This window comes from Clostridioides sp. ES-W-0018-02, assembly GCF_020658175.1.
GTDB lineage: Bacteria > Bacillota > Clostridia > Peptostreptococcales > Peptostreptococcaceae > Clostridioides.
Window position 1 is genome coordinate 1 of sequence record NZ_JACVVY010000008.1, and the last position, 57,671, is coordinate 57,671.

General features: G+C 29.2%; 62 protein-coding genes and 1 riboswitch. Of the genes, 7 read left to right on the plus strand and 55 right to left on the minus strand.

The window, feature by feature from the left end; genetic code table 11:
* Window positions 1-217: 217 nt before the first annotated feature.
* The 22 genes from IC219_RS15800 to cobT all read right to left on the minus strand — a co-directional run bounded on the left by IC219_RS15800 (window position 218) and on the right by cobT (window position 21,504).
* Window positions 218-796, minus strand: a complete 579-nt coding sequence (locus tag IC219_RS15800) for a bifunctional precorrin-2 dehydrogenase/sirohydrochlorin ferrochelatase (protein ID WP_227831496.1) — start codon at window positions 794-796, stop codon at window positions 218-220.
* A gap of 169 nt (window positions 797-965) precedes the next feature.
* The gene (gene hemB, locus IC219_RS15805) at window positions 966-1,931 is read right to left on the minus strand and encodes a porphobilinogen synthase (protein ID WP_227436135.1); all 966 of its coding nucleotides are present in this window, start codon (window positions 1,929-1,931) and stop codon (window positions 966-968) included.
* 15 nt (window positions 1,932-1,946) lie between these two features.
* Window positions 1,947-3,446 carry a uroporphyrinogen-III C-methyltransferase gene (cobA, locus tag IC219_RS15810; RefSeq protein ID WP_227483574.1) on the minus strand — a complete coding sequence of 500 codons (1,500 nt, stop codon included), beginning with the start codon at window positions 3,444-3,446 and terminating at the stop codon, window positions 1,947-1,949.
* Window positions 3,436-4,341 carry a hydroxymethylbilane synthase gene (gene hemC, locus IC219_RS15815; protein ID WP_227483575.1) on the minus strand — a complete coding sequence of 302 codons (906 nt, stop codon included), beginning with the start codon at window positions 4,339-4,341 and terminating at the stop codon, window positions 3,436-3,438. Before hemC ends, cobA begins: the two co-directional genes overlap by 11 nt.
* A gap of 29 nt (window positions 4,342-4,370) precedes the next feature.
* Entirely contained in the window at window positions 4,371-5,849 is a 1,479-nt protein-coding gene (locus tag IC219_RS15820) for a cobalt-factor II C(20)-methyltransferase (protein ID WP_227483576.1), read from the minus strand.
* Between the two features lie 18 nt (window positions 5,850-5,867).
* Window positions 5,868-6,620, minus strand: a complete 753-nt coding sequence (cobK, locus tag IC219_RS15825) for a precorrin-6A reductase (RefSeq protein WP_227831497.1) — start codon at window positions 6,618-6,620, stop codon at window positions 5,868-5,870.
* A complete protein-coding gene (cobJ, locus tag IC219_RS15830) occupies window positions 6,617-7,342 on the minus strand; it encodes a precorrin-3B C(17)-methyltransferase (protein WP_227436145.1) in 726 nt (241 codons plus the stop codon). Before cobJ ends, cobK begins: the two co-directional genes overlap by 4 nt.
* Window positions 7,339-8,463 (minus strand): cobalt-precorrin 5A hydrolase, encoded by a 1,125-nt coding sequence (gene cbiG, locus IC219_RS15835; RefSeq protein WP_227831498.1) that lies wholly within the window; start codon window positions 8,461-8,463, stop codon window positions 7,339-7,341. The genes cobJ and cbiG overlap by 4 nt, the downstream gene beginning before the upstream one ends.
* Window positions 8,447-9,199, minus strand: coding sequence for a cobalt-precorrin-4 methyltransferase (locus tag IC219_RS15840; protein ID WP_227436149.1), 753 nt, complete (start codon window positions 9,197-9,199; stop codon window positions 8,447-8,449). Before IC219_RS15840 ends, cbiG begins: the two co-directional genes overlap by 17 nt.
* Window positions 9,192-9,767, minus strand: coding sequence for a decarboxylating cobalt-precorrin-6B (C(15))-methyltransferase (locus IC219_RS15845; RefSeq protein WP_227831499.1), 576 nt, complete (start codon window positions 9,765-9,767; stop codon window positions 9,192-9,194). Before IC219_RS15845 ends, IC219_RS15840 begins: the two co-directional genes overlap by 8 nt.
* The gene (locus IC219_RS15850) at window positions 9,757-10,365 is read right to left on the minus strand and encodes a cobalt-precorrin-7 (C(5))-methyltransferase (protein WP_227483580.1); all 609 of its coding nucleotides are present in this window, start codon (window positions 10,363-10,365) and stop codon (window positions 9,757-9,759) included. Before IC219_RS15850 ends, IC219_RS15845 begins: the two co-directional genes overlap by 11 nt.
* The gene (gene cbiD, locus IC219_RS15855) at window positions 10,362-11,588 is read right to left on the minus strand and encodes a cobalt-precorrin-5B (C(1))-methyltransferase CbiD (RefSeq protein ID WP_227831500.1); all 1,227 of its coding nucleotides are present in this window, start codon (window positions 11,586-11,588) and stop codon (window positions 10,362-10,364) included. The genes IC219_RS15850 and cbiD overlap by 4 nt, the downstream gene beginning before the upstream one ends.
* An 8-nt stretch (window positions 11,589-11,596) precedes the next feature.
* Entirely contained in the window at window positions 11,597-12,229 is a 633-nt protein-coding gene (locus tag IC219_RS15860; RefSeq protein ID WP_227483582.1) for a cobalt-precorrin-8 methylmutase, read from the minus strand.
* Window positions 12,217-13,104 carry a cobalamin biosynthesis protein gene (locus IC219_RS15865; RefSeq protein WP_227483583.1) on the minus strand — a complete coding sequence of 296 codons (888 nt, stop codon included), beginning with the start codon at window positions 13,102-13,104 and terminating at the stop codon, window positions 12,217-12,219. The genes IC219_RS15860 and IC219_RS15865 overlap by 13 nt, the downstream gene beginning before the upstream one ends.
* A 1-nt stretch (window position 13,105) precedes the next feature.
* Window positions 13,106-14,176 (minus strand): aminotransferase class I/II-fold pyridoxal phosphate-dependent enzyme, encoded by a 1,071-nt coding sequence (locus IC219_RS15870; protein WP_227831501.1) that lies wholly within the window; start codon window positions 14,174-14,176, stop codon window positions 13,106-13,108.
* 32 nt (window positions 14,177-14,208) lie between these two features.
* A complete protein-coding gene (gene cbiB / locus IC219_RS15875; protein WP_227831502.1) occupies window positions 14,209-15,171 on the minus strand; it encodes an adenosylcobinamide-phosphate synthase CbiB in 963 nt (320 codons plus the stop codon).
* The gene (locus IC219_RS15880; RefSeq protein WP_227831503.1) at window positions 15,172-16,548 is read right to left on the minus strand and encodes a cobyrinate a,c-diamide synthase; all 1,377 of its coding nucleotides are present in this window, start codon (window positions 16,546-16,548) and stop codon (window positions 15,172-15,174) included.
* Window positions 16,549-16,587: 39 nt separating this feature from the next.
* Window positions 16,588-18,102 carry a cobyric acid synthase gene (locus IC219_RS15885; RefSeq protein ID WP_227831504.1) on the minus strand — a complete coding sequence of 505 codons (1,515 nt, stop codon included), beginning with the start codon at window positions 18,100-18,102 and terminating at the stop codon, window positions 16,588-16,590.
* 121 nt (window positions 18,103-18,223) lie between these two features.
* Window positions 18,224-18,403, minus strand: a riboswitch (cobalamin riboswitch).
* 47 nt (window positions 18,404-18,450) lie between these two features.
* Complete coding sequence (locus IC219_RS15890) at window positions 18,451-19,065, minus strand: histidine phosphatase family protein (protein ID WP_227436170.1); 615 nt, start codon at window positions 19,063-19,065, stop codon at window positions 18,451-18,453.
* 20 nt (window positions 19,066-19,085) lie between these two features.
* Window positions 19,086-19,859, minus strand: a complete 774-nt coding sequence (gene cobS, locus IC219_RS15895) for an adenosylcobinamide-GDP ribazoletransferase (protein WP_227831505.1) — start codon at window positions 19,857-19,859, stop codon at window positions 19,086-19,088.
* A gap of 9 nt (window positions 19,860-19,868) precedes the next feature.
* A complete protein-coding gene (gene cobU, locus IC219_RS15900) occupies window positions 19,869-20,429 on the minus strand; it encodes a bifunctional adenosylcobinamide kinase/adenosylcobinamide-phosphate guanylyltransferase (RefSeq protein ID WP_227436174.1) in 561 nt (186 codons plus the stop codon).
* A 28-nt stretch (window positions 20,430-20,457) separates the two neighbouring features.
* Window positions 20,458-21,504 carry a nicotinate-nucleotide--dimethylbenzimidazole phosphoribosyltransferase gene (cobT, locus tag IC219_RS15905; RefSeq protein WP_227436176.1) on the minus strand — a complete coding sequence of 349 codons (1,047 nt, stop codon included), beginning with the start codon at window positions 21,502-21,504 and terminating at the stop codon, window positions 20,458-20,460.
* A gap of 213 nt (window positions 21,505-21,717) precedes the next feature.
* Between cobT and IC219_RS15910 the strand changes: the two genes are divergently transcribed.
* On the plus strand, window positions 21,718-21,909 hold the full coding sequence (locus IC219_RS15910; RefSeq protein WP_227436177.1) for a hypothetical protein: 192 nt from the start codon (window positions 21,718-21,720) through the stop codon (window positions 21,907-21,909).
* A 393-nt stretch (window positions 21,910-22,302) separates the two neighbouring features.
* Window positions 22,303-23,175, plus strand: coding sequence for an aldose 1-epimerase family protein (locus IC219_RS15915; protein WP_227831506.1), 873 nt, complete (start codon window positions 22,303-22,305; stop codon window positions 23,173-23,175).
* Window positions 23,176-23,363: 188 nt separating this feature from the next.
* On the opposite strand, the gene IC219_RS15920 is transcribed toward IC219_RS15915, so the two are convergent.
* The 9 genes from IC219_RS15920 to IC219_RS15960 form a co-directional block, all read right to left on the minus strand.
* Window positions 23,364-24,551 carry a MalY/PatB family protein gene (locus IC219_RS15920; RefSeq protein WP_227831507.1) on the minus strand — a complete coding sequence of 396 codons (1,188 nt, stop codon included), beginning with the start codon at window positions 24,549-24,551 and terminating at the stop codon, window positions 23,364-23,366.
* A gap of 4 nt (window positions 24,552-24,555) precedes the next feature.
* Window positions 24,556-25,626 (minus strand): aminopeptidase P family protein, encoded by a 1,071-nt coding sequence (locus tag IC219_RS15925; RefSeq protein ID WP_227831508.1) that lies wholly within the window; start codon window positions 25,624-25,626, stop codon window positions 24,556-24,558.
* 9 nt (window positions 25,627-25,635) lie between these two features.
* The gene (locus IC219_RS15930; protein WP_227831509.1) at window positions 25,636-26,958 is read right to left on the minus strand and encodes a PTS transporter subunit EIIC; all 1,323 of its coding nucleotides are present in this window, start codon (window positions 26,956-26,958) and stop codon (window positions 25,636-25,638) included.
* A 31-nt stretch (window positions 26,959-26,989) separates the two neighbouring features.
* The gene (locus tag IC219_RS15935; protein WP_021386367.1) at window positions 26,990-27,325 is read right to left on the minus strand and encodes a PTS sugar transporter subunit IIB; all 336 of its coding nucleotides are present in this window, start codon (window positions 27,323-27,325) and stop codon (window positions 26,990-26,992) included.
* Between the two features lie 99 nt (window positions 27,326-27,424).
* Window positions 27,425-27,730, minus strand: a complete 306-nt coding sequence (locus tag IC219_RS15940) for a PTS lactose/cellobiose transporter subunit IIA (protein WP_021386337.1) — start codon at window positions 27,728-27,730, stop codon at window positions 27,425-27,427.
* 14 nt (window positions 27,731-27,744) lie between these two features.
* Entirely contained in the window at window positions 27,745-28,788 is a 1,044-nt protein-coding gene (ypdE, locus tag IC219_RS15945; protein WP_227831510.1) for an aminopeptidase, read from the minus strand.
* Window positions 28,789-28,790: 2 nt separating this feature from the next.
* Window positions 28,791-30,692, minus strand: coding sequence for a BglG family transcription antiterminator (locus tag IC219_RS15950; protein WP_227831511.1), 1,902 nt, complete (start codon window positions 30,690-30,692; stop codon window positions 28,791-28,793).
* A gap of 334 nt (window positions 30,693-31,026) precedes the next feature.
* Entirely contained in the window at window positions 31,027-31,878 is an 852-nt protein-coding gene (gene gatY / locus IC219_RS15955; protein ID WP_021386363.1) for a tagatose-bisphosphate aldolase subunit GatY, read from the minus strand.
* Window positions 31,879-31,925: 47 nt separating this feature from the next.
* The gene (locus tag IC219_RS15960) at window positions 31,926-33,089 is read right to left on the minus strand and encodes an SIS domain-containing protein (protein ID WP_227831512.1); all 1,164 of its coding nucleotides are present in this window, start codon (window positions 33,087-33,089) and stop codon (window positions 31,926-31,928) included.
* A 491-nt stretch (window positions 33,090-33,580) separates the two neighbouring features.
* On the opposite strand from IC219_RS15960, the gene IC219_RS15965 reads away from it, so the two are divergent.
* The gene (locus IC219_RS15965; RefSeq protein WP_227831513.1) at window positions 33,581-34,498 is read left to right on the plus strand and encodes a Gfo/Idh/MocA family protein; all 918 of its coding nucleotides are present in this window, start codon (window positions 33,581-33,583) and stop codon (window positions 34,496-34,498) included.
* A 122-nt stretch (window positions 34,499-34,620) separates the two neighbouring features.
* Here the strand turns inward: IC219_RS15965 and pfkB are convergent, their stop codons facing one another.
* Window positions 34,621-35,550 carry a 1-phosphofructokinase gene (gene pfkB, locus IC219_RS15970; protein ID WP_227831514.1) on the minus strand — a complete coding sequence of 310 codons (930 nt, stop codon included), beginning with the start codon at window positions 35,548-35,550 and terminating at the stop codon, window positions 34,621-34,623.
* 271 nt (window positions 35,551-35,821) lie between these two features.
* Here pfkB and IC219_RS15975 point away from each other — a divergent pair, with 271 nt between their 5' ends.
* The 3 genes from IC219_RS15975 to IC219_RS15985 all read left to right on the plus strand — a co-directional run bounded on the left by IC219_RS15975 (window position 35,822) and on the right by IC219_RS15985 (window position 38,597).
* On the plus strand, window positions 35,822-36,547 hold the full coding sequence (locus IC219_RS15975) for a GntR family transcriptional regulator (protein WP_227831515.1): 726 nt from the start codon (window positions 35,822-35,824) through the stop codon (window positions 36,545-36,547).
* Window positions 36,548-36,632: 85 nt separating this feature from the next.
* On the plus strand, window positions 36,633-37,787 hold the full coding sequence (gene nagA, locus IC219_RS15980; RefSeq protein ID WP_227831516.1) for an N-acetylglucosamine-6-phosphate deacetylase: 1,155 nt from the start codon (window positions 36,633-36,635) through the stop codon (window positions 37,785-37,787).
* A gap of 60 nt (window positions 37,788-37,847) precedes the next feature.
* Window positions 37,848-38,597 (plus strand): transposase, encoded by a 750-nt coding sequence (locus IC219_RS15985; RefSeq protein ID WP_227831517.1) that lies wholly within the window; start codon window positions 37,848-37,850, stop codon window positions 38,595-38,597.
* A 339-nt stretch (window positions 38,598-38,936) separates the two neighbouring features.
* Here the strand turns inward: IC219_RS15985 and IC219_RS15990 are convergent, their stop codons facing one another.
* Window positions 38,937-40,094: a S41 family peptidase gene (locus tag IC219_RS15990; protein ID WP_227831518.1), complete on the minus strand. Its 1,158-nt coding sequence runs from the start codon at window positions 40,092-40,094 to the stop codon at window positions 38,937-38,939.
* A gap of 154 nt (window positions 40,095-40,248) precedes the next feature.
* Between IC219_RS15990 and IC219_RS15995 the strand changes: the two genes are divergently transcribed.
* A complete protein-coding gene (locus IC219_RS15995) occupies window positions 40,249-40,818 on the plus strand; it encodes a 5-formyltetrahydrofolate cyclo-ligase (RefSeq protein ID WP_227436202.1) in 570 nt (189 codons plus the stop codon).
* A 180-nt stretch (window positions 40,819-40,998) separates the two neighbouring features.
* On the opposite strand, the gene IC219_RS16000 is transcribed toward IC219_RS15995, so the two are convergent.
* The 22 genes from IC219_RS16000 to yqeB form a co-directional block, all read right to left on the minus strand.
* The gene (locus tag IC219_RS16000) at window positions 40,999-41,415 is read right to left on the minus strand and encodes a hypothetical protein (protein ID WP_255613016.1); all 417 of its coding nucleotides are present in this window, start codon (window positions 41,413-41,415) and stop codon (window positions 40,999-41,001) included.
* A gap of 214 nt (window positions 41,416-41,629) precedes the next feature.
* Window positions 41,630-42,724, minus strand: coding sequence for a hypothetical protein (locus IC219_RS16005; protein WP_227483590.1), 1,095 nt, complete (start codon window positions 42,722-42,724; stop codon window positions 41,630-41,632).
* A 433-nt stretch (window positions 42,725-43,157) separates the two neighbouring features.
* The gene (locus IC219_RS16010) at window positions 43,158-44,099 is read right to left on the minus strand and encodes a transketolase family protein (RefSeq protein WP_227831520.1); all 942 of its coding nucleotides are present in this window, start codon (window positions 44,097-44,099) and stop codon (window positions 43,158-43,160) included.
* Window positions 44,092-44,919 (minus strand): transketolase, encoded by an 828-nt coding sequence (locus tag IC219_RS16015; RefSeq protein ID WP_227436212.1) that lies wholly within the window; start codon window positions 44,917-44,919, stop codon window positions 44,092-44,094. Before IC219_RS16015 ends, IC219_RS16010 begins: the two co-directional genes overlap by 8 nt.
* Before the next feature lie 171 nt (window positions 44,920-45,090).
* Complete coding sequence (locus IC219_RS16020) at window positions 45,091-45,474, minus strand: type II toxin-antitoxin system PemK/MazF family toxin (protein WP_003421356.1); 384 nt, start codon at window positions 45,472-45,474, stop codon at window positions 45,091-45,093.
* The gene (locus IC219_RS16025; RefSeq protein WP_227436214.1) at window positions 45,443-45,730 is read right to left on the minus strand and encodes an antitoxin; all 288 of its coding nucleotides are present in this window, start codon (window positions 45,728-45,730) and stop codon (window positions 45,443-45,445) included. Before IC219_RS16025 ends, IC219_RS16020 begins: the two co-directional genes overlap by 32 nt.
* Window positions 45,731-45,762: 32 nt before the next feature.
* Window positions 45,763-46,920 carry an alanine racemase gene (gene alr, locus IC219_RS16030; RefSeq protein WP_227436215.1) on the minus strand — a complete coding sequence of 386 codons (1,158 nt, stop codon included), beginning with the start codon at window positions 46,918-46,920 and terminating at the stop codon, window positions 45,763-45,765.
* Window positions 46,921-46,934: 14 nt separating this feature from the next.
* Window positions 46,935-47,525, minus strand: coding sequence for a germination lipoprotein GerS (gene gerS, locus IC219_RS16035; protein WP_227829072.1), 591 nt, complete (start codon window positions 47,523-47,525; stop codon window positions 46,935-46,937).
* Between the two features lie 20 nt (window positions 47,526-47,545).
* Window positions 47,546-48,007 (minus strand): CBS domain-containing protein, encoded by a 462-nt coding sequence (locus tag IC219_RS16040; RefSeq protein WP_227436219.1) that lies wholly within the window; start codon window positions 48,005-48,007, stop codon window positions 47,546-47,548.
* 14 nt (window positions 48,008-48,021) lie between these two features.
* The gene (gene acpS / locus IC219_RS16045; protein WP_227436228.1) at window positions 48,022-48,402 is read right to left on the minus strand and encodes a holo-ACP synthase; all 381 of its coding nucleotides are present in this window, start codon (window positions 48,400-48,402) and stop codon (window positions 48,022-48,024) included.
* Between the two features lie 472 nt (window positions 48,403-48,874).
* Complete coding sequence (atpC, locus tag IC219_RS16050) at window positions 48,875-49,135, minus strand: ATP synthase F1 subunit epsilon (protein ID WP_227831521.1); 261 nt, start codon at window positions 49,133-49,135, stop codon at window positions 48,875-48,877.
* 2 nt (window positions 49,136-49,137) lie between these two features.
* Window positions 49,138-50,532 (minus strand): F0F1 ATP synthase subunit beta, encoded by a 1,395-nt coding sequence (gene atpD, locus IC219_RS16055; protein WP_227436232.1) that lies wholly within the window; start codon window positions 50,530-50,532, stop codon window positions 49,138-49,140.
* Window positions 50,533-50,544: 12 nt separating this feature from the next.
* Window positions 50,545-51,423 (minus strand): ATP synthase F1 subunit gamma, encoded by an 879-nt coding sequence (gene atpG / locus IC219_RS16060; protein WP_227436233.1) that lies wholly within the window; start codon window positions 51,421-51,423, stop codon window positions 50,545-50,547.
* 27 nt (window positions 51,424-51,450) lie between these two features.
* Complete coding sequence (gene atpA / locus IC219_RS16065; protein WP_227831522.1) at window positions 51,451-52,953, minus strand: F0F1 ATP synthase subunit alpha; 1,503 nt, start codon at window positions 52,951-52,953, stop codon at window positions 51,451-51,453.
* A 16-nt stretch (window positions 52,954-52,969) separates the two neighbouring features.
* Window positions 52,970-53,515 carry a F0F1 ATP synthase subunit delta gene (locus IC219_RS16070; protein WP_227436235.1) on the minus strand — a complete coding sequence of 182 codons (546 nt, stop codon included), beginning with the start codon at window positions 53,513-53,515 and terminating at the stop codon, window positions 52,970-52,972.
* Window positions 53,512-54,009, minus strand: a complete 498-nt coding sequence (gene atpF, locus IC219_RS16075; protein ID WP_227436237.1) for a F0F1 ATP synthase subunit B — start codon at window positions 54,007-54,009, stop codon at window positions 53,512-53,514. Before atpF ends, IC219_RS16070 begins: the two co-directional genes overlap by 4 nt.
* Before the next feature lie 123 nt (window positions 54,010-54,132).
* On the minus strand, window positions 54,133-54,393 hold the full coding sequence (gene atpE / locus IC219_RS16080; protein WP_021386434.1) for an ATP synthase F0 subunit C: 261 nt from the start codon (window positions 54,391-54,393) through the stop codon (window positions 54,133-54,135).
* 63 nt (window positions 54,394-54,456) lie between these two features.
* On the minus strand, window positions 54,457-55,161 hold the full coding sequence (locus IC219_RS16085) for a F0F1 ATP synthase subunit A (protein WP_227436239.1): 705 nt from the start codon (window positions 55,159-55,161) through the stop codon (window positions 54,457-54,459).
* Window positions 55,162-55,163: 2 nt separating this feature from the next.
* Window positions 55,164-55,550: an ATP synthase subunit I gene (locus tag IC219_RS16090; RefSeq protein WP_227436241.1), complete on the minus strand. Its 387-nt coding sequence runs from the start codon at window positions 55,548-55,550 to the stop codon at window positions 55,164-55,166.
* Window positions 55,551-55,554: 4 nt separating this feature from the next.
* Window positions 55,555-55,782: an AtpZ/AtpI family protein gene (locus IC219_RS16095; protein WP_227436243.1), complete on the minus strand. Its 228-nt coding sequence runs from the start codon at window positions 55,780-55,782 to the stop codon at window positions 55,555-55,557.
* A 199-nt stretch (window positions 55,783-55,981) separates the two neighbouring features.
* Window positions 55,982-56,419, minus strand: a complete 438-nt coding sequence (locus IC219_RS16100) for a deoxycytidylate deaminase (protein ID WP_227436245.1) — start codon at window positions 56,417-56,419, stop codon at window positions 55,982-55,984.
* A gap of 227 nt (window positions 56,420-56,646) precedes the next feature.
* Window positions 56,647-57,462 (minus strand): selenium-dependent molybdenum cofactor biosynthesis protein YqeB, encoded by an 816-nt coding sequence (gene yqeB / locus IC219_RS16105; RefSeq protein ID WP_227436246.1) that lies wholly within the window; start codon window positions 57,460-57,462, stop codon window positions 56,647-56,649.
* Window positions 57,463-57,671 lie beyond the last annotated feature (209 nt).

Here is a 57,671-nt window from a genome sequence, read left to right on the forward strand (position 1 = left end):
AGCCAGGATCAAACTCTCAAATAAAAGTTTATCAGGCTCAGATACTATTGTTATCTAAATATCTGGCTTTATGGTTTGTTTCTTGTTTTATAAATTAACCTACTGTTTAATTTTCAAAGTTCATTTTTCATGTTTGCCCTTTTCTTAAGGACAAGTAATACTATATCACCTTAAAAATAATTCGTCAACAGCTTTTTTATATTTTTTTTAAAAAACTTTATACATTAAACTTTTTTAATTCATCTAAATCAAGTACTATCAAGATATTAAGTATACTTTTTCTTTTATTTTTATCTTGATATTTTTTTATAACTTCTTTTCTAATCTCGCCTAACACGTTCAAATATTCCTCATAATCCTCAGTATATTTTTCTTCTAGCTCCTTTTTTATTTTTGAAGACAAAGATGGACTTTTACCCCCTGTGGATACACTTATAAGCAAATCACCTCTTTTTACATATGATGGAACAGTAAAATTTGATATTTCTACATTATCAACAACATTTACTAGTTTTTTATTTTTTCTACAATATAATCCTATTTCTAAATTCAGCTCCCTATTATCTGTAGCAGCAATTATCACAGAGCTACTTTCTATATATTCTTCTTTATAATCGTCTTTTATTATATTTATGTTACCTTCTAAATCATGAAACTTATTTAAAATATGTTTAGAAACTACAGTAACACTCTTATTAAAATCTAAAAAGTTTTTACATTTCCTATATGCAACCTCTCCTCCTCCTATTATGACTACATCTAAGTCATCTAATTTTAAGTTAATAGGATATAGCATTTTTTACCCTCCAAAATTTTTATTAAATACATAAACAAATATAGAAATTGTAAAGTCACTTATATTTTCATTTACTAAGATTATAGATTACTAAACTTGTAGATGAAAATATTTTAAAATAACAAATTACAATTTCTATACTTTTCATAATACTTTATATTTTAATAGCTTATTTTCTTAATAATTTAGCAATATCTTTAGCAAAGTAAGTTATTATTATATCTGCTCCTGCTCTCTTTATAGATGTGATTGCTTCAAGAATTACATCTTCATTTAATAATCCTTCTTTAACAGCTAACTTAAGCATAGAGTATTCTCCACTTACATTATAAGCAGCTAAAGGCAAATCAAAATTATCTTTAACTCTTCTTATAACATCTAAATATGATAATGCAGGTTTAACCATAAGTATATCTGCACCTTCTAATACATCAAGTTCTGTTTCTATCATAGCTTCATTGCTATTTGCAGGGTCCATCTGGTATGTCTTTCTATCTCCAAATGATGGTGCTGAATGAGCTGCTTCTCTAAAAGGTCCATAAAAATTTGAAGCGTATTTGACACTGTAAGCCATTATACCGATATTTTCCAAACCATTTTCATCTAAAGCTTCTCTTATTGCTTGTATTCTTCCATCCATCATGTCAGATGGAGCAACCATATCTGCTCCTGCTTTAGCATGACTTACAGATATCTTAGCTAAATATTCTAATGATTTATCATTATCAACATAACCAGTATCTGTTAAAATTCCACAATGTCCATGACTTGTGTACTGACACATACAGACATCTGTTATTACATTTATATTTGAATCTATTTCCTTTATCTTTCTAATCGCTTTTTGTACTATTCCATTCTCATTAAATGCTTGTGATGCACATTCGTCTTTTTCATCTGGTACACCAAATAACATTATATGTTCAATTCCTAAATCTCTTATTTCTTTTATTTCTTCTTCTAACATGTCTATTGATAAGTGATAAACATCTGGTAAAGATTTAATTTCTTCTTTTACATTCTCCCCTTCTACTACAAATAAAGGATATATTAAATCTTCTACATTTACTTTAGTTTCTCTTACCAAATTTCTTATTGCTTTACTTGCTCTTAGTCTTCTTGGTCTTCTTAACATCTCAATCCTCCAAAATTAATTTTCTATAATTAAATCTACTAATCCATTTATTGTAGATGTTGTAGCCTCTTTATATAAATTTATTCCTAAATTATTTATTGCCTCTGTAGTTATAGGCCCTATAGACAATACTTTTATTTTATCTAAAATTTTAATATTTTCTTTTCCTATAATCTCAATAAGATTATTTACTGTTGATGAACTTGTGAATGTTATATAATCTATCTCATTCGAATTTAAAATATCTAATATTTCATTTCTTTTATCTTCATCTATCACGGTTCTATATGTATGTATTTCTGTTACTTCACAAATTTCCTTAAGCTTATCAACTAAATAGTCTCTAGCATTTTCTGCTCTAGGTATAAGTATCTTATCATTTTCAGTTAAAATTGGTGATAGCTCTTCATATAATGATTCTGCTACAAATTTTTTTGGTACTATATCTGCTGTAATTCCTCTTTTCTTCAATTCACTTGACGTTGCTGAGCCTATTGCACATATCTTTAGGTTAGATAATATTCTTGAATCAAAATTCACTTCATAAATCTTCTCAAAAAATATTTCTACTGCATTTTTACTGGTTAGTATTAGATAGTTATATTCATTTATATTTTTTATTTCATTTTCCAATTTAGTATTATTCTGTATTTTTTCTATCTTAATAGTAGGTATCTCTATTGGATTCCCACCTAAATCCATTATCTTTTCTACTAATACACTATTTTGATTTCTAGACCTAGTCACAGCTATACTTTTTCCAAACAAAGGTTTCCCCTCAAAGAAATTCAGTTTTTCTCTAAGTCCTACAACACTTCCAACTACTATAAGAGTTGGTGGTTTTACTTCTTCTTTGATAGCAACTTCATAGACATTTTCAAGTGTAGATGTAACAACCCTTTGATTATATCTAGTTGCCCAACTTATAAGAGCAACTGGTGTATCTTTGCTCTTTCCCTCTTTCATCAAGTTTTCACTTATTTTCTTCAAGTTAGAAATCCCCATCAAAAACACAAGAGTGCCTTTATTGTTTGCAAGAGCATTCCAATTTAATTCCCCACTATCATCACCTTTCAGATGACCTGTTATTACATGAAATGATGAAGCGTGGTCTCTGTGTGTTATAGGAATACCCGCATAGCATAAACCTCCTATTGCAGAAGTTATCCCTGGAACTACTTCAAACTCTATACCTTCATCCACTAGAGTCTCTGCTTCCTCTCCACCTCTACCAAATACATAAGGGTCTCCACCTTTTAAACGAGTCACAAGTTTTCCTTCTTTAGCTTTTTCTGCTATAACTCTATTTATATCTTCTTGTGGCAAAATATGATTGCTTGATGCCTTTCCTACATATATAAATTCACAATCTGTTTTAGCTTCTCTTAAGTAACTACTATTTGCTAATCTATCATATACTATTACATCCGATTTTCTTATACACTCTAAGCCTTTCAGAGTCATGAGTTTATAATCTCCTGGTCCTGCACCTACTAAGTAAACCTTACCCTTCATAACTTTCATACTCCTTCAATACAAGTTTAGCTAACTTTAAACCTAACTCTCTAGGAGAAGAGATATCTCCTTCTATGGACTTAATTACTATTTTATTTCCTTCTGAATCTCCATATAAACCAGTAAGATGTATTTTATCTTGATTTATTTCACAATAAGCTGCCATTGGAATATGACAACTTCCATTCACACCATCTAAAAATCCTCTTTCAGCTAATATTTGGATTTCTGTATCATTATCTTTTAGTGAGTTCACTATCTCCTCAACATCACTATCATTACTTCTTATCTCTATAGCTAAAGCCCCTTGAGCAGGTGCTGGAATGACAACATCAACAGGTAAATAAGAACTTATTTTATCTTGTAAATTAGCCCTTATTATTCCTGATGCAGCTAATACAATTCCATGTAGATTTTCATCTTTGATTTTTCGTATTCTAGTCTCTACATTTCCCCTAACTTGAACTATGTTTAAATCAGGTCTTTGCTTTAATAATTGAAATTTTCTCCTTTTACTCCCTGTTCCTATTACTGCTCCATGAGGTAAATCATCTAGGCTTTTATATTCATCTCTAAGTATTAACACATCTCTTGGGTCTTCTCTTTTAGGTGTATGAGCAAATTTTAGTCCATCTGCCAAATAAGAAGGCATATCTTTCATACTATGTACTGCTATATCTATCTGTCCATCCAATAATTGTTGCTCTATTTCTTTTACAAATAATCCTTTATCACCTATTTTATCTAATGAAACATTTTGAATTATATCTCCTTTTGTTTTTATAATTTTGATTTCAAAATTAATATAAGGATATTTCTTTTTTAGCTCATTTATTACCCATTCAGTTTGTATAAGTGCTAGATTACTACCCCTAGTTCCAACCACGATATTCATATTAAATCTCCTTTAAATATTACATTCGTCTATTTTATTTTGTTCTCTTTATTTACTAGTATCGTAGAAAAATAAGATATCTTATCTTCAAGATGTGCTTCTCTTAAATCCTTAAATACAGTTTCACTATCTTGAGACGAATTACTAACTAAAATAGCATGTTCTATCAGATTATATTTTTCTAATTTTTTTATTATTTCTTTAAAATTCTTATACACTTTCATTAACACTATAGAATTATAATTTTGTAGAGCATTCTCTATCTTATCATCTTCCATAGTACAAGGAACTACTACTAATGCTTCTCTATCCATAACTAATGGAAAATTTTGATTAGATGCTATATTAGAAAACGAAGAAATTCCTGGTATAGTTTCTACTTCTATCTCATCTACTATTCTGTTCATTATATACACATATGTACTATAAAGCATAGGGTCACCCAATGTTACAAATCCTACATTTTTACCATTATTAACATCTGATATAATTTCCTCTGCTACATTGTCCCAAGCTAGTTCTTTTTCGTTTCCATCAAAACTCATTGGGAAATGTCTAGATTTTATCTCTAGTGATTCTGGTAAATATTCATTAACTATTGATAATGCCAAGCTTTCTCCACCCCTTTTTGACTCTGGAGTGTATAAAACATCTAGTTTTTTTAGAGTATTAACTGCTTTTATTGTAAGTAAAGAACTATCTCCTGGTCCTGTTCCTATACCATAAAACTTAGCAGTTTCTGCACATTTAAGAGTATGACGAACAAATTTATCTTGTATATAAGGATTTTCTCCTAGCCCTTTTAAATGAATTTTCACATTAAATCCATTATCTTCAAGTATTGTCTTCCAAGAATCCTCTTCATCTCCTGCCATATCATTTATGGCATGGTCACCTGCAACTAACATAAATGGCATTAAATTTATAGTTTTTATATTTCCTTCTTTTAATCTTCTCATTACATGTTCTATTTCTGGATAACCTTCAACCGTACCAACATAAGCATTTACTCCATTATCTCTAAGCATATATTCTAAGGCTGGATATGCTGAATGAGACTCATGAACTGTTCCATGACCCATAAATACTACTGCTTCATCACTTTCCATATGAGGAATTTGATGTTTAATTGCCTCTACTGATTCTTGATAATCCTCTATGTGAGTAAGTAAAGGTCTACCTAATATAAGTTTTTTAAATTTAGAAGAATAGCTTTCTACTTGTTCTTTTAGCTTATTAAATTCTTCTCCACATATAATATGAAGCGTTTGAATTATTACTTCGTCATACCCTTGCTCATATATTTTATCTAAAGCTTGTGTAGGGTTGTCTATTTCTATGCCATCTCTTTTTTTTATTTTATTTATTATCATATTTGATGTATACGCTCTAAAAAAATTATAGTTTTTTAACGAATTCTTTATTTTATTTTCACACACATCTATTGTCTTTTCTCTTGTTTCATGGTAGCTTGTCCCAAAACTTACTACTAATAAGGCTTTCTTCATATCTTCTCCTCCTAAAAATCACACAATTATGTCTTTAATTTTATTTATGTCATTAATTACATTTTCGTAGTTAATCGATTCTCGTTTAATAATTACTACTGGTATATTGAGATTTTTACATGCATTTACTTTTTCTAAAAAACCTCCTGCTACCCCACTTTCTTTTGTTATAACTAAATCTACATCATAATGTTTATATGTTTCCTCGTTTATACACTGGCTAAACGGACCTTTCATTGCTACTATATTGTCTGCATTTAAACCTAATTTTTCACAACTTAAGATAACTTCACTTGTCGGAAGAACTCTAACCACTAAATTTTTATTACTTATTCCTTCTACAAATCTGTTTAAGTTTTTACTTCCTGTTCCTATAAATATATTTTTTCCTATTTTATTTGCAATTTTACAGGCTTCTTCAATTGTATCTACTATAAACTTATTGTCATAATTTATTTCTTCTATTAACGATTTTCTTTCAAATCTTATATACTCTATGTTTGATAACTTTGCACAAGTAATAGCATTTTTAGATACTTCAACTGCATAAGGATGAGTAGCATCTATTATTCTAGCTATATGATTATCCTTTATAAACCTTAGCATTTCTTCTTTTCCAAGCTTACCTAAAACTATATTATTTGTATGTTTTTGTGCAAGTTCTTTTCCATATACTGTAGTTACTGAAAGTACATAGGACTGATTTTCCAATTCATTTATCATATCACATATAGCTAAACTATCTGAAGTTCCTCCTAGAATCAAAATCATACTGTATAACCTCTTGGAGTTATCATCAGTTCACCATCAATATAAGTAGATTTATTTCCGATTATAACCATAGTAGTCATATCAACTTTTTCAAAATCCATATTCTCAAAAGTACATATAAACTTAGTTTCTTTTTCTCTACCTACATCTTTGACCACTCCAACAGGTGTATTTCCATCTTTAAACTCTCCCATTATTTTAAATGCTTTACTTAGATGTTCACTTCTTCCCTTACTTCTTGGATTATACAGGCATATTACAAAATCAGCTTCTGCAGCTAACTTTAATCTTTTTTCAATTACTTCCCATGGAGTCATTAAATCACTTAAACTTATATGACAGAAATCATGCATAATAGGTGCTCCAAGTATAGCTGCTGCACCAATACTAGCAGTAACACCTGGAATTACTTTAACTCTTATGTCTTCACTTTCCTTAGATATTAATTCTAAAATAAGTCCTGCCATTCCGTATATACCGGCATCTCCACTACTTATAACTGCTACTTTTTTCCCTTTTTTCGCTTCTTCTACTGCTTGTTTACATCTGTCAACTTCTTGTCTCATACCATTTTGAATTATTTCTTTATCACTTATAAATTCTTCTATTAAATTTATATAAGTCTTATACCCAACAATAGCCTCAGAGTCCTCTATAGCTTTTATTGCCTCTAAAGTCATAGTATCTTTATTTCCTGGTCCAATTCCTACAACATATATCATATTTTTATTCTCCCTACCGAAAAAGTTATTCCTTTATATTTGTGTTTTTCAACCATTAAGTTTCCTTTACTTAAAAGATATGCTACAGGTTCTGCTACTGAATATACACCTACATTTTTTTTCACAAAATCGGATTTATCAAACATATCATCAACTTTGGATATTTCATCTATTGAAAATGTCTTAAATGGTGCTTTTAGCTTTTTTGCTAAATCAATGATTGCCTTTTCATCTTTTTTTAGGTCTATACTTCCAATGATTTTTACAGCTTTAATATCTATATTTTTTACCTCAAAAAATTCTAGTAAAGAATTAAACATCAACTTACTATCTGTGTATCTTCTACACCCAATCCCTATAACTATATCTTTTGGAATCACTTTTATTATTTTTTCTCTGTAATAATTATGTGTAAAGTTATTATCCACATCTAAACTTTCTATATCTTTAGTAAAATTTATCTTGTTGCTTACTATAACTATCTTTTCTATATCTTTATTTAAAAAACTATCTTTTAATCCTTTACTACTTTTTATAAGCTTAAATCCTCTAGTGTCAACTTGATAGCCTTCCTCAACATACAAACCAACACATTTACCATTTACTAACATAGAATTTACTTCTTTTACATTTTCTCTAAAGTTATCAATATAAGCATTTAATTTTTTTGCTATCATATCTAAAGAAGCTTTTTGGTTTACATCAGTAGCTGTTGTTATTACTGGATTCGCATTGATAAGACTACTTATATAATGCGTTAAACTATTTGCTCCTCCAATATGTCCACTCAATAAACTTATTACATTTTGTCCTTTCTCATCTATCACTAGAATTGCAGGGTCACTAAACTTGCTTGTTATATATGGTGCTATACTTCGTACAACTATCCCTGTCGCCATTATAAATATTATGTACTCAAATTTATTAAATACCTCTCCTACAAAATCACTTAGTTTTTTTTGTATTATTTGTACAGAATCTTCCTGACTAATATCTAAAGTACCTTTTTTATTTTTTATTTGATATACAACACAATTGTCCACTAAAGATTCTATCTTTCTAGCTAAGTTTTTTCCGTTTTCAGTAATACAAATTATAGCGATATTACCCTCTATACTCATGTTTAAAATCCTTATCATATAACTTTGAGTTATTATATTCTTCTCCTAAAAATCTACCTACCATTATTAAAGCAGTTTTATTTATGTTATTTTCTTTAACTTTTACAGCTATATCATTTAAAGTTCCTTTAACTATTTTTTCATCTGCCCATGTAGCTTTATATATAACCGCTATAGGAGTGTCCTTTGGATAACCGCCTTCTAATAATTTAGATACAACCTTCTCAATCTCTTGAACTGATAAAAATATTACCATAGATGTCTGATGCTTAGCATAAGATTGTATTGATTCCTTTTCAGGAACTGGAGTCCTTCCTTCCATTCTCGTTATAATAACACTTTGAGAAATTTCAGGAACTGTATATTCCACTCCTAGAGATGAAGCTGCCCCTAAAAAAGAACTCACTCCTGGTGTACAATCATAGTCTATATTCAATTTATTTAAATCTTCCACTTGTTCTCTAATTGAACCATATATAGAAAAATCTCCTGTTTGTAATCTCACAACAGACTTGTTATTTTCTATACCGTCTCTCATAACATCTATTATTTCTTGTAAATCCATATGTGCACTATTATGTATTTGACAATCTTCTTTACAATATTCTAAAAGTTCAGGATTGACAAGTGACCCAGCATATATTACTACGTCTGCATTACTTAATAGTTTATACCCTTTCAAAGTTATTAGCTCTTTGTCTCCAGGTCCTGCTCCTACAAAATGTACTTTATTCATCATCATCTTCCCCTTTTTCACAAGATATTATATATATAGGATTTAGTGGTTTAAAATATTCACCTTTTCCCAGTTTCTCTAGTTTAGAAACATTTAAAACACATACATCTATTTCTTTAAACCCATATTTTCTAAGTAACTTTAGAGTTTGGTTAAATGTTTCTATGATTATAAAATTAGCTACAAGTCTTCCTCCTGTAATTAAAGTTTTTTTAGACCATGCTATTATTTCTTCTAAGTTATTTCCAGTACCCCCAAGAAAAATAGAATCAACTTTAGTATTTAAGCTTATCTTTATCGGTGCATAGCCTTTTATTACTTCTACATTTTTCAAATTAAACTTTTTAATATTTTTTTCTATAAGTTCTACAGCAGCATCATTTTTCTCTATAGATATAACCTCTAGGTTGGGATAGCTATATGCAGCTTCAATGCTTACACTTCCTGTACCAGCACCTATATCTATAAAACTCTCAGCATTTACTAAATCTAGTTTGCTTATTGATATTGCTCTAACTTCTTCTTTAGTAATTGGAACCTTACCTGTTATAAATTCACTATTCCTCATCTAAAATCACCACAACATTCATTCCGAAATTGTCCATTCTTATTATTTCATCTGGCTTTGCTATTGTTATTTTTTCATTGTCATATGATAAATTCTCACCTACAACAATAATTTTATTTAAATTCCTATCTATTATTTCTTTACTTATTTGCTTTGGTCCTATCTTAGAATCTGTAACCATACATACTTTTTTATGTGATAGTATATAATCGAAATCTGGTATTTTACCATGGCTACTGGTAATATATAAATCATTCATATCAACATATATCCTTGAAAATATATATTGTAAAGAACTAATTCCAGAAACCATATTTAACATCTTATTATCAATATTTTTAGATAAATACTTACCTATACCATATATCAGTGGGTCACCTGAAGCTATTATTGATATTTGCTTTTCACTATTGTTATTTATATACTCTACAATTTCTCTTAAATTAGAATCTAATATTATTTTTTCTCCTTCAAAGTTTTTTACAGATTCTAAATTCCTTCTGCCACCAATTAATACATCTGAAGTAGAAATTAAATTTTCACCTTTTTTTGTTATATAGTCTAAGTTACCAGGCCCTAAACCTATTATATTTATCATATAAAAACCTCCAATAAATCATCTGTATTATCTGATTTTCCTAGCAAAGACTTATCCATTGAAAAAATTACTACTTCTACATCAATATCATCTACATCTTCATTTAAATATTGCTTTACTCTATCTCTACATTTATTACTCAATATATTATAAACCTGTTTATATTCGCTATTATTTATTAACTCTACAGCTTCTTCAGCAGTTAAACACTGATTTATTTTATGTAAAAATTCATGTGTAGCTCCCATTAAAGCTAGATTTGCCACTAATATCTCACTTCTAGCATCTGCTACTTTACTATGAGTATTAAAAATCCCAGCTGATACTTTTATAAATTTACCTATATGCCCAGCCATCAATATTTTTTTATATCCTATTCTTTGAGCTTCTTTAATCATATATCCTACAAAGTTACTCGTTCTAACTACATACTTAATATCCAAGTTTAGTTTCTCTCTTATAAATTGTTCTCCATGATTTCCTGGAACTAATATTATCTTGTCTAAACCTTGTTCTTTTTTCATTTGGAGTTCTATAGATAAAGATTTTTTCCAGCCCTCATCGCTCATCGGCTCAACTATCCCAGTTGTACCTATTATAGATATTCCTCCAACTATTCCTAACCTTGGATTAAATGTTTTTTTTGCGATTTTTTCTCCTTGTGGAGCAAAGATTGTTATTTTTAAAACTTTATCATGCCCAAGCATAGATTCAAAATCACTTTCTATAAGCTTTATTATTTCTTGATTTATCATTCTTAATGGAGTTGGATTTATGGCAGGTTTACCAACACCTACACTTAATCCTTTTTTAGTTACTACTCCAATACCAGTTCCACCATAGACCCTAATAAATTTATAGAGTTCACTTTGACATTCTTCACTAATATTTATGTTATCAATATTTTCTAAGGTAAGATAACTATTGCTATCATCAGTTTTAGATATAATTTCAGCTCTTGCATAGATATCCATAGTATGTGTTGCATCTATATCATCTCCACCATCTTTTTTTACAGAACATTCCACAAAATCATCAGAAATGTTTACATTATCAATATTTAATGATAGTGGTATTCCCTTAGGAGTATCTATGTTTATTGTATCAATTTTATTTTTTGTAATCATCATATACACAGCAGCCTTAGATGCACCTGTAGCACAAGAACCTGTAGTATATCCTCTTCGATACTTTTTCCCATCTATATATACATATTCTTCCATATAGATACCTACATGGCATATAAGATAGCATTCACTATTGCTGCTGCTAAATTACTACCACCTTTTCTACCCTTAGAAATTATATATGGTATATCTGTCTTTTCAACTTCATCTTTTGACTCCTGTGCTCCTACAAAACCTACAGGAACTCCTATAACTGCATCTACATCCAATTTCCCTTCTGATTTCATTTCCATAACTTTATATAAAGCTGTTGGTGCATTCCCAAGTACAAATATCTTTCTTCCTTCTTCTTTTGATGCAATTTCTACAGCTGCCATAGAGCGGGTAATACCTTTTTCTTTAGCTACTTTTGCAGTTTCATCATCTGCTACTAAACATTTATATTTGCATCCCAATGCTTCCAACTTCTTCTTATTTATTCCACTAAGAGCCATATTTGTATCTGTATAAATACTTGCATTATTTTTTAGGGCATCTATTATACTATCAACTGCCTTTTCTGATATTTTTAATATATCCAAGTAATCAAAATCAGCAGTAGTATGTATAGCTCTTTTTATTATTTTTTCTTCAATCTCATTTTTAAATTTATAATCTGGTCTGATTTCATCTATTATTCCTTGTATTAATTCAAAACTTCTTTCTTCTATTTTCATAGGATTCTTTATGTATTCCATTCTACTTCCCCCTTAATTCCACCATCTATTATATCCAAGGTATAGATTTTATTATAAACAGAATTTATATTAGACTCACATAATACATCTATTAATTTCTTATCATTCATAAGCTTATCAATTAAAATCCCTATTACTGTACCACTATGGGCAATATTTACTCCATAGGCTCCATATAGCTTAGATATTTTTATTATTTCATTTAAGTATTCTTTTTTTTCTATATTTTCGTTTGCTAAACTACTTAATGTACAAGCCTCTCCAACTAAGGATAAATCATCTTTCTTCAGACCTTCTTCTAAAAGAGTAAATGACTTTTTTATAATTTCCTTATTTTCGATTTTTAGCTTACTATAATCTTTCCTCATTCTAATTTTCATCGTATCTAATACTTTATTAGGTTCAAGAATTATAACTTTTGCATTAGTTATATTTCCCAAGTATTTTATAACAGTACCATTTAAGGGATTAAATATACTATTTTTATTTATAAATATAGAGTCTGTTGGTTCTATTTCTGCTGCCAATTTCGATATTTCTTCACTATTTAAATCTTTATCTATTAACGATAATGTTGCTTTTATAGTAGCCCCTATATCAGCTGTCGAACTTGCCATTCCTTTTCCAACAGGTATTTTGCTGTTTATATTTAAAGAAATGTTTTTTGTATCTTTTTTAGGCAAATTAAATTTTTCAAATACCTTTTCTATAGCTATTCTTGATTTATGTCTACCTAAATTTATATCTTTTAATTTCTCTTCAATACATACCTTAGAGTACATATTTATAGCATATGAACATAGATATTCTTCATCATCTATTATCCCTTGAACAAACTCTCCACATGATGCTGGGCATATTCCATAAGATTTCATTTTAATCACCTAATAAATTTTTTATATTTTCTATAAGAATTTTATTATCTTCATGAGATTTTATAGCTATCCTTATAAAACTGTCGTCCAATCCTATAAAGTTAGACGCATCTCTAACCAATATATTTCCGTGCTTAAACAAATCTTTTTTTAACTCATCAGCTGTCTTTTTATAAACTTTTATTAGGATAAAATTAGCATCTGTATCATAAGCTTTTATATTTCTTATGTTTTTTAACTCTTGTAACATGTATTTTCTTTCTTTTATGTAGTACTCTTTACTATTTCTAATATAATCTTTATCTTCAAAAACAAAATTGGATAGCATATCAGCAAAAGAATTTATAGTCCATGGTTCTTTATGCTCATAAATTTTATCCATAATGTTGTTATTACTTGTAAGGCCATACCCTAATCTTAAACCAGGCATTCCAAAAAATTTAGTCACAGCTTTAATTATAAATATATTTTTATTTGACTCTATATATTTAACTAAACTATATTCATTTTCATTTTCAACAAATTCCATAAAAGTTTCATCGATTATTAGCATCTTATTGTTTTCATTTAATAAACAAACAAGTTCCTTTAAATCTTGAACATTCCCACTAGGATTATTTGGATTACATATAAATAAACAATCAAATTTTTCAATGTTATTTTTTACTGTATCTATATCAAGTTTAAAATTATTATTTGAATCTAATTCTAAATCTATAATATCTATATTATTTAGTTTGGCACTTCTTCTATACTCTGAAAAAGTGGGGTTTATTATAGCCAATCTTTTTTTAATACTCTTCATAAGCAAATAAATTATCTCTGTTGCTCCATTTCCAGGTATTATAAAGTTTGAATTTATATTTATATATTTTGATATATTTTTTCTCAAGTTTGTATAATTTATATCTGGATAATTCCTACATTCATCTAACCCTCTTAAAATATATTTTTCTAAATTTGGTAAAACTTTTGGATTTATATTTGAACTAAAGTCTATTATTTCTTTTGGGTCTTTCCCATACAATTTTGCCATTTCGTCTACATTAGCACCATGCCCCAAATCCTTCATCTACATCCCCCTTAAATCAATACACAATTAATTTATATAATTAAAATCATCCTACATACCACAGATACCAGCGTAAATACTAATATAGAGGTCAATGAAGAAGCATACATAATTTTATTTGTTTTAATTATATCTTCTATATCTATCTCTCTAATTTTATCTCCTATCGTTGGCTTATCTACTTTTTTCCCAAAATAAACATTGGTTCCTCCTAGTTGAATTCCTAAGGCTCCTGATACTGCACCTTCTGAAAAAGCACAATTTGGACTTTTATGATTTTTTCTATCTCTAATAGAAATTTTAAAACAATTCTTATAGTTATAACCAAGAAAAAAGCTCCCTACTGTCATAAGAATAACAGATATTCTTGCTGGTATATAATTAGCTATATCATCAATTTTAGCAGAAGCAAAACCAATATCTTTGTATTTTTCATTCTTATATCCGACAGTTGAATCAAGAGTGTTTATGGCTTTATATGCCATAGCAAGTGGTGCTCCCCCAATAAATGCATAAAGCATAGGTGAAATTATACCATCTACAGTATTTTCTGCCACAGTTTCCACAGTTGCTCTTATTATTTCAGGTTCACTTAAATTAGTTGTATCTCTACCCACTATATAAGATAATTGAATTCTAGATTTCTCTATGTCTCCAGTCTTTAATACATCATAAATTTTTACAGCTTCATCTTTTAAACACTTTGTTGCTAATGTCGTATAAATTATAAACCCATTTACTACAGTGCTTAATAATACATTAAAACTACATAGCTTCACTATAACATAAGTTGCTAAGTAAGTTATTCCAACAGTTACAAACCATAATATAAAGCCACCAATTTTTAACTGTTTTTCATTTTTAGAGGCCTTCCTTATTATCCCTTGGATAAGATTTATAAGTTTTCCAATAGACCTTACTGGATGAGGGAAAGAATATGGGTCTCCTACAATTAAATCTGTTATATACCCTATATAAATAGATAAAATATTCATTTACTCATTTCCCTTTTCCAAAAAATTTTCTATGCAATTTAAGTTATTATAAAAATGTGTATGAAGGTATGTTGCCAGTGTATTTCCTTTGCTATAACCTCCATCCCATTCTTCTATTAAATTTCCTTCTCTTTCTTTTTTCATTGAATATGCACATTTCTCATCACTTTCAAATATTGAATGATGAAACTCATGCCCTTTAATAATTTCACCTGTTTTAGATAAAATTGTATTTTCTTTAGCTATACCAAGGCAATATCCAAACCTCTTTAGAGAAGGTGTCATCTTACTAGTTCCATTAAATATGCCAACCATATTAAATTCTTGTTCCTCTTGATTAAGTAACTTCTCACCTAAGTACATTAATCCACCACATTCTGCATAAATAGGGATATTATTATTATGTGCTTCTAGTATAGAGGCTCTCATTGATTCATTTGCTTCTAGTTCTTTCCCAAATATCTCTGGAAAACCGCCTCCAATATAAATATAGTCTGAATTTGGTACTGATGTATCTTCAAGAGGACTAAAATAGTTTACTTCTAATCCAAGCTCTTCTAAAAGTTCTATGTTTTCCCTATAATAAAAATTGAAGGCTTTATCATATGCTATGGCTATTGATTTATCCTTAACATGCTCTTTTATCTTATTATTTTCTATTAGATTTTGAAAATCAAAACTACTCTCAAATTCATCACTTTCTGAGATTTCGATTATTCTATCAATATTTATGTAGTTTTCAATCTCATCAGCTAAAGTATAAAACTTTTCTCTTAAAGATTTCATCTCAACACTAGGAACTAGACCTAGATGTCTGGATTCTAATGAAAATTTATTATTTGGAGGAAAGTATCCCAACACTTCGATATTACAATATTTCTCTATAGAACTCTTAATTATTTGATAATGGCTCTTAGTTTTTACATTATTTACTATAACACCTTTTATATCCACAACTTTATCTAGTTCCTTATATCCTAGTACCATAGCAGCACTAGATGCAGCCATAGATTTTCCATTTATAACTAGTATAACTGGGGCTTTTAATACCTTAGAAGTATGTGAACTTGTGCAATTATCTAAATCTATCCCAAAACCATCATATAATCCCATAACTCCTTCTACTACTGAAATATCTGCATCCTTTGAAGATTTATTTACTATATGCTTTATCTTTTCATCATCTAACATATAAGAATCCAAATTCCTAGAATGTCTTCCAGTTATAAATGTGTGATATGAAGGGTCTATATAGTCTGGCCCTACTTTATACGGCTGTACTTTCATATTTCTCTTAACTAAAGCCTGCATTATGCCTAATGATATTGTAGTCTTCCCAACTCCACTGCTAGTACCTGCAATCAGAATCTTTTTCATAATACACCTCCTACCTAAAGTATAAATATAAAGTCATTCTTATTTCATAATTTCATATATCTGCTCTATATCTAAATGTTCTCTCAAGAAATCTGCCAATTTATCATACTCTTTATCTTTAAACTCATCAAAAGAACTTACAGTACTTTCTAATTCTTTTAATCCCTTTTTCTTTCTTATATTATTTAAAATTGCTCTTGTAAAATCTATTTCATCAAATATTCCATGAAGATAAGTACCAATTACATTACCTTCTTTATTTACACTTCCTTCAGTATAGTTGACTTCTTTATCTAGTTTTTTTGTTATTAAGTCTAAGCTACTTACTTTATTACTGCGATTTGTAATTCCCATATGTATTTCATAGCCTTTTACTTTCTTACCTTTAAGGTTGTTCATATATTCGCCAGTACATTCAATAATAGTGGCTTCTACTTGAGTTGTAGTCTTTTCCTCTTCAAATATTGTTTCTGTATCTAAAAGACCAATGCCATCTACTTCTTCAATTTCACTTTCAACATGATAAGGGTCTTTTAATTTTTTACCTAGCATTTGATACCCACCACATATTCCAAATATCAATTTACCCTGACTATGTAAATTTTTAATTTGTGACTCAAGACCACTTTCTCTTATGTACTTTAAATCATCTATAGTACTTTTAGTTCCAGGTATTATCAATATATCTGGATTTCCTATAGCTTCTCCATAGTCTACATATCTAAGGCTTACATCTTCTTGTGTTTCAAATATATTAAAATCTGTAAAATTTGACATATGTGGAGTTCTAATTATTTCTATATGTATATCATTTTTATCCATTTTTTTCTTAAATCTAGTTGTTACACTATCTTCATCTTCTATTTTTATATCCATATAAGGAACCACACCTAAAACTGGTACTTTTATAATATCTTCAAGCATCTTTAAACCATCTTGTAGGAGTTCCTTTTTCCCTCTAAATTTATTGATTATTACTCCTTTGACTCTTTTTCTCTCATCATCATCTAATAAAAGCATTGTACCTGCTAATGATGCAAATACTCCTCCTCTATCAATATCCCCAACTATTATTACTGGTGCATCTGCTATTTTTGCCATACCCATATTGGATATATCTCTATCTTTTAAATTTATCTCTGCAGTACTCCCTGCACCTTCCATAACCACAATGTCATACATTGAACTTAAATTATTAAAGGTTTCCTTTAATACATCTACCAATTCTAGCTTATAATCATGATATTCAGATGAAGGCATTTCTCCTACAACTTTTCCCCTTACAATCACTTGACTTTTATGATTTCCAGAAGGTTTTAATAAGACTGGATTCATATCTGCTATTGGCTCTATTTTTGACGCTTCTGCTTGAAATACTTGTGCTCTCCCCATTTCCAATCCTTCTTTAGTTATAAAAGAATTTAAAGCCATATTTTGTGACTTAAAAGGAGCAACAGTATGACCATCTTGTTTAAATATTCTACACAATCCTGCTGATAAAATGCTCTTACCTACATTTGATGCAGTTCCCTGTAACATTACTTTTTTACCCACTTTCTCCCCCTCCTTAAAGTTAAATTTTACCTACAAATAAAATAAAAAAAGTCCTAATGCTTCTAAAGCTAGGACTTTTATATATATATATCAATTAAAAATCTTTCACCCCGAAGACCTCATGTTTTAAATTAAATTAGGCAGGTATCCTGGCTTAACTTCATCCTACTCCTATAACCTTCCCATCAAATTGACAGTGGTATTTATAGTTTCGTTGGTTTCACAGTAGCGGGGGCTGCAAAGGCATCTAACCTTTTTCCCTTTTTACATCTAATTGAGAACCTAATTTTAATCTAATATTCTATTTTTGTTAGTAAGTTTATAAGCACATATCGTTTAATGTTTAATTTATATAAAATCAGTAAAATTCATTTTATTTATTACAGTAAATCCATTATCAACTTCCAAAATTGTAATAGATGCATTATCAATTTTAAAGTTCCAATGATATTTATAACTACCAGAAATCAAATGTGTTATTATGTTTCTTATTGTACCTGCATGAGAACATATAAGTATTGCTTTTCTATTTAAATAGTCATCATTTTCTAAAATTATATTGTCAATCTCTTTTGCTACTCTTTCATATGAATCTATCAAACTTTCTCCATTTGGGTATCTATAATTGCTACCTTCTTCTATCATTTTTTCAAATTCTTTTGGATGCTTAACTTTTATTTCTTCAAAAGTTATTCCTTCAAAGTCTCCAAAGCTAATTTCTCTTAGATTTTCTCTTTCTTCTATTTCTATTGATTTCAGCTTTGATATTTTCTCTACTGTATCTTTAGTACGTGAAGATGGAGTTGTATAAATCTTATCTATACTTTCACTACTCATATATTTTGTAATTTTATTTATTTGCAATTTACCTTCTTCACTTATATAACTATTTATATGACCTGATAATCTTCCTTTTTCATTATCAATTGTCAATGCATGTCTTATTAATATTAATCTTATCACATTATCACCACTTTTTAGTTTTAAATAAACATAAAAATTAACAAATATATATAAATCAAATATACAAGTTCTGAAAGTTCTATTCCACAACCTAATATATCTCCTGTTACTCCATCAATCTTTTTATAAATATGATTTTTAAACAATGTTATAAATATAAAAACTGCTATAGCTGAGCATAATACTTTAATCAATACTATATTAGGCACTAAAAATATTAATTTAGCAATAATACTAACTATCAATAATGTATATATTATAGCTGTTATTAACATACTTGTAGTCAATTTTCCTATAAATAAATTCCCCATTCCTTTTGCTCTTGGTGTTACCGTTTTATATGTCAATAACATTACTCCTAACCTTGCAATCATTGGCATGAATATTATAACCCATAGTGAATTATTACTTATAATACTATATACAAATCCAATCTTTAATAAAAGTACAAACATAATTGCTAAAAGCGAATTTGTACCTAATCGAGAGTCTTTCATTATTTCAAGCATTTTCTCTTTGTCTCTATAACTGTATATTGCATCAAATGTATCCCCTAATCCATCTATATGAAGCCCCCCAGTAATCAAAACACCAGCAAGTGTTATTATAATCGCACATATAAATGGCTGAAACAAAAGTATAGAAACCCATCCTATTAAATAAGTTAATATACCAATAACAATACCTACAAGTGGGAAATATACTATGGATTTGTAAAATTCATCATCAAATCCTACATCTAATTTTATAGGTATCCTTGTCAAAAACTGTAGTATCAAAATAAATCTTTTCATAGTCACATACTACTCCTTTATTTTCATAGGTATTCCACTAACTACAAAATAAACTTCATTGCTTTTTGATGCTATATATTGATTTATACGACCTACAATATCAGTATATATTCTACTAAGTTTATTTCCAGGAACAATTCCCATACCTAATTCATTTGTCACAAATACAAAATATAGATTTGTTTTTTCTATTTCTTTAATCAGTTTACTAATTTGCTCTTTTATGTACTCTTCCAATTTATTTATTTCTTCTTGAGTAGATTCTTCTATGTTTAAATTATGTGAAAACATTAAATTATTTACTAATAGTGTGACACAGTCTAGTATAACAGTCTCATGTTCTCCACATATATTTTTAATTATAGAATATATATCTTCATATATTTCATATGTCTTCCAACTTTTAGGTCTACTCTCTTGATGCTTTCTTACTCTATCTTTCATCTCATCATCAAATGGAATAGATGTCGCTATGTAGGCTGTATTATTATTCCTATCTAAACACAATTTTTCTGCAAAATTACTCTTTCCTGACCTAGCTCCTCCTGTTACCAGAATAATTTGACTCATCAAAACACTCCTAAATATATTAAATTTTTTATCGACCCATATCTATCTCATCAAAAGTCGCCATATTTTTGTAAGTATAATTTGAAGCTTCCACTATATTGAATGCCAAAGCAGCTCCACTTCCTTCACCTAATCTCATATCCATATTTAGTATAGGGTCTAATTTCAATATATCCAATGCTCTTTTAGTTCCTGATTCTGCTGATAAATGTGATGCTATCATATATTCTCTAGTTTTTGGATTTATTTTATAAGCAATTAAAGCAGCAGCATAAGAAATAAACCCATCTATAACAACTGGGATTCTATTAGCACTACATCCTAATATAACACCTGCCATTGAACCTATTTCAAATCCACCTACTTTAGATAAAATATCTACACCATCAGTTGGATTTGGATTGTTAATTTCAATAGCTTTTCTAATTACATCAGCTTTATGTTTTAATCTTTCTTTTTTAAGACCTGCACCTATTCCTGTCACTTCTGATGGGTCACATCCTGAGATTACAGATATTATTGCAGTACTTGGAGTAGTATTTGCTATTCCCATCTCTCCAATACCAATTACTTTATAATCTCTTTCTATACATTGCTCTGCTATTTCAATTCCTATTTCTAAGCATCTTATAGCCTCTTGTTTACTCATGGCTGGTCCCTTTGCCATATTTGAAGTACCTTTTCTTATCTTATAATCTAATACTCCATCTAATTTTTCATCACAATTTATTCCTACATCTACAGCTACAACATCTGCTCCTACAAATTTACTTATTACCCCAACTCCACATAGCCCTTTTGAGAAATTTGGAAATTGTAACTTTGTTATGTCTTGAGGGTCAGGTGCAACTCCTTCTTCATATACTCCATGGTCTCCAGCAAAAGCAATTATAACTTTTTTAGTTGTATCAAAATTTTCATTACCAAATATCCCTGCTAATTGCATGCAAATATCTTCTATCTTTCCTAAACTTCCAGTTGGATGTATAAGCCTGTCCAACCTCTGTTTTGCTTTTTCAATAGAAGACTTATCTAGAGAATATATATTCCTTGATATACTTTCTAATAAACTCATTTTCTATCCTCCCAATATTATTTTTTAATTATCTTTTTAGATAAAAGATACTCTTATTTTCTAAAAATTTCAACTTTTTCTTTTTATTTTTACATACATATAGAGATTATTCTACATTTTATCTTAATTTCCTTTATTTTACATTTCTAATTTGCATACAATCACATACTTTTTGTAAAAATATAATTAAAAGAACTTTAAGGAGTTGATATTGTGGATGATTTTTCTAAATTAAAAAATTTATATGAAGATGGATATAGATGTATTTATCATAATTGTGTTGATAATAATTATACTATCTATCTTAAGAATTTTTATACGGAAGGTACAGAAACTGTAGAGTTAAGTAGTGAATCAGATTTTTCACAATTTAAAGATTATATAGATGGACTTAGAATGTCTTAATTCTTTGGGAACCCATTAAAATAGGGAGTTTAACAACTCCCTATTTTGAAGTCACAATTTTTTTAATAAGCTTTAAAAGTTCGTCTCGGTTTACTTCTCTTTGTTTTTTTCTGTCTTTATACTCTTGAAAGTTAACAACTTTTGTATTTGGTTTTTCCATAAACTCACTTCCCATTTAACATTATTAACTTATCTTAATATATTTAATTCTATACAATTTATCTATTTCCTTCTATTTATAATACAAAATTTCTTAAATAATCCCAAATTTTCAAAACAAAATTTTCAAAATATACTAAAATCTACCTTTCAAATATAATATCAAATACAATTTAAAACTCATTATACTTTATAGTATAATATACTAACAAAGTATAATAAAGGAGATTTTAAATGAATATATTACAAAATGAAAACTTAATTATTGAATCAAGTAGCTCTGGTGCTGAGCTTACTAGGATATTTTCTAAAAAACATAACAGAAATATTCTTTGGGATGGTAATAAAAAGCATTGGGGGAGACAATCACCTATATTATTCCCTATAGTTGGTAAACTGCTTGATAATGAAACCATAATAGAAGAAAATTTATACAATATGACTCAACATGGATTTGCTAGAGATATGGATTTTGAAATTACAAATAAAAGTGATACATTCATATCTTATAGTTTAAAATCCAACGAATCTACTCTAAAAAAATATCCCTACTCTTTTGAACTGCTTATAAATTATACATTAAATGACAATAGCATAAATATAGAATGGATTGTAAAAAATACTGACTCTAAAGATATATTCTTTTCTATAGGTGGACATCCTGCATTTAATATTCCTTTTTTTGAACAAAATGGTTTTTCTAAATATCACCTTGAATTTAAAAGAAGAAATGATGTAGAAAAAATCAATTTAAATGGTTCTTTTACTGATGATATAACATTTATTGGTGATTTAAAAAACTTACAGTTAAATCCAGAATTGTTCAAGAATGATGCCTTGATATACACCAATATAGATGAAGTATCTATATGTAATAATGATGGTAGCAAATATATAACTCTATCTATGTTAGATTTCCCTCTAGTTGGTATTTGGACTCCTTATTATAGCGAAACTAATTCTACTGCTCCATTTTTATGTATAGAACCATGGTATGGTCTCGCTGATAGTATACATTCTAATAAAATTTATAAAGACAAAAAATTCATTAATAAACTTAGTAAAGGAAAAGTTTTTACTGCTTCTTACAGTATAAATATACATTAAATAAGAGTTAGTTACATGTGTTAACAAAGTTATAAAATATATTAATATAAGTTATTATAATAATATGAAGTGGTATTATTTAATATTCCTTAATCAAAAAATATTACTGGAATACAAAATTCCAGTAATATTTGATAACTAAATAATATATTTTTACATAAGCCTATAAATATCTTATTTTTTATGGCTTAACAATACATACTTATATACGTTTTTTTAATTCTATTTAGAGCTTCATTTAATGTTTCTTTAGGACACCCTATATTAAGACGGATAAACCCCTCTCCATCTTTTACAAAGTAACTTCCAACTACCATAGTTAAATTTGCATGTCTAAAAAACTCTTTCGATTCTTCTTCATTTCTAAATACTTCTCTCACATCTATCCAAGCTAGAAAAGAAGAGTCTGATTTCATAACCTTAGCTTTTGGTATATATGTCTCAAAGAACTCATAGACTATTTGAAAATTATCTTCTACATAATTGGTCATCTCATCTAACCATTTTTCACTTTCATTATATGCCGCAACAATTGCTGGTATTGCAAATACATTTGGAGAGGTTATTGAGTTACTTTTTAGTCTTTCTAACAAAATTTCTCTAACTTTTAAATCTCTTATTAGTACATAAGATGTTTTTAATCCTCCTAAGTTGAATCCTTTATTAGGAGATACACAGATTATGCTATTTTTATAAATTTCTGGATGAGAATTCCATAAAGACACAAATCTATGACTTTTAAATACTACATCCCTATGAATTTCATCACTTACCAAAAGTACATTATACTTTAAGCATAACTCTGACACTTTATACAGTTCTTCCTTTGTCCATATACGACCTGATGGATTTTGTGGACTACAGAATATAAATAATTTTATATTTTCGTATTTCATTCGCTTTTCTATATCTTCTAAATCTAAATAATATCTATTATTATCTAATTTTAATGAACTACAGCATAACTTTCTATTATTATTTACTACAGCTTCTGCAAAAGGGTCATAGGCAGGTGTATTTATCAATACACCATCTCCTTCTTTAGTGTATGCTTGGACTATATAATGAAGAGTTGAAACAGTACCAAAAGTTAACTTTATCCATTCTTTCTCTACATATATATCAAATCGTCTTTTGTTCCAATTTATAACAGCATCATAGAAGTCATCTCCTATAAAAGTATAACTATAATCTCCTACCGAGGCTCTTTTTAAGATAGCTTCTTTTATGGTAGGAGCACATTCAAAATCAATATCAGCTAAATCCATAGGAATTGCATCTTCATTTAAGTCAAACTTTTCTTTAATTACATGGTTGCTCCATTTCCTACAATTCCCCTCTTTACGATTTAATACTTTGTCAAAATTATATTTCATAATTTTATTCTCCTAATATCATAAAATCTTTAGATGTCTTATTGAGTGGGATACCTTTTCCATCTATTATAGCAATGTCATCTTCTATCCTAACTCCCCCTATATTTGGAATATAGATTCCTGGCTCACAAGACATTACCATTCCCTCTGTTAATATATCATCACTATTTTGATTTAGGGTAGGAACCTCGCCATCTCCAAGACCTATACCATGACCCAGCCCATGATTAAAATACTCACCAAATCCATGTTTATTTATAATTTCTCTAGCTACTTTGTCAACATCACTGGCTTTAACGCCTTCTTTTATTGACTCTATTGCAGATAATTGTGCTTCTAATACCACATCATATATATCTTGAATAATTTCAGGAGGTTTACCTATAGATATTGTACGGGTCATATCTGATTGATACCCTTGATAAACAACACCAAAATCTATTGTTATAGCCTCATTCGTTCTCAGTTTTTTGTTTGTAGGTCTTCCATGTGGCATTGCTCCTCTTTCTCCTGATACCACTATTGTTTCAAAAGACATTCCACTTGCACCTTTTTTCAATGCATGATACTGAATTAGAGCTGATACTTCTAGTTCGGTCATATCTTTTTTAATCTCAGAAATAACTTCACTAAATACTTCATCTGTAATCTCACATGCCTTTTTAATAAGTTCAATTTCTACTTTAGATTTTATAGCCCTTAATTTCCATAATTCATTGGTTATTAAACTGATTTCAAAACCTGCATTTTTTAGCAAAATATACTCTTGTATACTCATAGCCTGATTTTCTATTGCTAGCTTTCCTATATTTAATTCTCTTAATAATTCGATTATATTTGGTATATAAGAACCTTGAGATACAACTCTTTTTATGAAACCACTCGTTTTTTTATCTGCTTCATCAGTATATCTACCATCTAGAATTTGATAGTTTTTATCTTTAGTAATAAGTACATACACACCGCTACCTGATAATGCTCCTATGTATCTTTTAGTATTTTGGGACTTAATCAAAAGAGCGTCAACACCTCTTTTATGGATTAAATCTGTTAGTCTCTCTATTGTGTTATTCATAACAAAATATTAGAAATCCAGCCCTAAATCATCTAATAGGTCTTCTTCTTCTTTAGAGAATATGTTCTTTGTTTCTTCTTTTTGTTTTTTATTATTTTGTTGACGTTCCATTATTTTAAAGAATGGCCAATATAACAAGATTGCTAATACTAATTGTAATGCATTTGCTAATATAGAATGCCAATCTCCATTAGTTAAAAAACCTTCTAAGAATACTCCTACATATGGAGGGTCAAATACTGGTTTTGCTAACCATCCCCAGTGCATAAAAAACATTGGTAATGTACCTATTATAGCTCCACCAAATACATGTGGTATAAACATTATTGGATTTAATATTATAGGTGCACCAAATAATATTGGTTCATTTATTCCAAATAATGCAGGGAATAATGATACACGTCCAATTTTTTTATAAGATGAATTTTTTGATAACATACATGCGATTACACAACCTATACTAATTCCACAACCTGTAAATCCAAAGAATGCACTTGAAGCTCCTGCTGTAAAGAAATGAGGTATTGTTTCACCAGCTTGCATAGCTGCTATATTTTCAGCTATAAATGTAATCATTATAGGTCTAGTTATAGGGCTAAATACTGATGAATGTATTCCAAAAAAGAATATGGTGCATATCGCAAAATTAAGAGCAAGAACTGACCATGGATTATCCATACTTCCTACTAATGGAGATAAAAATTGAGTAAGTATCTGTGGAGGTAATTCTCCAAACACTTTTAATGAAATAAAACGAGCAACTATAAAAGTACCACAAACTATTATAGTAGTTGGTATTAACTCAAAAGACCTAGAAACAAAATCAGGTACATTTTCTGGCATTTTTATTGTAATATTCTTCCTACTACAGAAATTATATAACTCTACAGAACCAAGCCCTGCTATCATCCCCGTAAATAGCCCTTTAGCTCCTAAGTTTCCTATTTCTAATGCACCATCTGGTGTGAATGATGCTACTAGGAATAGAAAAGAAAAAGTTGATAATGCAACACAACCTGGTATATATAACTTATAATAATTACCTAGATTAAAAGCAATACACATACAAGCATATAATCCTATCAAACCTATGGAAAGACTTACTGGCAAGTCCAGTATTGCTGCATTATTCAATATGAATTTGCTTATTGAGTTATTTTCTCCAAGCATGTTTGGAAGTGCTGGAAGTATTGCAAATATACTTCCTAATATTGTGAATGGTGTCATAGCTACCATACCAGCCTTTATAGAACCAAGATGACGCTGATTGTCAACCTTGTGAGCTAAAGGCATAAATACTCTATTCATAAACGCTTCAAATTTTGAAAACATATTTAATCCCCCTTTTCCCTCAATATTCTTATTATCCTTGAGCTAATTGATGTTTCTTATAAGTTATTAATGCTAACTTCATAACTGTAGCTCCATCCATTTTTCCATAAACATCTTTATCTATTACTGCAAAAGGTTTATTTTTAGGCTCTAATATTCCCTTTAAAAAATCTATTTTGTGAGCTATTTGAGGACCTATAAGTACTATATCCCAATCATCAACCTCACTTTCTATTGAATCTGCTGGTATAGCTGTAAATTCAAAATCTTTTTCATTAAGTTTAGTACTTTCTTTTACTACCTTCTTCATATTTTGCATTAGCATATTAGTAGAAAATCCACCTGCACAACATAATAATATTTTCATAATAATTCCTCCTAAAATTTGTATTTTTTATTATCTCTTGAAAGTATTTAAAACTTTCTAAAAGAAAATTTATGTAAATAATTTATTTATACACTTCAACTACTTATCAAAACAATCTATCAAAGCCTCTATCAAATCTTTCGCTAGTTGAGAAGTCATGTAGTGATCTTGGGCATGTACCATTAGAAGACTCATTGCTGGACTTTCAACATCTTCATTTAAATCTTGAGTTATTAATTCTGTCTGTATTCTGTGAGCTTCAATATCTATTTTACGAGCCTCCTCTATTAACAATTTTGCTCCTTTAAAATCTTTTGCCTTAACTTTTTTTAAAGCTTCGAAAGCTTTTGATTTACTTTCTCCTGCAGTTGATATAAGTTCCATTATTTGCACTTCTGTTGACATTTTCTTATTCTCCTTTAAATAAAATTTCTTATATGTTTATATTTTTCTTCATCAAAATTTAAAATTAATTGTGTATATAATCTTATAATGGCATCTAAATCTTTATTACTTACTATCGAAAATGCACAATGACCATATCTGACTGGTACACAAGTTACTACACAAGGTTTACCTTCATTTACAAGATGTGCTTCCCCCCCATCAGTTCCACCTGATTCAAACATATCGTGTTGAAGTAGTATGTTATTTTCATCAGCAATTTCCATTACATAATCTATCATTTTTCTACTAGGGACTAGAGTCCTATCTCTATGCATTAACATTATGCCTTTATCAATTTGTTTCTGATTTGTATAGTCTCTTACAAACTCGTTCTTAGCACATGCTACATCTATCACAAATACTATATCAGGATTTATCAACTGTGTTGCTGTCTTTGCACCCCTTATTCCAACCTCTTCACTACTTGTAGCTGCAAAGTGAATATTACATCTTATATTTTTCTTCTCTAACTCTTTTAAAACCTCACCCATAACAAAGCATCCTATTCTATCATCAAAAGCTTTTCCCACTAATCGGTCTGACAGAGTAAATTCCTCAAAGTTTGTTGTATAGGTCACCATATCCCCAACATGAATCCCTAAATTGTATACCTCTTCTTCTGTATATGCTCCAATATCTGCATATATATTTTCAGCTTTGCCATTATTATATGTGGCATTTATGATAGCAGGTATTTTTTTTCCTTCTCTTGTTGTAATTCTAATTTTTTGGACAAACTGTGCAAGGGGTTTTACCCCTCCTATTGTTATTAGGTGAATCATACCAAGTTTATCTATACTTCTCACCATAAATCCAACTTCATCCATATGAGCACAAATCATTACATTTGGTGCATTTTCATCTTTTATTTTAGAAAAAATTATACTCCCTAGCCCATCACATATAACTCTATCACTATAATCTCTTAATTCTTTTAATAAAACTTGCCTAACCTCCTCTTCATTAGATGCTATACCATCTGCTTCTGATAATCTCTTAAAAAACTCTATATTCATGTCTAACCTCCCAGATAGATTTTTAACTTATACATAAACTCTTCATATGATTGCGACTTATTTAGCATATCTACCATATCCTTATCTGTCATAATCTTACTTAGATACTTAGATATCTGTTTATGAAGTTCTAGATTTCCCTTTATTAATGAAATCATGAAAATAATCCTTGGCACTCTATTTTCATAACTAATATCAGTTTGTATCAAGGCCACTGATATAATATTTTTATTACCTGTCATTTCAATTGGATGAGGTATCGCTACACCATTTGTATAAATAGTGCTCAAATAACTCTCTCTTTCCCACACATCTTTAGGATAGGTCGGAGAACAAGCTCCTTCATCAACTATGCATTGTGACATGCCATCAAGAATATCCTTATATTTGAATTTATCTTTTATACATCTAAAATGATTCTTATCAAACAGACCTAATATGTATTGTTTTGGACTTGATATATTTCCTATATGTTCTGCAAATCTAATACTTTCTTTAATATCCAAATAATCTAGTTCGTCTAAAATTTCATTTATAAGAATAACTGGAGTATTTATTTCAAATAAAAGATTTGTTATTGAAAAAATCAAATCTGGTGCAAATTCTACTACAGCCTTTTCTTCTAGCAATGAAAAGTTTTTTATATCAGCATTTGGAAAGATTTCTTTAAGTCTTAAATTTATCAAAAATGCGCTACCTCCGCCAGAAGAACATATTATTGCTATCTTATATTTTTTATTAAAATTAGCCTCTTCTCTTTTTTCAAAAGGAACAGCAATGTGAGTTGCTATAAAACCTATTTCATCTTGACTTATTTTTATATGATACTCATCTTCTATAATTTTTGAAAATTGAATTGATAAATTAAAAACAGTTGGATACTGTTGACTTATCTTAACTGAAAAAGGATTTATTATCTTGTGATTCTTCTTTATACGTTCTATTAAACATGCAATATGTAAATAAAATAAGTTAAGAAACTCTTTATCCTCCAAAAAATTAGAGTCATACTTTTTATCTATATCTCTAAAAAATTCATACATTATATCTTGAAGTTTATTTTTATCTATATTCTTTATAGTGGCTTTCTTATCTTTAGTCCTTAATTTTATAAGTTGTTTTAAGTAATACTTTTCGTCATGAGTAAGATTATATTTTTTATCTTTAAAAATTTTATCTAATAAGTCATCTATAATTAAATCTTCTGTATATAAGTCTAAATCATTAATATCTCTCACCACTCTCATACTAACTCTTATATACAATATAATAATTTGTGCTAATATTTCCTCAAGCTCTGTTAAGTTAACTTCTAAGTTATGTTCATTAAGGATATTTTTTATTGTACTTCTGATATTATCTAATTTAAAATTATCTATAAACTTATTTCTATACTCTGTTATATTTCTATTACCTTTAAAATAACTATCTACTAATATACTTTGAATTTCTTTTACAGAGCCTTCTATTTTGATTCCATAATGAGCCTTTCTTTCTAATTTTAATTCTGTATCTTTTATCTTTTCATCTACCTTTTTCAAATCATTTTTTATTTGAGATGAACTGACTAAAAATTTTTTACTTAACTGCTCTATAGTTTTATAACCTTCATTTATTAAAAGTTCTACTATTATAGACTCCAACCGTTGTTCTGGATTTTCAACTAAGTCTGAGGGTAAGTTTTTTAGGTAATGCTCGAATTTATCTTGGTCTTTAATATTTAGAATATATCCTAATTTAGACTTATATTCTAATTTGAAACCATTACATTCTTTTATAGTTTCTATCTTTTTTATTTCATTTCTGATAGTTCGAGTAGATACCCCCAACTTATCTGCAAAATAATCTATATTTAGATAACCACTACTATTTTTCAATGTCTCAAGAATAATGCGTTCTCTCATATCACCACCTCCCCCAGTATTATTATATTTTTCAAAGTAGTATTATAAACAAAAATATTTTCTTATAAAAATTAAACTCTTTATTTGTATTTATCGAAGTTTATGTCCTAGTATATTTTAGTACTAAAATTTAAGATATATATTTCATAATAATAAAATATATAGTTCAATTTTTATTATATTTTAATTATATATGTAATACTTTACCAATAAAAGCTGATATTTTTCATCAATTAAATGAAAAAAATACACCATTATCGCTATAAATGAAATAAATTTTTCATATAACAAATATCCTAAACTTATCTAAAATAAATTTAGGATATTTTATTTTTTATGCTTTATTTACAGACCCACATACTTTAATCTTTTCTTTTACAAAGTCCTTTACTGATTGAAGTCCTGCTAATCCATATTTTTTAGGGTCTATAACTTCAGAATCTTCACTTAAAACTTTTTTAACTCCATTACTATATGCAATTCTTAATTCAGTTGCATAGTTAACTTTTGTAATCCCTCTTTTTATAGCCTCTTTTATAATATCATCACGTATTCCTGAACCTCCATGTAATACTAAAGGTATTGAAACTACTTTTTTAATTTCTGATAGTCTGTCTAAATCTATTTTAGGTTCACCTTTATACAGCCCATGCGCTGTACCTATAGCTATGGCTAATGAAGATACTCCTGTTCTATCGACAAATTCTTTTGCCTCTTTTGGATTTGTATAATCATTATTGTCTCCACCATCTAAATCATCTTCTTTCCCTCCAACTTTTCCAAGTTCTGCTTCAACTGGTATAAGAGACGGGTTACATGCTTCTACTACTGATTTAGATAGAGATATATTATTTTCAAAACTTTCATGAGAACCATCTATCATTATTGATGTATATCCATCCCTTAAAGCTTTCATTGCAAGGTCGAAACTTGAGCCATGGTCTAGATGCATTGCCACAGGTATATTTACTCTTTCTGCAGCAACCTTTGCGTTTGCTAGATAATAATCAAGCCCTGCATACTTTACAGTTGACGGAGTAGTTTGTAATATAACTGGAGAATTTAACTCCTCAGCAGCTTCTATAACAGCAATTACCATTTCCATATTTTCCACATTAAATGCTCCTACTGCATACTCTTCATCTTGTGCCTTTTTAAGCATAGATGTTGTTGTTACTAATGCCACATTGATACCCCCCAAATTATTTAATTATAATATTTTAATAAATGCTTTTAGTATTCATATATTGTTACACCTTTTACTACTCTATTTACTGTTCCCGTAGCTGACGGTGTGTCTGGCTTATTTTCAACTTTTATAGATACAAATAATGCTATAGTTTGTGCAAATAATATGTATGGCATTGCAAGATACACATCTGGTAATTTATTGTACTTTCCTTCAAATTCAAACTTTGTTCCTGAGAAATTATTTTCATCTTCTACTGATACTGAGCAAGCAAGTTTAGCAAGTTTATCTCTTTTTATTTCCTCTAAAACATCTAAGTCATATTTTCGTGTATATGAACAATTAGATACAAATTCAAAGACAAGTGTCTTTTCATCAATAAATGATTTTGGGCCATGTCTAAATCCCATAGGAGAATCATATACTGTAGCTATTTTCCCTGCTGTAAGTTCTAAAAGTTTTAGTTGTGCTTCTTGTGTCAAACCACCTAATCCCCCTGAGCCTAAGTATACAACTCTATCAAAATCTTTATTTATTAACTCATGTATTTCATCTTCTCTATCTATAACATTTTTTCCCATCTCAATTATTGTATTTATATATGACTTTTCTATATTCTCTTCTAAACTATCGAATATCAACATAGCAGATAACATCATACATGAAAAACTTCCTGTCATAGCAAAACCTTTATCATTTGATTTTGATGGCATTAATAATAAGTAATTATTTTCATCATTTTTAGTCATTTTAGCCAGTTCTCCTTCTGGATTGCAAGTTATAGCTAAATGATAAAAATTATCTACAATCTTATTTCCCAAATTTAGAGCAGCCAAACTTTCAGGGCTATTTCCACTTCTTGCAAATGAAACTAATAACGTTGGCACATCTTTTTTTAAGTAATCATATGGATTAGAAACTATATCTGTAGTAGGTATTGTTTCAAATATGTATTTTCTTATGTCATTTTTATTTTTAAGATACGGAAGTATTGAGTTGCCTACATAAGCTGAAGTTCCAGCACCTGTAAATATAACTCTAAACTGCCCATGATTATTACTTATTGTGTCTATAAATCTACTTAATCTTTCTTTATTGGATTTATATATTTCATAAGTTTCTAACCATAGTTCAGGTTGTTGTTTTATTTCATTAGTCGTTATTATTGCACCTAAATCTTTTAGTTTTTGTTCTTCTAGTTTAAACATTTTTATTCCCCTTTCATACTTATAACATTTATTTTTGGTAATGAGGTTATAACCACTTTTAAATATAAAAAAAATATATCTTTTTATATTTTTTACTTGGACTTTTTATTACTACTAAAACTAATTTTTAAATACACTCTATACATTTTGATTATTTTCATAATTTATTTTTAGTTTATATTAAAAAATTTATTAGAATTATATTATAGACGTTTTGGTATTTTTATTTTATGATAAAAATTTATTTAAACAAAGTGGTTATTACCACTAATCCAAATATAAATTAATTTGAATTTTTTGTCAACACATAAAATATTTATGTCAGTCAATTTTATATACATTTTTTAAAATTATTTTATCAATTATCTTTATTTGACCATTGATTTGCCTGCATAAACTTCAGATTTATTTTTTTGACACAAAGTTTACAAATTTATGTGTCTGAATTATAATCAGTTCTATAAATATAAAAAACACTAGGAGAAACTATTATGAAAAATATAAAAGTAGGTATGATAGGTCTTGGCTCTATAGCTCAAAAGGCATATTTACCTGTATTAGCAAAATCCGAGCGATTTGAGTTTGTAGGAGCTTTTACTCCAAATAAAGCCAAGAGAGAAAAAATCTGTAGTGATTATAGACTCACACTATTTGATTCTATTGAATCTTTAGCTAAAAAATGTGATTGTATTTTTCTACATAGCTCTACAGAGACACATTACGATATTATAAAGAAATTATTAAATTTAGATACTCATATATATGTAGACAAGCCCCTTGCCTCAACAGTCGAGCAAGGAGAAGAACTTATTGAGTTAAGTCTGAAAAGAAACTTAAATTTAATGGTTGGATTCAATCGCAGATTCTGTCCCATGTACAAAGAAATTAAAAATAATGCCACAGAAATTGTATCTATCAACATATGTAAACATGGATTAAATTCCTTAAGAAATGTTAGATTTGACAGTACACTTATAGATGACTATATACATGTTATTGACACTGCTTTATGGTTAGCAAATGGCGATGTCGAAATTACTGGAGAGGATTTATTTTTGACAGACAATAAAAATCTAATATTTGTAAGTCATAAACTTAAAGGTAAATATTTTTCTATAAATACCTCTATGCATAGAGATTCTGGAACAAAATTAGAGCAAGTTGAAATTCTTTCAAAAGGTAAGATTCAAAGAGTTAAGAATCTTAATGTACTGGAAATAGAGGAAAATGGAAATCTAACGTCAAAACAGAGTGGTGCATGGGTAAATATATTAAAACAAAAGGGTTTTGAGGATATAACAAATCATTTCATTGATTGCTTAGAAAATAATATAAAGCCAGCAATTAGTGGAGAAGAGTGCATTAAAGCTCAAAGATTACTAGAGAAAATTATAGGTTCAGTAAAATAGATATTTATTATAAAAATAGTTAGAGACAAAGGTCTCTAACTTATTTTTATATAAGACTATGTTTTTATACATAAAATTCTATTACATGCATACTAAACCCATTATATTCACATTAGCTATATTTAACTTAACTTTGTTACTTCAACTAAATTTTGATACTTCTCAACTTCTTCTAAACATACAAATCCAGTTTCCATATTTAGAGCATTACTTATACCACAAGCATTTGCAAACTTAAGTAAATCTTCTATTTCGTACCCTCTTAAAATACCTACACTAAATCCAGCTATCGTGCTATCTCCACTACCTACAGTATTTACACATTTTACAGATGGTACTTTAACATCATATACACTATCTCTACTTAAATAAACCATTCCATCTTTTCCTAGAGATATACATACATTTTCTGCCCCCATTTCAAGAAGTTTTTTTCCTGATAAGATAACTTCCTCTCTTGACTCTATATTAATTCCTAATAAATTTCTTATTTCATCTATATTTGGCTTTATTAAATATGGTTGCGACTTTAAAGCTACTTTTAAAGCATCTCCTGATGTATCTAATATAAATTTTATATTATTTTCTCTACATAAATTACCTAACTTTTCATAATAGTCTATTGGCATATTTTCACAATAACTACCAGATGCCACTAGTATTTTAGTACTTTTTATTACTTCATCTATGTCATTTTCAAACCTCTCTAAATCACTTTTTTCCACCCTTGGTCCCTTTTCTAAAAATTCTGTACTTATTTTATTGTCTTCAATTATATTTAGACAATTTCTAGTTTCCTGCTTTATATTTGTAAATTTATTTTCTATATCTAATTTTTTAAGTTCATTTTGTATGAATTTTCCATTGAATCCCCCCAAAAATCCCATAGCCAAAGGTTTTTCTTTTAAAACTTTACATACTTTAGCTACATTTAATCCTTTACCTCCAGCAGTTGCATTTGTACTTACTACCCTTTGCACCTCACCTATATTTATACTATTTACTCTATACATTTTATCTATAGATGGGTTGAAAGTTATTATTGTAATCATACTAGATTCTCCTCATTATTAACCTTTTACTTTTCTAAATAATAAATTAATATGTAAAAATATAAAATCCTCGTCTATAATACATTCCAAGTGGTTATTACCAATTTGAATATAAATTATTTTATTCGTTTTGTCAATGCATCATAATTTTGAAACAAATTAATAGTCTTACTTATTTAATTTTGATTAAGCTTTACTCATTGACAGAAATAATTGTATATTTTATAATCAAATTGTGGTTATAACCACTTAGAAAGGACTATAAATTTTTATGATAAAAAGAAATGATAAAAGACCAATATATGACCAACTTGTTGAGATACTAAGGACTAAAATTGAAAACGAGATGGAACCAAATGATAGAATGCTTTCCGAAAGAAAAATTTGTGATGAATATGGAGTAAGTAGAACTACAGTTAGACTAGCTATGGCTGAATTAGAACATATGGGATATATATACAAAAGACATGGAAAAGGAACTTTTGTTGCTGCACTTAATCAAAATTCCCAAAACTTAATGGATAGTTATAGCTTTACAGATTACATGAGAACACAAGGAAAAAAACCAAGTACAAAAGTATTATCATTTGAGGTAGTGGAAAGTACAAAATATTTTTCTGAGAAATTAGGTATAGCTCCTGGTGAAAAAATAATAAAAATAATGCGTCTAAGACTTGCTGATAATCTCCCTATGATGCTTGAAAGAACATATCTTCCTATGAAAGAATTTACAGGACTGACACAAGAAAAAATAGAACAAAAACCTCTATATGAGATATTTAGAGAAGATTATGGAGAGATTATTAAAGTGGCTGATGAGGAATTTTCTGCAGGAATAATATCTGATAAGGAATCAAAGTTGCTAGAAGTCCCAGGTGATTCACCTTGTCTAAAATTACTTCGTACCACATATAATGATGACAATATAGTTATTGAATTTACCTTGAGTGTTGCTAGAAGTGATAAATTTGTATATAAGATAAGGCATGTAAGATAATAAATTTTAAATAGATTTCCAGAAAACTTAATGTTTTATAAACGTCAAAACTACAAATGATAGTACAAATTATAAGGAGGTAGTTTTGAAAAATTTTATTTATGCAGATAAATTTTTTATGAAGTATGGCATCAAAGAAAAAGGTTACCTTAGAATAATTGATGGTAAATTTGGTGAATTTCAACAAGAAAAACCAGATATTGCTGATAGTGTTATAGATTTTTCAGGTAAATATATTGCTCCTGGTTTAGTTGATACTCATATCCATGGACTTTTGGGTGTAGACATTATGGATAATACATTTGAAGCAATAAACACAATTTCAAAAGGTCTATTAAAGTATGGAGTAACGTCTTTCCTACCCACTACTTTAACTGATTCTATAGATAACCTAAATGACTGTATTGAAAATATAAGTAATAATTATGATAAAGTTGAAGGTGCAAAAATACAAGGTATTTATTTAGAAGGTCCCTTTTTTACAGAAAAATACAAAGGTGCTCAAAACGAAAAATATTTTAGAGACCCCAGCATTGACACTTTAAAGTTATGGCAAAAAAAATCAAAAAATTTAATAAGAAAAATAGCAATTGCCCCAGAACGTAATGGTTCAATAGAATTCACAAAATACGCTACTAAAAATAATATATCCGTAGCACTTGGCCACAGCTCAGCTACATTTGAGCAAGTTGAACAAGTTGTTAATTCAGGTGCTAAAGTGTTTGTACATACATATAATGGAATGAGCCCTTTAAATCATAGAGAACCTGGAATGGTTGGAGCTGTCATGGCATTAAAAGGTACTTATGCTGAATTAATCTGTGATGGTCATCATGTAAATCCTGTAGCTGCTAAAATAATAATGGATATTAAGTCTAGAAATAATATTGCTTTGATTACAGACTGTATGAGAGCTGGTGCTATGGATGATGGAGAATATACTCTTGGTAGGTTTAGTGTCAATGTAAAAAATGGTGTTGCAAGATTAAGCAGTGGAAGTTTAGCTGGGAGTGTATTGACAATGGATAATGCTGTAAGAAATATAGTTGATTGGAATATATCAACTTTAGAAGATGCAATAAAAATGGCTACATATATACCTGCTTTAAGTTGCAATATTGATAATGTCTGTGGCTCTATGTGCCAAGGTATGAGTGCAGATTTTATAGTGATAGATGATAACTTTAATATACATGAAACTTATGTAAATGGTATATGTAAGTATAAGACTGATAAATAGATTCTACATAAAAAACAAAGGGGGTTCCTAAGAACCCCTAATCTATGTGATAATTGTTCTGTGAAAAACCAAAAACCACATTTTGATTATAGCAGATACGGGTGTTGTAAACAAGTGGTATTGCCATTAGATATTGAAACAATTATTCCCGAAGATGATTCAGTAAGACTACTTAGCCTAATTTTAGAGGAGTTGAACTATAGTAAGTTATATGAAGCATACTCTCCCAAAGGGAGAAATCCAGTAGTTGATTCGAAGATTCTATTTAAAATTTTAGTTTATAGTTACACACAATGCATTTATTCTTCTAGAAAAATAGAGAAAGCCTGTAGGCGAGACATTAACTTTAAATTTTTACTAGATGGAGAGAAAGTACCTGACCATAATACAATTTCACGTTTTAGATCAGAGCGATTAGCTCCAGTTATAGAAAATTTATTTACACAATTAGTTGAAATTTTAATTAGTTATGATGAAATTCCGTTTAAAAATGTATTCATAGATGGAACAAAAATTGAAGCGAATGCTAATAAATACACATTTGTATGGAAGAAATCTACATATAAGAATGAATTAAATTTACAAACTAAGATAAAGGAATTTATAAGCAACACTCTTGGATATAGACTAACTCAAGATTTTATTTCAGTTGATATAATGCAAGAAATGATAGATTTGATTCTTGAGAAATCTAAAAAAATGAAAATTGAGTTTGTATATGGAAAAGGAAAAAGAAAAACAGTGCTTCAAAAAAACATCGAGACTTTAAAAGACTTTGTTGAAAAACAGGATTTAAGATATTTCTTATGAGAGGTCATAAAAATATAAGAACTGAATATTATCTATTGGCATTAGCCTTTAATATTGATAAATTACATAATCGAATACAAAAATGCAGATTTGGAAAACACTTATTTGAAATAGCTATATAATTAAATTTTTTTTAAATATATATGCTTTATTTATTGTGCTCAAATTTCTTCGATATTAAAATTTAAAGTATTAATTAAAAAAGAAATAATAAAAAATAGCACATAAAAATCTAAAAAGGGAGTTGAACTTAAAATTTGATTGGAAAAAAATCAATTTTGAGACAACCCCTTTTATAATACTCTTCATTTTATACTATAAGTTTATAAGAATTAAATCCTATTTATCAATCTGTTCTCTAAGCCACTTAGTTGCCACATCCAACTGTTTATTTTCATCTTTTTCTTCAATGGTAGGTTTTATTCCTTTTTCATTGATATAATCTCCATTAGGTGTAAAGTATTGAGCAGTAGTTAGCTTGTATCCTGTTCCATCTTTTAATCTTACAACTGATTGTACCAGCCCTTTACCATAAGTCGTAGTACCTACAGAAATACCTTCTTTATTATCAACAATTGCAGCTGTTAATATCTCAGCAGCAGAGGCGCTTTCTCCATTAGTTAAAACTACTATTGGAAGTCCCAATTTTTCTTTATCAGATTTTAAGTATTCTGTATTACCTTTATTGTCTTTAGTATACACTATAGTTCCTTCACCAATTAATTCATCAGCAACTTCTTTACATATATCCAACATTCCTCCAGGATTGTTTCTAAGGTCTATTACTAATCCCTTAATATTCTTTTCTTTCAACCCTTTTAAAGCTTTGTCAAAATCAGTATATGTACTTGATATAAACTGGGTAATTTCTATATATCCTAAATCATTATCAATTACTTTACTTTCTATACTTTTCTCAACTATCTGTTCTGTTTTCAGCTCAAAGCTTAGTTGTTTATCTTCTCTCAATACTACTAGCTTTACTTTTTTGCCTTTTTTACCTTTCATCATACTTACAGCTTCATCTGAATTTTTATATGATACAGATTTTCCATTGACTTTTATTAATTTATCTCCTGCTTTTACTCCTGCTTTTTCTGCTGGAGAATCTTTCATAGGAACTACTACAAGACCTCCATCTTTTGATGCTCCTATATACATCCCTACACCAACATAAGAGCCCTCACTATCTTCTATTAGCTTTTTCATTTCATCTTCAGTGTAATAACCAGAATATTTATCATTTGTTCCTAGGAATAACCCCTTTGATGCTCCATCCACTAAATCTTTATCAGAGACTTTTTTATAAAAATCTTGTTTTATAATAGATTCTAATCCTAACAACTTATCATATTTTTTATAGCCTTCATAGAGTTCTTTTGATATTACAACTTTGTTCCCTAATGTAAGCTGAAATGCCGATGTGGCCATAGCTGTTATAATTACTAAAATCACCCCTAAAAAAATAGCTTTCTTTTTTGAAATCACAAGATACATCTCCTTTTACATAAACTATTATATATTATATGACTAGCTGTTATTTTTATTACATTTACCCAAATATATTGCCTTATTACAATAAACTATACTAAAATTTATATTAGAATATAAATTCTGTTCACATTATAACATATTAAGGGAGGAATATTTTATGAAAAAAGAATTTAGGAAAAAAGTTATTGAGCATAGAAAAAATAAAGGTGCTGATTTTATACTAAATAATTCAAATTTGATAACAGAAAAATTACTTCAAATGGAGGATATAAGAAACGCAACTAACATAATGCTTTATCTAGATTTTAATAACGAAGTTAACACAGATAATTTAATCAAAAAACTTTTATCTCTAAAGAAAATAGTCTCAAGTCCTATTACAATAAAAGAAAATCATACATTAATTCCTACTCAAATAACAGATTTAGATAACGGACTAAAAATTGGTGCATATGGAATAAGAGAACCTAACGAAAAATCGCCTAAAATTGATATTAAAGCTTTAGATGTTGTAATTGTTCCAGCTGTTGCATATGACATACATTGCTATAGATTGGGATATGGCGGAGGATTTTATGATAGATTTTTAGAGAACTTAAGAAAAGACGCAATAACTATAGGAATAGCATTTGACTTTCAGGTATTCGATTCTATTCCAAAAGAAACTCATGATGCTCAATTAAACTATATAGTTACTGAAACTAGAATTCTTACACCAAATAATTAACACTCTCAATACTATTAATATAACACTCTGTTTAATATTTAATTTTTATCTTATTCAATGAATATTTTAAGTCATGGCTTTTACATCAATAAAGCCTCGACATGATTTATTTACATTAATAAAAACCATGACTTTATTTTACTATACAAATAAATAGTTATTTAATCACAAAATATGCTTTTATTTAGTAGAATTTAACTCTATTCTATCTGGAAGTTCACTCATATTTGTTTCAACCACTATGTATGGAAGAGAATCCTCCTTATCCTTATACTTTATCTTAACTCTCAAAACTTCTTTTCCTTCTTCACTTACACTTTCTATGTTATCCATCTCAATACCATATTTATTATTTCCCCTAGTTACTATGATGTATATTTTATTATCAATCTTAGCTGCTAATGCCCTTTCTTCATTTGTGTATTTGTCCATAACGTCAAGTATCTTTTCTGGTATTGAATTCCTTTGCAATACTGTATAATCTATTGATTTAGTTTTTTCTATAAACATACTTGGTATGAATATAAATCCTCCTATTACAAATATAAGAGCTATAACTCCATAAATTATACCTTTAATATTAAACTTTACATTCAATTTTATCACTCCTCCCATCTATTTAAATATATGATTTATAATTTTGTCTTAGACTTTAAATCACCAATAATAAAATGTTTATTAACAATTGTCTTCAAGTATAAAACAATTAAAAAAAGGATTTTGTGACAAATAAATTATAAAATAAAAAAGAGTTATATAAAAACAATTAAATTATTTTTATATAACTCTTTATTTTACAATTCTAAATTATTTATTTACCATTAACTCCTTCTTGATAGCCAGATGTTTTTGTAATCTGTCTATAAAGAACACAAACCAGTATTATGACGCCCATATATCCGGTATATGGATATAAGATGCCAACCAGCTTATCAAATGGTAAGAATCCTCCTATAAGACCTAATATAGCTGTTATTACTGTTATTAATTTGAATTTAGGATGATTATCATCTACAAATCTATTAGTTACTGACCATAATAAAGGTACAGCTGTTGTATATATTCCTAATATAAGAACTATTGAGAATAAAACTCCAACTAGTGGTGAAATCTTATCAGCTAAGAATAATGAAGGTATTGCTTTTGAATATAAGTTTCCTATATCAGAAAGCATTGCTAAGTTCATCATTATAGCTGCTGCCATAAGTGCTACCCCACCTAGTATACCACCACAAACAGCTTCTTTTTTATTAGCAGCACTTGCTCCTAATCCTGTTAAGAACGCCATGACAACGATTGTATTATAAGTAGTGTATATTACACCAGATAGGTATGCGTTTGGAACTGGTCTAGTTACCTCTACAGTTTTAAGAATCTCTCCTGCTTGAGATAAATTACCTATATTACTGCTTAAACTTATAGCTCCAACTAAAAGTGTAAATATTATTATTATAGGTCCTATTCCACCTAGTATCTTTGATAATTTATCAAGACCTAATGAAACAGTTAATAATGCTACTACTGCCATACCTATTCTACCTACAAATGGATTTAATCCATAGTATTCAGTTAAAGTTGCTCCTGCTCCTGAAATCATTACTACGAAAACACCAAATAAGAATAAAGGTCCAAACCACTCAAAGAATATTCCTAAATACTTACCACAATAAACACGATAAATTTTGATAGGTTCCTTAAGTTGAAGTTCTTTACCTTTTGACATTACTGAAGCACCCATCCATGAGAATAATACCATTGAAATTATCCCACCAATAATACCTGCAAACCCATAAAAAGTGAAAAATTGCATTATTTCTTGTCCTGTTGCAAACCCAGAACCGATTACTGTTGCTACATAAGCTCCTGCGAAACTGATGACTGTTTTAACATTTACTTTTTCTGACATATCTCAGTTACCTCCCCACGTGAAATTTTTTCATCTGCTTAATTACTTCGATAAACTACTTACAATTTCCTTTAACATAAAATCCATGATAACTGTTTTAAAACTTTTTGTATTTTGTATAATAACTTAAAACTTATAGCATATTTTTTATACAGTATACCTCCCTTCATACAATTCTTTAAATTCTTTTTATCTAAGTAGTTATTATATGTATAAAACTAATTTCCCTATAAACTATATATTAGTCATATTTTTCTGAATAGTCAATATATATTTGAATATTTTCTCTATTTTTGTAAAAATTTGAATATTCGGTTAGGTTTTTGATAAATTGATATAGTGTATAAAAAAGAGAGATACAAATTCATATAATGCTTTATATCTCTCTTTTACACATATTATATTGTTAACAAACATGCATAATTTATATTTCTTACATTCTTTTTGCAAGAATAGCTTCTTTTACAGCTTTTACTATGTCATCACAAGTTAATTCATATTTTTTTAACAATTCGTTTGGAGCACCAGATTCTCCAAAAGAATCCTTAATCCCAACTTTTTTTACAATAGTTGGATAAGATTCTCCAACTGTCTCACTTACAGCAGAACCTAATCCTCCAATTATACTATGTTCTTCTACAGTTACAATGGCATTAGTTTCTTTTGCTGATTTTAATATTAAATCCTTATCTATAGGTTTTATTGTTGACATATTTATGACTCTAGCACTAATACCTTCTTCTTGCAATTTTTCTTGTGCTAATATAGCATCATTCACCATAATCCCACAAGCTATAATCGTGACATCATTGCCATCTCTTAGTACTACACCTTTTCCTATTTCAAAGTGATAATCCTCTTCAAATAAAACTGGAACTGAACTTCTTCCTAGTCTAACATAAACAGGTCCATTGTATTTAGCTATTTCAAAAATCATCTTCTCTGTCTCTACTCCATCAGCTGGAACAAGAACTGTCATATTTGGTATAGCTCTCATTATTGCAATATCCTCTACACTTTCATGAGATGCTCCATCTTCTCCAACAGTAAGTCCTGCATGAGTAGCACAAATTTTTACATTTAATTTTGGATAACAAACTGAATTTCTTATAATCTCAAATGCTCTTCCTGTAGCAAACATAGCAAAAGTACTAGCAAAAGGTATTTTTCCAGCAGTTGATAACCCACAAGCAGCACCTATTAGATTTTGTTCAGCTATACCCATATTAAAAAATCTATCTGGAAATGCTTCATAAAAATCATGTGTCTTTGTAGACTTTGATAAATCTGCATCTAATACTACAACATTGTCATTTATTTGTCCTAATTTTACCAAGGCTTTACCATATGCTTCTCTTGTTGCCATTTTATTCATTGTCAGCACCTCCTAATTCAAGTAAGGCTTGCTCTAGTTCTGCATCATTTGGAGCTGTTCCATGCCATCCTGCTTGATTTTCCATAAAAGATATTCCTTTACCTTTTATAGTCTTTGCAACTATCATTGTAGGCTTTTTAACTGTTGATTTAGCTATATCAAGAGCAGCAAATATTTGGTCAAAATCATGACCATCTATTTCAATTACATTCCATCCAAAAGCCTTAAATTTATCAACTATTGAACCTAAGTTCATTACACTTTCTATGTTTCCATCTATCTGAAGTCCATTATTGTCTAAAAAAGCAATTAAATTATCAAGTTTATAATGTGCTGCACTCATAGCAGCTTCCCAAACAATACCTTCTTGAACTTCTCCATCACCAAGTAAAGTGTACACATTCCATGGTGCATTATCTAATTTTGATGCCATAGCCATCCCACATGCAGCCGAGAAACCTTGACCTAAGGAACCTGTAGATATCTCCACACCAGGTGTTCCTTTCATATCTGGATGCCCTTGTAACATTCTTCCTATTTTCCTCAGCCCATTTAATTCTTCCTTATCAAAATAACCTTTTTCAGCCAATGTTGCATATAATGCTGGTGCAGCATGTCCTTTTGATAATACAAATCTATCTCTATCCTCCATTTTAGGATTTGAAGAATCCACATTCATTTCATCAAAGTATAACGCAGTAAGTATTTCAACTACTGATAATGACCCTCCTGGATGTCCAGATTTGGCTCTATGTATCATAGAAACTATATCTCTTCTTATGATACGCGCAATCTCATTTAATCCTTTATGGTCTCTCATGTAATTACCTCCCTTGAGTTTGTAATTTTTATATCAATTCCATATTATTATATCACTTTTATGCTATTTTTTTTCGTTATTTTTGATTTTATTAGCTTAGGCACTAAAATTAAACTCTATGAAATATTTTTAAAGAAAAAAGGGATTGTCTAACAAAAGACAAATCCCTCTTTAAAAAGTAAACAATCCTAAACTTATTTGAAGTCCATCATCTACTTTTATCATCATATTTTCATCTAGACAACCAATTTTTTCCCTCAGCCTCTTTTTATCAATAGTTCTGATTTGTTCTAAAAGAATCACTGAGTCTTTATTAAGCCCATATTCATTGGAACTTATCTCTACATGAGTAGGTAATTTGGCTTTATTAATCTGAGATGTTATAGCTGATACTATAACTGTAGGACTATATTTATTACCTACATCATTTTGTATTATCAGAACAGGCCTAACTCCTCCCTGTTCTGAACCAACAACTGGACTTAAATCAGCGTAATATAAATCACCACGCTTTATTTCACAATTAGTACTCACCTTGGGCAATCTTCCCTTCATTTTTATCATCAGAAGATACTTCGTCAACTGTCATACCTAGTTCAGCTAATGACAGATTAATTTGACCCATTTCTCTATAACCCGTTTTCATAGATTCTTTAATATGAATTCTCTTTTTCTGAGTTATATAGAACTGAAAAGCAGCTTTTGCAAAATCTTCTCTGTTACTGTTCTCCATCTGAACAATACTATCAACTTCAGAAATCAGAGAGTCTGGTAAAGTAACTTCTATTTTTTCTTTACTCTTATCGTACACAAAATCGCCTCCCAGATTATAATATCATGGTTTTATTTTAGCAAATAACTGTTTATTTGTACAAGCTCATTATTTTCCATATAAACACGGTCAACTCTTCTTGATATCATGCATAACACTTCATAGTTTATAGTTCCTAAGTCTTTGGCTATACGTTCAGCTGTAACTTCACCTTCTCCAAATAGTATAACCTCATCTCCAACTTTTATGTCTACATCTTTGTCAATTCTAACCATTATTTGATCCATACAAATTCTACCAACTACATCAAATACTTCTCCTTTAATAATAACTTTTGGATTCTTTTGAATTCTAGTAAATCCATCTGCATATCCTATTGGAATTGTAGCTATTGTTTCCATACTAGTAGTTGTATATTTTAGTCCATAACTTATTCCTATACCTGGTTCAACTTGTTTTATATGTCCGATTTTTGATTTTAATTTCATGGCTGGCTTTAGTTCTAGCCTTTCTTTAAATACATCATCAGATGGATAATGACCATATAATATTATTCCTGCTCTTACCATATTTAATCTTAAATCAGGGCAATCCATAATAGCTGCACTATTTGATACATGCTTTATAGCTATTTCTACACCAGCTTCATCTAACTTATCAGACATAAATTTATAATTATTAGCTTGTTTATAAGTGTACTCTTTACTTACTTCATCAGCTGTAGCAAAATGAGTAAACATACCTTCTAAATTTATATATTCTAATTTATTTAATTTTACTATATCCTGAACTGACTCTTCATTAGGTTGGAAACCTATTCTAGTCATTCCTGAGTCTATTTTAATGTGAACACAGGCTTTTTCTCCTAAAGATTTTGCAATTTCGTTTATCTTTTGTGCTGTTTCTAAAGAATAAACTGTCATAGTTATTTTATTTTTTATAGAATCTTCAAAAGCTTCATCTGGAGTATATCCTAAGTTCAAAATAGGAAGTGTTATACCATTTTGTCTAAGTTCAATTCCTTCAGCAGTTCTTGCTACTGCTAAATAATCTACTTTTTCCTTTTGTAATAATTTTGCAACTTCTACTGCACCATGTCCATATGCATCAGCTTTTATTACTCCACAAACCTTAATATCTTCTTCTAATAAATTTTTAATATTTTTTAAGTTAAATCTTAAGTTATCTAGATTTATCTCTGCCCATGTAGGCACTGTTATTTTTTGCATTTCTTTAGTCCCCCTTAGTTTCTGTATTCAAAATCTCTGTATTTTACTGTAAATCTTGGCACTCCTTCATTATCCAACACTTCCATCTTTTCAGGGTTCTTTGTGTCAGTATTTACATATAATACTTGCTTATTAAAATATTTATTATCCCCAGGAATAAAAGTCTCTAAAACCAAATTTCCTTTGGATAACTTTATTTTCATCTCTTCGTTTTGAAGATAATTTTTTATAAAGTCTCCTATAAAAAGATATTGATTATTTTTTCCTGTATTAGGCAATTCCACTATATCACTGATATTTGGATTTTTAACTAATATTTTATCACCTTGATACTCTATACTTTTTCCCTTTAAGTGTTTTGGGGAAATTACTTCTAATTTATAGTTATCAGTTTTTTTATAAGTATGAATTAAAACATAATTGTGTGGGCTCTTATTTCCAACTACTTCTACTTCAGCTTTACAACTGTAAGAATTCATATCAGAAATCTGCTTTTGAAAGTCTTTGTATACTTCTTCTTTTGTGGACTGTCGTTTTTGGCATCCTATTACAATTATAACCAGTGCCAAGAACATAATACATACTATAGTCCACTTTTTTCTCACATCACACCTCCTACTTCAGTTTATTCATTATATAAAGCTTTTATTATATCATATCTACAAATTATACCTTTAATTTTATTGTCATCATCTACTACAGGAACTCTGTTTATTGATTTTTTAATCATTATATTAGCCACATCATCGAACTTATCATCTTCATGAACTTTTATTATGTCTTTAGACATCAGTTCTCCGACTTTATACGCTGCTACTTGCTTTATGTCTTTTTCTACCTTTTTTAAATCATCTAAAAAAATCAGCCCTTGTAATAAATTTATATAGAGAGGTGCTTCTATATATTTTTCTTTTTTAAGAATGTCTGTTTCAGAAATTATTCCAACAACTTTATTTTCTGAATCTACAACTGGCAATCCTCCTATTTTCTCTGCAATTAGCATATTAGCTACATCTGCTATACTATCATCTTGTTTTGCTACTATTACATCTGTTGTCATTATTTCTTTTGCTGTTTTATCCATCATAGTGTAATCACTCCTTAGTCCTTAATTATAGTTATCGCATTTGCTATAGCATAATCTTTTGAATGTGATATTGAAACTTTTATTTCTAAAACATTATAATCTATGCACATTTTTGCCAGATTATTATAAGTTTTTACTATTGGTTTTCCCATTTCATTTCTGAGAACCTCTATATCTTTAAAGTTAAACATTCTGATTCCTGTACCCATAGATTTACTTATAGCTTCCTTAGCCGCAAAATTACCAGCTATACTTTCTGCCTTAAAATTTTTAGAATTAAAATATTCAATTTCTTTATCTGTAAACATTTTCTCTAAAAACCGATTATTTTTTTCTACAGCTTTTTTTATTCTGTCAATTTCAACTATGTCCACTCCAATATCAAATATATCCATTTTTCCTCCAGAAAATTTATAATAGCTCTTTTCATTTAATAATGAATTTATAAATTTACTATTGATAATACCTATTATTGTTTAGTTTATGTTACTTATACCAATTTAATAATCATTATAATAAAATTGTAACTTTTAAAATTATTTATAATAAATAACCTATGTAAATCTATTATATTATTTATTATACTACACAAGTAAGCAAATTTTTTAAATTTTATAAAAATTTTATATAGATTCCTTATATGAATATTTTTTCACTTCTATATAATCTATCTAAACTTTCTTTATCTTATTAATTACAACATAATTTTGCAGTAAATTCAAACATTTTGTGAATTTATTATCAGTACAATTTCTCCATACTTTAAACTCTATTTGTTGTTATTTTATTAACGCCAGAACATAAAAAAGTCACTTTGACCAAAAATAATTTTAGTAAAAATGACTTTTCATGTTTTATATTAAGTTATTAAATCCATTCAGCAGATTCTGTCAATATAACGGTTTTATTTTGCTCTACATTAACAAATCCTTCTGATATTTTTGCTTCTTTAAAATTTCCATCTTTTTTTATCTTCAAAGTCCCTACAGGTATGCCTGAAACAAATGGTATATGACCTTTCAATACCCCTTTGTCTCCCTTTGTAGTTCTAACTACTATCATTTCAACTTCTCCATCATAAAATGTATCATTTGGAGTTACAACTTTCAATGAAAATTCACTAGCCATGACTACATACTTCCCTTCGCTTTTTTAACAGCATCTTCTATTGTACCTACAAACAGGAATGCTGACTCTGGTAAGTCATCATGTTTACCTTCAAGTATCTCTTTGAATCCTCTTACAGTTTCTTTAACAGGAACATATTGACCTGGATTTCCTGTAAATTGCTCTGCAACTGTAAACGATTGAGATAAGAATCTTTGTATTTTTCTAGCACGTGCAACTATTAACTTATCTTCATCAGACAATTCATCCATACCAAGTATGGCAATTATATCTTGTAGTTCTTTATATCTTTGAAGTATTGATTGAACTCCTCTGGCTACTTCATAATGTTCTTTTCCTACTATACTAGGGTCAAGAATTCTTGATGTAGATTCAAGAGGGTCAACCGCTGGATATATACCAAGTGATGATATTTGTCTAGATAAAACTGTTTTTGCATCTAAGTGAGAGAATGTTGTAGCTGGTGCTGGGTCAGTTAAGTCATCTGCTGGTACATATACTGCTTGAACAGATGTTATTGAACCTTTCTTAGTTGACGTTATCCTCTCTTGAAGTGCACCCATTTCAGTAGCTAATGTTGGTTGGTAACCAACAGCTGATGGCATACGTCCTAGAAGTGCTGAAACTTCTGAACCAGCTTGTGTGAAACGGAATATATTATCAACGAAAAGTAAGACGTCTTGTCCTTGCTCATCTCTAAAATGTTCTGCCATTGTAAGTCCAGTTAAAGCGACTCTCATTCTTGCTCCAGGTGGCTCATTCATCTGACCAAATACTAGAGCTGTCTTATTTATAACTCCAGACTCACTCATTTCTCCATAAAGGTCATTACCTTCTCTTGTTCTTTCTCCTACTCCTGAGAATACAGAAATACCACCATGTTGCTTAGCAATGTTGTTTATAAGTTCTTGTATTAAAACTGTTTTTCCTACTCCTGCTCCTCCAAATAGACCTATTTTTCCACCTTTCAGATATGGTGCTAGCAAATCAACTACCTTAATACCTGTTTCTAGTATTTCAGCTGTAGTTTCTAGTTCGTCATATGCTGGTGCTGGTCTATGTATAGGTAACTTAGGCGCAGACTTTGGAGCTGGTTTTCCATCAACTGGTTTTCCAAGAACATTGAATATTCTACCTAAAGTTTCATCTCCAACAGGAACACTTATTGGTCCTCCTGTATCTACAACTTCCATACCTCTTACAAGTCCATCTGTTGCACTCATAGAGATACATCTTACTGTATCATCACCTATATGTTGAGCAACTTCTGCAACTATTTCTTTATCTCCTAACTTTATTACTAACGCATTTAATAAGTTAGGTAGGCTTTGTTCATTATCAAACTTAACATCTAGTACAGCTCCTACAATCTGTACTATTTCACCTACATTTGCCATTTCCTAACCTCCCTATTTTAGAGCTTCAACTCCACCAACTATCTCTGTTATTTCTTGAGTTACAGCTGACTGTCTTGCTCTGTTATAACTTAACTCTAAATTAGATAGCATTTCATTCGCATTATCTGTGGCTGATTCCATCGCAGTTCTTCTAGCTCCTTGCTCTGATGCAAAAGATTCTAAAATCCCACCATATATTGTACCTGATACAAACTGAGGCACAATATAACTTAAGACTGCTTCTGCTGATGGTATATATTGTACTTTCGATTTATTTTGTTTTTCTTCTTTTATTACAATTCCATGGTCATCTGTATCTTTTTCAAACACCAATGGAAGCAATTTTAAAACTTCAACTTCTTGTAATAACGCTGATTTAAACTTTGTATAAGCTATATAAACTTCATCTACTTCACCTTTTTTATACAGGTCAATAACAGTTTGTGAAATTTCTATCGCTTCTTCATATCCACAAGCTTCAACACTATTTATATCTTTTGCTATATTGTAATTTCTCTTAGAAAAAAACTCGTGTGCCTTCTTTCCTACTGTGATAACTGTTTCTTTTTTTCCTTCCATGTGAGATACAGATTCCTTTAATACATTGGAATTGTATCCACCTGCAAGACCTCTATCTCCAGCTACCACTATATAGCATTTATTTTTTACTTCTCTTACTTTTAAAAATTCATTTCTAACTCCACGTGTTGTTTGGGCAATATCTTTTACTGTATCGTACAAAGTATTAAAGTATTCTCTTGAATCTTCAGCTTTTTCTTTTGCTTTTCTAAGCTTAGAAGATGCAACAAGTTCCATTGCTTTAGTTATTTGTTTTGTACTTTCAACACTCCCCATACGTGTTTTAATCGCTTTAATTCCAGCTCCTGCCAATTAATTTACCTCCTTTTTTAAAAAGGATTATACTTCAACAACAAACTTTTCTTTAAATTCATTTATTGCATCTGTTAAATCATGAGTGAAGTCTTCTCCATCTAATATTTTTCTTGATATTTCTGGATAATTATTATCTACAAATGCATACAATTCTGATTCAAATCTAGCTATATTATCTATTGGAATATCTTCCAAGTGATTATTTATAACAGCGTATATTATTATAACTTGATTTTCAACTTTTATTGGTTGATGCTCACCTTGTTTTAATATCTCAACGATTCTTTCACCTTGAGCAAGTCTCTTTTTAGTATCTTCATCTAAGTCAGAACCAAATTGTGAGAATGCTGCAAGCTCTCTATATTGTGAATATGCAAGTTTCAATGTACCTGCAACTTTTTTCATTGCCTTAATTTGCGCAGAACCACCAACCCTCGATACTGATATACCAGGGTCAACTGCTGGTCTTACACCTGAATAGAATAATTCTGGTTGTAAGTATATTTGACCGTCTGTTATAGATATAACATTTGTTGGTATATACGCAGAAACGTCTCCAGCTTGAGTTTCTATTATAGGTAAGGCAGTCATTGAGCCTCCTCCTAATTCATCAGATAACTTAGCTGCTCTTTCAAGTAATCTTGAATGTAAGTAGAATACATCTCCAGGATATGCCTCACGTCCTGGTGGTCTTCTAAGTAATAATGACATTTCTCTATATGCAACGGCTTGTTTACTTAAATCATCATATACTATAAGCACATGTTTTCCATTGTACATAAATTCTTCACCCATAGCTGCTCCAGCGTATGGTGCTATATATTGAAGTGGTGCTGATTCAGATGCTGTTGCTGAAACTACTATTGTATAGTCTAAAGCTCCACCTTTTTCTAATGAGCTAACTAATTGAGCTATAGTAGAACGTTTTTGCCCAATTGCTACATATATACAGATAACATCTTTTCCTTTTTGATTTAATATAGTGTCTACAACTATAGATGTTTTACCAGTTTGTCTGTCACCTATTATTAACTCTCTCTGACCTCTACCAATTGGTATCATTGAATCTATTGATTTTATACCTGTTTGTAATGGCTCATAAACAGATCTTCTATCTATTATACCAGGTGCTTCAGATTCAACTGGTCTAGTTTTTGTACAAGCTATAGGTCCTTTTCCATCTATTGGCTGACCTAGAGAATTTACAACTCTACCTATTAAGGCTTCTCCAACTGGAACTTCAACTATTCTTCCAGTTCTCTTAACTATATCGCCTTCTTTTATTCCACTGTCATCTCCAAGTATAACAGCTCCAACTACTTCTTCTTCTAAGTTAAGTGCCATACCATATACTTCACCTGGGAACTCTAGTAACTCACCAGACATAGCTTTTTCTAATCCATATACACTAGCTATACCATCCCCAACGGTTAAAACACTACCTGTATCTGTCAATTCAACTTTATTCTCATAATTCTTTATTTGCTGTTTAATTATAGAACTTATTTCTTCAGGTTTTAAGTTCATGGGTTCACCGCCATTCTTAAGATATTACTTCAGATAGCTTTTCTTTCATCTTATCTAGACGAGTTTTTACAGTGCCATCTATCTGCTCATTTCCAAGTCTAACTAGAACTCCCCCTAGTATAGTCTTGTCAACTACATTTTCTATAGTAACATTTTTGTTGTATTTGTTTGAAAGTTTAACTTCAAGTTCTTTAATATCTGTTTCACTCATTGGAATCGCACTTATTGCGACACCATCAATTATATTATTTTTCTTATTTAATAAGTCTTTATAAGCTAACTCTATGTCTTCCAAAAACGCTATTCTATCTTTATCTACCAAAACTTTTAAGAAATTTTTTATGTTAGAACTTACTTCCTTATCAAAAATGATTTCTACCAAGTTTTTCTTTTCTGATTTTGAAACTAATGGTGATTTTAAAACTTTGTAGAAATCTTTGCTAACTTTAGTCATCATATCTACTACTTTTTCTAATTCTTTAAATAATATATCAGTTGAATTTTCTTCTTCTCCTAATTGAAACAGGGCTTCGGCATATCTATTTGCTACTACATTTATCATTTAGCCTCCCCTACCTCTTTTATAAAGTTTTCTATCAATTCTTCATGTTTAGATTTATCTAAATCTTTTTCAATAACTTTAGATGCTGCAAGTAGTGCTATATTTGATATATCACTCTTAATTTCATTCATAACCTTTTGTTTTTCTTGTTCTATATCTTTGCTTGCTTTATCTTTTATATTAAGAGCATCTTGTTTTGCAGTACTTATTATGTCATCTGATTTTTTCTCTGCTCTTATAGTTGCTTGTTTTATGATTTCTTGACCTTCGTCTTTAGCAAAATTGATTTTTGACTCATATTCTTTTTTTAGTGCCAATCCTTCGTTTTTTGCTTTTTCGCCTTCTGCTAAGTCATTTTTAATATCATTTTCTCTTGATTGGATTATATTTAAAACTGGCTTAAATAAAAGCTTTCTTAGAAGTAAAAATATTATAAAAGTATTAACAATTTGGAATACAAATTCCCATGTTATACCTACTAGTGCTTTCTCCATAATTATCCTCCTTTCCATAAATCATAACTACTTATAATCACGAGATGATAAAATTCATCTCGTGATTATAAGTTTGAGATGATTTATCTATAAAACCTATCTCAAAATATTTAAGGACTAAATCTACATTCCTAAGTATTTGAAGAATGGATTTACGAATAGAAGTATTATTGATACAACCAAGCCATATATTGCTGAAGACTCTGCTATAGCAACACCTAGTAATAAAGTTGAAGTTATATCACCTTTAGCTTCTGGTTGATTTCCTACTGCTTCTGCTGCCTTACCTGCTGCTACACCTTGACCAATTCCTGCACCTATACCTGTTGCAACTGCTATTCCTGCTCCTATTGCTGATGCTGCCGCTACTATTGCTGTTTCCATAATTATTTCCTCCTTAAAATTTAAAAATTTAAATTGTTTTTTATCTTAATATAAGTTGATTTCTTAATCTAATTCCCCTGCACTTGATATAAACACCATTGTTAACATTATAAATATATATGCTTGTAACAATCCTGCAAATAAATCGAAGTACAAGTGTAATGGTACTGGTATTAGTATCTGTCCAATTGGTATTGATAATCCTGGTATTAGACTAGATATAAAACCTAAAAGTTGATAAAATAGACCCATTATAATTGTTCCACCTAAGATATTTCCAAATGGACGGAAACTTAATGATATTGGTCTAGCTAACTCACCTATAATGTTAATTGGTAACATTATGGCAAGTGGTTGAGCCAATTCTTTAAAGTATGATACTCCTTTAAATTTAACTCCTGCAAAATAAATCATAAAAAATGTAATCATTGCCCATGCAGCAGTTGTATCTAGGTCGGTTGTTGGTGATCTTAATCCAAGTAATGGGCTTAAATTTGAGCATGCGAAAAATAAAAACAAACTTCCTATGTATGGTATCATATATGGCATTCTTTTTACTGTGTTTTTACCCATAACATTTGTAACCATTTTAGCAAGACCACCTATTGCAAATTCCAAAAATATTTGAACTTTACTGGTTGGAACTTTTTTCAAATTTCTAGTTAAAAAATAAGATGCTATCGCTAAAAAGGCCATTATTCCCCAACTCACTAGTATTGTTTCACTAATTTTAAAGTTTCCTATGAGATAATAATGCGCTTGACTCATACTTACGCCTCCTTCCTCTTTAATTTATTTATAAAGTTTTTTGATAATATGACAAACTTTGTACTCAATAATCCTAGTGCTGTTCCGATTATATTTAAATGTGGAACCTTAGCTGAAGCAAATAGAACAACTGCCATTATAAATAGCCTAATGGTATATTGTGCTGATGCATAAGCTTGTGCTTTTCCAGCTGGCAATGACACTGTTTTTTCTAGTGAGATTGCTAATAATCTAAAATTTAACATAGCTATTATAGAGCCAAATATAAGTCCTAAAAATACTGGCTTACTTAATGTTGATGTTATCAACATTAGCACAATTAAAATTACATCAAATATTACTATACCCTTTGTTACTGACCTTACTTGGTTAAGTAATTTTATATCCAATATATCACTTCCTTCGTGTATATACTATCAGAGTTTTATAAACACCACTAAAAGCACCTCCAACCCCTAACAGTAAAAATATTATTGTTAGAACTGGACTTGTATTTAATTTACTATCTAAAAATTTTCCTAAGAAAGTACATCCTAATATTGATATTACAATCATCAATCCTATCTGACTTATTAAACTAAACAGCTTTGCAATTTCCATATGTGTATTTTTTTTACTCATAAATAGTATCCCTCATTATTACAAAATAAATAACATGTAATTAATCTATATCATAAATTTATTTAATTATAAAATATATCTTACTACTAATCTGATTATTTTTCAAACACTTTCTTTTAATCATTTCATGAGCATGTATTTCAGTGTCAAATTTTATCGTTTATTGTCATTCTAAAATTATTCACTAAAAATTTATCTACTAGAATTTTATAAGTTCTATTCCTGCTTCTTCTAACAATTCTGTAGACATATCATCTGGATAATCGCCTTCATAAACAATTTTCAATATCCCTGCATTTATGCACATTTTTGCACACAAAACACAAGGTCTTGTAGTAACATATAAAGTTGCTCCAGCTACACTAATACCATTATGGGCAGCCTGTATTATAGCATTTTGCTCAGCATGCAATGCCCTACACAGTTCATGTCTTTCTCCTGAAGGAATATTTAGTTCCTGTCTTTTGCACCCAATATTTTCACAATGTTCAAGATTTCTTGGGGAACCATTATATCCAGTTGTTAGAATTTGTTTATCTCTTACAATAACAGCTCCTACCTGTCTCCTAATACAAGTTGAACGCTTTTTTACCACTTCTGCAATTTCCATAAAGTATTCATCCCATGATGGTCTCATAATTTACTTTTCTCCTCTTTGTTTATGTACTGGTCTCATATATATTTATTAGATTTCTTCCTAAATAAATACTTATTTTTATATTATATACACATGTCAATTGAATGTCCAATAAAAAAAGAGCATTTTTACCATTTAAATTTTAAATACCCTTTATATGCTCTCCTTAATCTATTAAATTTATTATATCACCTTAATGAAATATTAATAGTCTTATTTATCATAAATTAATTTATTGGATAGATTCCATTTTTTAATATGGCTTCTAAAACCCCTCCAGCTATACATCTAGCTTTATCTGATATGGTAAAAGCATTCTTAACTTCCTCTTTTCTAGGGTCTATGTCTAATATTTTTAAATTTTTATTTACTTTTGCTCCCTCTTTTAGTAATCCTCTAAGAACTCCAGATATTGTTGCTCTAACTTCATATTTTTGTCCATAATCATTAATATAACAAAGTAAATCACCCTTTTCAACTATATCGCCTATCTTACATACATTTTCCATTATTCCGCTATGTTCTGAGTGTATTACTCTTTCTTTAGAAATCCCTTTTATTGCACCTGGTATTCCTGTATTTTTTTCAGCTCTACCACTGGTTATTATTCTTCCTAGATTATGACCTCTCATTGTCTCTATGACCACATCAACATCTTCTCCTGCACAAAATCCAGGTCCTAAAGCTATTGTAAGTGGAGCCATATCCTTAGTTGTACCCAAATTTTTTTTGGCTAATATTCCATCAATCAAAACAACTGGATTTATCTCAGATAGTTTTTCTCCTTTTGGGTCTACAATAAGTGCTACTTTATCTTGAGATAACGTTTTTTCGATTTCGTCTTTGTTTTTACAAAGTTTACACTTTATACCTTCAATAGTAACTTCCTTTTCATATACAGCCTCACAAAAAGAGACCTGTCTTCTTATTGCTAAAGGCTCTTCTATTTCTAATGCAACCACTTTAAAACCACTATTGTGTAACTTATGTATAACTGCTGTTGCTAAATCTCCAGCTCCTCTTACTACTATACATTTTTTCATGTATTATCACTCCCAATAATATCATTAATATTTTAATTTAAACTCAATTAATATATATCAATTTAATCGTAAGCAACTAACATGCCATATTTAAAATTGCTCATAATTTGTAAACTCAAGTAAAATAGCCATTCTTTATTAATTGGTAAAAGCTTTTTATTCTCAATTCGAGAAATTTATCAATTCAAGAATTCTTATTATGAGAAAAT

Bases quoted from the DNA above. Each gene is read 5' to 3' on its own strand.
- cobS (WP_227831505.1), bottom strand. From the start codon at position 19,859: ATGAAAAGATTTATTTTGATACTACAGTTTTTGACAAGGATACCTATA.
- acpS (WP_227436228.1), bottom strand. From the start codon at position 48,402: ATGGATATATTTGATATTGGAGTGGACATAGTTGAAATTGACAGAATA.
- IC219_RS16020 (WP_003421356.1), bottom strand. From the start codon at position 45,474: ATGAAGGGAAGATTGCCCAAGGTGAGTACTAATTGTGAAATAAAGCGT.
- IC219_RS15870 (WP_227831501.1), bottom strand. From the start codon at position 14,176: ATGAAGGATTTGGGGCATGGTGCTAATGTAGACGAAATGGCAAAATTG.
- alr (WP_227436215.1), bottom strand. From the start codon at position 46,920: ATGCAAAAAATAACAGTGCCTACATGGGCAGAGATAAATCTAGATAAC.
- atpA (WP_227831522.1), bottom strand. From the start codon at position 52,953: ATGAACTTAAAACCTGAAGAAATAAGTTCTATAATTAAACAGCAAATA.
- IC219_RS16040 (WP_227436219.1), bottom strand. From the start codon at position 48,007: ATGATGGATAAAACAGCAAAAGAAATAATGACAACAGATGTAATAGTA.
- IC219_RS15995 (WP_227436202.1), top strand. From the start codon at position 40,249: ATGAAAAAAGAATTTAGGAAAAAAGTTATTGAGCATAGAAAAAATAAA.
- IC219_RS15850 (WP_227483580.1), bottom strand. From the start codon at position 10,365: ATGATAAATATAATAGGTTTAGGGCCTGGTAACTTAGACTATATAACA.
- yqeB (WP_227436246.1), bottom strand. From the start codon at position 57,462: ATGAAAAAATGTATAGTAGTAAGAGGAGCTGGAGATTTAGCAACAGCA.
- IC219_RS15950 (WP_227831511.1), bottom strand. From the start codon at position 30,692: ATGAGAGAACGCATTATTCTTGAGACATTGAAAAATAGTAGTGGTTAT.
- IC219_RS15860 (WP_227483582.1), bottom strand. From the start codon at position 12,229: ATGGAATACATAAAGAATCCTATGAAAATAGAAGAAAGAAGTTTTGAA.
- IC219_RS15920 (WP_227831507.1), bottom strand. From the start codon at position 24,551: ATGAAATATAATTTTGACAAAGTATTAAATCGTAAAGAGGGGAATTGT.
- IC219_RS15845 (WP_227831499.1), bottom strand. From the start codon at position 9,767: ATGAGGAATAGTGAATTTATAACAGGTAAGGTTCCAATTACTAAAGAA.
- IC219_RS16095 (WP_227436243.1), bottom strand. From the start codon at position 55,782: ATGAGTAAAAAAAATACACATATGGAAATTGCAAAGCTGTTTAGTTTA.
- IC219_RS15800 (WP_227831496.1), bottom strand. From the start codon at position 796: ATGCTATATCCTATTAACTTAAAATTAGATGACTTAGATGTAGTCATA.
- cbiB (WP_227831502.1), bottom strand. From the start codon at position 15,171: ATGAATATTTTATCTATTTATATAGGGTATATAACAGATTTAATTGTA.
- hemB (WP_227436135.1), bottom strand. From the start codon at position 1,931: ATGTTAAGAAGACCAAGAAGACTAAGAGCAAGTAAAGCAATAAGAAAT.
- IC219_RS16005 (WP_227483590.1), bottom strand. From the start codon at position 42,724: ATGTCAGAAAAAGTAAATGTTAAAACAGTCATCAGTTTCGCAGGAGCT.
- cobA (WP_227483574.1), bottom strand. From the start codon at position 3,446: ATGAAGGGTAAGGTTTACTTAGTAGGTGCAGGACCAGGAGATTATAAA.
- cobJ (WP_227436145.1), bottom strand. From the start codon at position 7,342: ATGATATATGTTGTAGGAATTGGACCAGGAAATAAAGATACTATGACT.
- ypdE (WP_227831510.1), bottom strand. From the start codon at position 28,788: ATGAATATAGAGTTTTTTAAGAGATTATCAGAAGCAGATGGTATAGCA.
- IC219_RS15975 (WP_227831515.1), top strand. From the start codon at position 35,822: ATGATAAAAAGAAATGATAAAAGACCAATATATGACCAACTTGTTGAG.
- cbiG (WP_227831498.1), bottom strand. From the start codon at position 8,463: ATGAGTATAGAGGGTAATATCGCTATAATTTGTATTACTGAAAACGGA.
- atpC (WP_227831521.1), bottom strand. From the start codon at position 49,135: ATGGCTAGTGAATTTTCATTGAAAGTTGTAACTCCAAATGATACATTT.
- IC219_RS15940 (WP_021386337.1), bottom strand. From the start codon at position 27,730: ATGTCAACAGAAGTGCAAATAATGGAACTTATATCAACTGCAGGAGAA.
- IC219_RS16100 (WP_227436245.1), bottom strand. From the start codon at position 56,419: ATGAGACCATCATGGGATGAATACTTTATGGAAATTGCAGAAGTGGTA.
- IC219_RS15990 (WP_227831518.1), bottom strand. From the start codon at position 40,094: ATGTATCTTGTGATTTCAAAAAAGAAAGCTATTTTTTTAGGGGTGATT.
- IC219_RS15880 (WP_227831503.1), bottom strand. From the start codon at position 16,548: ATGAAAAAGATTCTGATTGCAGGTACTAGCAGTGGAGTTGGGAAGACT.
- IC219_RS16070 (WP_227436235.1), bottom strand. From the start codon at position 53,515: ATGATAAATGTAGTAGCAAATAGATATGCCGAAGCCCTGTTTCAATTA.
- IC219_RS16010 (WP_227831520.1), bottom strand. From the start codon at position 44,099: ATGAATAAAATGGCAACAAGAGAAGCATATGGTAAAGCCTTGGTAAAA.
- IC219_RS15925 (WP_227831508.1), bottom strand. From the start codon at position 25,626: ATGAATAACACAATAGAGAGACTAACAGATTTAATCCATAAAAGAGGT.
- IC219_RS16085 (WP_227436239.1), bottom strand. From the start codon at position 55,161: ATGAGTCAAGCGCATTATTATCTCATAGGAAACTTTAAAATTAGTGAA.
- IC219_RS15865 (WP_227483583.1), bottom strand. From the start codon at position 13,104: ATGAAATCTTATGGAATATGCCCAGCATCATGTGGAGAGTTTGTTCAA.
- atpD (WP_227436232.1), bottom strand. From the start codon at position 50,532: ATGGCAAATGTAGGTGAAATAGTACAGATTGTAGGAGCTGTACTAGAT.
- IC219_RS15915 (WP_227831506.1), top strand. From the start codon at position 22,303: ATGAATATATTACAAAATGAAAACTTAATTATTGAATCAAGTAGCTCT.
- atpF (WP_227436237.1), bottom strand. From the start codon at position 54,009: ATGGAGAAAGCACTAGTAGGTATAACATGGGAATTTGTATTCCAAATT.
- cobT (WP_227436176.1), bottom strand. From the start codon at position 21,504: ATGAGTTTATTAGAAAGTATATCAAGGAATATATATTCTCTAGATAAG.
- atpE (WP_021386434.1), bottom strand. From the start codon at position 54,393: ATGGAAACAGCAATAGTAGCGGCAGCATCAGCAATAGGAGCAGGAATA.
- IC219_RS15965 (WP_227831513.1), top strand. From the start codon at position 33,581: ATGAAAAATATAAAAGTAGGTATGATAGGTCTTGGCTCTATAGCTCAA.
- cbiD (WP_227831500.1), bottom strand. From the start codon at position 11,588: ATGGAAGAATATGTATATATAGATGGGAAAAAGTATCGAAGAGGATAT.
- cobK (WP_227831497.1), bottom strand. From the start codon at position 6,620: ATGATTTTGATTCTAGGAGGAACTTCAGATAGTTTAGCTATATGTGAT.
- pfkB (WP_227831514.1), bottom strand. From the start codon at position 35,550: ATGATTACAATAATAACTTTCAACCCATCTATAGATAAAATGTATAGA.
- IC219_RS15930 (WP_227831509.1), bottom strand. From the start codon at position 26,958: ATGTTTTCAAAATTTGAAGCGTTTATGAATAGAGTATTTATGCCTTTA.
- IC219_RS15935 (WP_021386367.1), bottom strand. From the start codon at position 27,325: ATGAAAATATTATTATGTTGTGCAGGTGGATTTTCTACTAATATGCTA.
- IC219_RS15840 (WP_227436149.1), bottom strand. From the start codon at position 9,199: ATGAATAAAGTACATTTTGTAGGAGCAGGACCTGGAGACAAAGAGCTA.
- IC219_RS15820 (WP_227483576.1), bottom strand. From the start codon at position 5,849: ATGAAGAAAGCCTTATTAGTAGTAAGTTTTGGGACAAGCTACCATGAA.
- IC219_RS16015 (WP_227436212.1), bottom strand. From the start codon at position 44,919: ATGAGAGACCATAAAGGATTAAATGAGATTGCGCGTATCATAAGAAGA.
- IC219_RS15960 (WP_227831512.1), bottom strand. From the start codon at position 33,089: ATGTTTAAACTAGAAGAACAAAAACTAAAAGATTTAGGTGCAATAATA.
- hemC (WP_227483575.1), bottom strand. From the start codon at position 4,341: ATGAATATCGTGGTTGGAACTAGGGGTAGTAATCTAGCACTTATACAA.
- cobU (WP_227436174.1), bottom strand. From the start codon at position 20,429: ATGAGTCAAATTATTCTGGTAACAGGAGGAGCTAGGTCAGGAAAGAGT.